The sequence below is a fragment of the Trinickia sp. genome, assembly GCF_051954495.1.
GTDB lineage: Bacteria > Pseudomonadota > Gammaproteobacteria > Burkholderiales > Burkholderiaceae > Trinickia.
This window is the reverse complement of record NZ_JBQCHR010000128.1, coordinates 1-57671: the sequence shown is the minus strand read 5'-3', so window position 1 is coordinate 57671 and position 57671 is coordinate 1. Positions and strand designations below refer to the sequence as shown.

The 57671-nt window shown below is 63.5% G+C and carries 47 protein-coding genes and 1 pseudogene (1 of these 48 running past the window's edge); 22 read left to right on the top strand and 26 right to left on the bottom strand.

Annotation, left to right across the window (positions count from 1 at the left end; all coding sequences use genetic code 11):
* The 5 genes from ACTHNR_RS17910 to ACTHNR_RS17890 all read left to right on the top strand — a co-directional run.
* Positions 1–560, top strand: the 3' end of a protein-coding gene (locus tag ACTHNR_RS17910; protein WP_440549001.1) for a DHA2 family efflux MFS transporter permease subunit. The gene continues 949 nt to the left of window position 1, outside the view; only the last 560 of its 1509 coding nucleotides appear in the window; its start codon lies beyond the left edge, outside the window; its stop codon occupies positions 558–560.
* Between the two features lie 147 nt (positions 561–707).
* On the top strand, positions 708–1862 hold the full coding sequence (locus tag ACTHNR_RS17905; RefSeq protein ID WP_440549000.1) for a pyridoxal phosphate-dependent aminotransferase: 1155 nt from the start codon (positions 708–710) through the stop codon (positions 1860–1862).
* Positions 1863–1873: 11 nt separating this feature from the next.
* Positions 1874–2731: a carbon-nitrogen hydrolase family protein gene (locus ACTHNR_RS17900; RefSeq protein ID WP_440548999.1), complete on the top strand. Its 858-nt coding sequence runs from the start codon at positions 1874–1876 to the stop codon at positions 2729–2731.
* A gap of 47 nt (positions 2732–2778) precedes the next feature.
* Entirely contained in the window at positions 2779–3570 is a 792-nt protein-coding gene (locus ACTHNR_RS17895; protein WP_440548998.1) for an ABC transporter substrate-binding protein, read from the top strand.
* Positions 3571–3811: 241 nt separating this feature from the next.
* Positions 3812–4687, top strand: a complete 876-nt coding sequence (locus ACTHNR_RS17890) for a LysR substrate-binding domain-containing protein (protein ID WP_440548997.1) — start codon at positions 3812–3814, stop codon at positions 4685–4687.
* Between the two features lie 32 nt (positions 4688–4719).
* On the opposite strand, the gene ACTHNR_RS17885 is transcribed toward ACTHNR_RS17890, so the two are convergent.
* Positions 4720–5634, bottom strand: coding sequence for a LysR substrate-binding domain-containing protein (locus ACTHNR_RS17885; RefSeq protein WP_440548996.1), 915 nt, complete (start codon positions 5632–5634; stop codon positions 4720–4722).
* Positions 5635–5850: 216 nt separating this feature from the next.
* Here ACTHNR_RS17885 and ACTHNR_RS17880 point away from each other — a divergent pair, with 216 nt between their 5' ends.
* Positions 5851–7083 (top strand): diaminopropionate ammonia-lyase, encoded by a 1233-nt coding sequence (locus ACTHNR_RS17880; protein ID WP_440548995.1) that lies wholly within the window; start codon positions 5851–5853, stop codon positions 7081–7083.
* A 13-nt stretch (positions 7084–7096) separates the two neighbouring features.
* Here ACTHNR_RS17880 and ACTHNR_RS17875 read toward each other — a convergent pair whose 3' ends face one another.
* On the bottom strand, positions 7097–8047 hold the full coding sequence (locus ACTHNR_RS17875) for a hypothetical protein (RefSeq protein ID WP_440548994.1): 951 nt from the start codon (positions 8045–8047) through the stop codon (positions 7097–7099).
* A 658-nt stretch (positions 8048–8705) separates the two neighbouring features.
* Here ACTHNR_RS17875 and ACTHNR_RS17870 point away from each other — a divergent pair.
* Together ACTHNR_RS17870 and ACTHNR_RS17865 are read left to right on the top strand one after the other, a co-directional pair.
* A complete protein-coding gene (locus tag ACTHNR_RS17870) occupies positions 8706–9674 on the top strand; it encodes a sigma 54-interacting transcriptional regulator (protein ID WP_440548993.1) in 969 nt (322 codons plus the stop codon).
* A gap of 62 nt (positions 9675–9736) precedes the next feature.
* Entirely contained in the window at positions 9737–9973 is a 237-nt protein-coding gene (locus ACTHNR_RS17865; RefSeq protein WP_440549019.1) for a hypothetical protein, read from the top strand.
* A gap of 45 nt (positions 9974–10018) precedes the next feature.
* On the opposite strand, the gene ACTHNR_RS17860 is transcribed toward ACTHNR_RS17865, so the two are convergent.
* Complete coding sequence (locus tag ACTHNR_RS17860; protein WP_440548992.1) at positions 10019–10297, bottom strand: DUF6150 family protein; 279 nt, start codon at positions 10295–10297, stop codon at positions 10019–10021.
* A 117-nt stretch (positions 10298–10414) separates the two neighbouring features.
* Here ACTHNR_RS17860 and ACTHNR_RS17855 point away from each other — a divergent pair, with 117 nt between their 5' ends.
* Complete coding sequence (locus ACTHNR_RS17855; RefSeq protein ID WP_440548991.1) at positions 10415–10786, top strand: hypothetical protein; 372 nt, start codon at positions 10415–10417, stop codon at positions 10784–10786.
* Between the two features lie 11 nt (positions 10787–10797).
* Here the strand turns inward: ACTHNR_RS17855 and ACTHNR_RS17850 are convergent, their stop codons facing one another.
* From ACTHNR_RS17850 to tssC, 18 genes are all read right to left on the bottom strand, one after another.
* Positions 10798–11835, bottom strand: coding sequence for a hypothetical protein (locus ACTHNR_RS17850; protein WP_440548990.1), 1038 nt, complete (start codon positions 11833–11835; stop codon positions 10798–10800).
* 66 nt (positions 11836–11901) lie between these two features.
* Positions 11902–13083, bottom strand: coding sequence for a hypothetical protein (locus ACTHNR_RS17845; protein ID WP_440548989.1), 1182 nt, complete (start codon positions 13081–13083; stop codon positions 11902–11904).
* Between the two features lie 5 nt (positions 13084–13088).
* On the bottom strand, positions 13089–14261 hold the full coding sequence (locus ACTHNR_RS17840) for a GNAT family N-acetyltransferase (RefSeq protein ID WP_440548988.1): 1173 nt from the start codon (positions 14259–14261) through the stop codon (positions 13089–13091).
* A gap of 69 nt (positions 14262–14330) precedes the next feature.
* Positions 14331–15455 carry a type VI secretion system protein TssA gene (tssA, locus tag ACTHNR_RS17835; RefSeq protein WP_440548987.1) on the bottom strand — a complete coding sequence of 375 codons (1125 nt, stop codon included), beginning with the start codon at positions 15453–15455 and terminating at the stop codon, positions 14331–14333.
* Between the two features lie 10 nt (positions 15456–15465).
* Complete coding sequence (locus tag ACTHNR_RS17830; RefSeq protein WP_440548986.1) at positions 15466–19485, bottom strand: type VI secretion system protein; 4020 nt, start codon at positions 19483–19485, stop codon at positions 15466–15468.
* Positions 19486–19508: 23 nt separating this feature from the next.
* The gene (locus ACTHNR_RS17825; RefSeq protein WP_440548985.1) at positions 19509–20291 is read right to left on the bottom strand and encodes a DotU family type IV/VI secretion system protein; all 783 of its coding nucleotides are present in this window, start codon (positions 20289–20291) and stop codon (positions 19509–19511) included.
* Positions 20284–21777 (bottom strand): type VI secretion system baseplate subunit TssK, encoded by a 1494-nt coding sequence (gene tssK, locus ACTHNR_RS17820; RefSeq protein ID WP_440548984.1) that lies wholly within the window; start codon positions 21775–21777, stop codon positions 20284–20286. Before tssK ends, ACTHNR_RS17825 begins: the two co-directional genes overlap by 8 nt.
* A 35-nt stretch (positions 21778–21812) precedes the next feature.
* Positions 21813–22244, bottom strand: coding sequence for a hypothetical protein (locus ACTHNR_RS17815; protein ID WP_440548983.1), 432 nt, complete (start codon positions 22242–22244; stop codon positions 21813–21815).
* 68 nt (positions 22245–22312) lie between these two features.
* The gene (locus ACTHNR_RS17810) at positions 22313–22711 is read right to left on the bottom strand and encodes a DUF4150 domain-containing protein (RefSeq protein ID WP_440548982.1); all 399 of its coding nucleotides are present in this window, start codon (positions 22709–22711) and stop codon (positions 22313–22315) included.
* 75 nt (positions 22712–22786) lie between these two features.
* Positions 22787–23344, bottom strand: coding sequence for a DUF3540 domain-containing protein (locus ACTHNR_RS17805; protein WP_440548981.1), 558 nt, complete (start codon positions 23342–23344; stop codon positions 22787–22789).
* Positions 23341–24408, bottom strand: a complete 1068-nt coding sequence (locus ACTHNR_RS17800) for a pentapeptide repeat-containing protein (RefSeq protein ID WP_440548980.1) — start codon at positions 24406–24408, stop codon at positions 23341–23343. Before ACTHNR_RS17800 ends, ACTHNR_RS17805 begins: the two co-directional genes overlap by 4 nt.
* Positions 24405–27047, bottom strand: coding sequence for a DUF2169 family type VI secretion system accessory protein (locus ACTHNR_RS17795; RefSeq protein ID WP_440548979.1), 2643 nt, complete (start codon positions 27045–27047; stop codon positions 24405–24407). The genes ACTHNR_RS17800 and ACTHNR_RS17795 overlap by 4 nt, the downstream gene beginning before the upstream one ends.
* A gap of 6 nt (positions 27048–27053) precedes the next feature.
* On the bottom strand, positions 27054–29723 hold the full coding sequence (locus tag ACTHNR_RS17790) for a contractile injection system protein, VgrG/Pvc8 family (protein WP_440548978.1): 2670 nt from the start codon (positions 29721–29723) through the stop codon (positions 27054–27056).
* Positions 29720–30856 carry a type VI secretion system baseplate subunit TssG gene (gene tssG, locus ACTHNR_RS17785; RefSeq protein WP_440548977.1) on the bottom strand — a complete coding sequence of 379 codons (1137 nt, stop codon included), beginning with the start codon at positions 30854–30856 and terminating at the stop codon, positions 29720–29722. The genes ACTHNR_RS17790 and tssG overlap by 4 nt, the downstream gene beginning before the upstream one ends.
* A complete protein-coding gene (gene tssF / locus ACTHNR_RS17780) occupies positions 30820–32658 on the bottom strand; it encodes a type VI secretion system baseplate subunit TssF (RefSeq protein ID WP_440548976.1) in 1839 nt (612 codons plus the stop codon). The genes tssG and tssF overlap by 37 nt, the downstream gene beginning before the upstream one ends.
* 8 nt (positions 32659–32666) lie before the next feature.
* Positions 32667–33044, bottom strand: a complete 378-nt coding sequence (locus tag ACTHNR_RS17775) for a GPW/gp25 family protein (RefSeq protein WP_440548975.1) — start codon at positions 33042–33044, stop codon at positions 32667–32669.
* Between the two features lie 58 nt (positions 33045–33102).
* On the bottom strand, positions 33103–33660 hold the full coding sequence (locus ACTHNR_RS17770) for an Hcp family type VI secretion system effector (RefSeq protein WP_440548974.1): 558 nt from the start codon (positions 33658–33660) through the stop codon (positions 33103–33105).
* Positions 33661–33691: 31 nt separating this feature from the next.
* Positions 33692–35722 (bottom strand): type VI secretion system contractile sheath large subunit, encoded by a 2031-nt coding sequence (gene tssC, locus ACTHNR_RS17765; protein ID WP_440548973.1) that lies wholly within the window; start codon positions 35720–35722, stop codon positions 33692–33694.
* Positions 35723–36435: 713 nt separating this feature from the next.
* On the opposite strand from tssC, the gene ACTHNR_RS17760 reads away from it, so the two are divergent.
* The 4 genes from ACTHNR_RS17760 (at position 36436) to ACTHNR_RS17745 (ending at position 41050) form a co-directional block, all read left to right on the top strand.
* Positions 36436–37503, top strand: a complete 1068-nt coding sequence (locus ACTHNR_RS17760) for a PHB depolymerase family esterase (RefSeq protein ID WP_440548972.1) — start codon at positions 36436–36438, stop codon at positions 37501–37503.
* 209 nt (positions 37504–37712) lie between these two features.
* Positions 37713–39278, top strand: coding sequence for an FGGY-family carbohydrate kinase (locus ACTHNR_RS17755; RefSeq protein WP_440548971.1), 1566 nt, complete (start codon positions 37713–37715; stop codon positions 39276–39278).
* 61 nt (positions 39279–39339) lie between these two features.
* The gene (locus ACTHNR_RS17750; RefSeq protein ID WP_440548970.1) at positions 39340–40155 is read left to right on the top strand and encodes an acetoacetate decarboxylase family protein; all 816 of its coding nucleotides are present in this window, start codon (positions 39340–39342) and stop codon (positions 40153–40155) included.
* A gap of 37 nt (positions 40156–40192) precedes the next feature.
* Positions 40193–41050, top strand: a complete 858-nt coding sequence (locus ACTHNR_RS17745) for a helix-turn-helix domain-containing protein (protein ID WP_440548969.1) — start codon at positions 40193–40195, stop codon at positions 41048–41050.
* 26 nt (positions 41051–41076) lie between these two features.
* Here the strand turns inward: ACTHNR_RS17745 and ACTHNR_RS17740 are convergent, their stop codons facing one another.
* Entirely contained in the window at positions 41077–41613 is a 537-nt protein-coding gene (locus tag ACTHNR_RS17740) for a peroxiredoxin-like family protein (protein WP_440548968.1), read from the bottom strand.
* Between the two features lie 122 nt (positions 41614–41735).
* On the opposite strand from ACTHNR_RS17740, the gene ACTHNR_RS17735 reads away from it, so the two are divergent.
* Both ACTHNR_RS17735 and ACTHNR_RS17730 read left to right on the top strand, forming a co-directional pair.
* On the top strand, positions 41736–42476 hold the full coding sequence (locus ACTHNR_RS17735; RefSeq protein WP_440548967.1) for an AraC family transcriptional regulator: 741 nt from the start codon (positions 41736–41738) through the stop codon (positions 42474–42476).
* Between the two features lie 291 nt (positions 42477–42767).
* A pseudogene (locus ACTHNR_RS17730) lies at positions 42768–44357 on the top strand (methyl-accepting chemotaxis protein); the annotation flags it as partial.
* 8 nt (positions 44358–44365) lie between these two features.
* Here ACTHNR_RS17730 and ACTHNR_RS17725 read toward each other — a convergent pair.
* The 4 genes from ACTHNR_RS17725 to ACTHNR_RS17710 form a co-directional block, all read right to left on the bottom strand.
* Complete coding sequence (locus tag ACTHNR_RS17725; RefSeq protein ID WP_440548966.1) at positions 44366–45217, bottom strand: alpha/beta fold hydrolase; 852 nt, start codon at positions 45215–45217, stop codon at positions 44366–44368.
* 6 nt (positions 45218–45223) lie between these two features.
* Positions 45224–46837: a benzoate-CoA ligase family protein gene (locus ACTHNR_RS17720; RefSeq protein ID WP_440548965.1), complete on the bottom strand. Its 1614-nt coding sequence runs from the start codon at positions 46835–46837 to the stop codon at positions 45224–45226.
* 125 nt (positions 46838–46962) lie between these two features.
* On the bottom strand, positions 46963–48549 hold the full coding sequence (locus ACTHNR_RS17715; protein ID WP_440548964.1) for a 3,4-dehydroadipyl-CoA semialdehyde dehydrogenase: 1587 nt from the start codon (positions 48547–48549) through the stop codon (positions 46963–46965).
* 30 nt (positions 48550–48579) lie between these two features.
* On the bottom strand, positions 48580–49047 hold the full coding sequence (locus ACTHNR_RS17710; RefSeq protein ID WP_440548963.1) for a DUF4863 family protein: 468 nt from the start codon (positions 49045–49047) through the stop codon (positions 48580–48582).
* 180 nt (positions 49048–49227) lie between these two features.
* Between ACTHNR_RS17710 and ACTHNR_RS17705 the strand changes: the two genes are divergently transcribed.
* The 7 genes from ACTHNR_RS17705 to ACTHNR_RS17675 all read left to right on the top strand — a co-directional run.
* Positions 49228–50190 carry a helix-turn-helix transcriptional regulator gene (locus ACTHNR_RS17705; protein WP_440548962.1) on the top strand — a complete coding sequence of 321 codons (963 nt, stop codon included), beginning with the start codon at positions 49228–49230 and terminating at the stop codon, positions 50188–50190.
* A 151-nt stretch (positions 50191–50341) separates the two neighbouring features.
* On the top strand, positions 50342–52009 hold the full coding sequence (gene boxC, locus ACTHNR_RS17700; RefSeq protein ID WP_440548961.1) for a 2,3-epoxybenzoyl-CoA dihydrolase: 1668 nt from the start codon (positions 50342–50344) through the stop codon (positions 52007–52009).
* Between the two features lie 42 nt (positions 52010–52051).
* Positions 52052–53479, top strand: coding sequence for a benzoyl-CoA 2,3-epoxidase subunit BoxB (gene boxB, locus ACTHNR_RS17695; RefSeq protein WP_440548960.1), 1428 nt, complete (start codon positions 52052–52054; stop codon positions 53477–53479).
* A 96-nt stretch (positions 53480–53575) separates the two neighbouring features.
* Positions 53576–54841 (top strand): benzoyl-CoA 2,3-epoxidase subunit BoxA, encoded by a 1266-nt coding sequence (gene boxA / locus ACTHNR_RS17690; RefSeq protein WP_440548959.1) that lies wholly within the window; start codon positions 53576–53578, stop codon positions 54839–54841.
* A gap of 452 nt (positions 54842–55293) precedes the next feature.
* Positions 55294–56403 (top strand): sugar ABC transporter substrate-binding protein, encoded by a 1110-nt coding sequence (locus ACTHNR_RS17685; protein ID WP_440548958.1) that lies wholly within the window; start codon positions 55294–55296, stop codon positions 56401–56403.
* Positions 56400–57407 (top strand): ABC transporter permease, encoded by a 1008-nt coding sequence (locus ACTHNR_RS17680; protein ID WP_440548957.1) that lies wholly within the window; start codon positions 56400–56402, stop codon positions 57405–57407. Before ACTHNR_RS17685 ends, ACTHNR_RS17680 begins: the two co-directional genes overlap by 4 nt.
* A partial coding sequence (locus ACTHNR_RS17675; RefSeq protein ID WP_440548956.1) for an ATP-binding cassette domain-containing protein occupies positions 57404–57671 on the top strand: 268 nt, incomplete at its 3' end. The genes ACTHNR_RS17680 and ACTHNR_RS17675, both read left to right, overlap by 4 nt.

The following is a 57671-nucleotide window of genomic DNA, read 5'->3' as shown; positions in this document are numbered from 1 at the left end:
GCTTCTCGTTGGGCCTGTCGGCGCGCGTGGTCATGCGCTTCGGCCTGCGCGCGCCGCTCGCCTTCGGTCTGCTGGTGGCGGCATGCGGCCTCGCATTGTTTGCCCGGGCGCCGGTGAACGGTCACTTTCTCGTCGACGTGCTGCCCGGCATGACCTTGCTCGGAATCGGCGCGGGCATCGCGTTCAATCCGTTGTTGCTGGCGGCGATGAGCGATGTCGATCCGAGCGAATCGGGGCTCGCCTCGGGCATCGTCAATACGTCGTTCATGATGGGCGGCGCGCTCGGTTTGGCCGTGCTCGCAAGCCTCGCGGCCGCCCGCAGCGACGCGTTGCAGACAGCCGAAAGCGCCGCGGCGGCGCTTAACGGCGGGTATCACGCGGCCTTTCTGGTCGGCGCGCTCTTCGCGGCGGTGGCGGGGTTGCTGGGCGGCTTGTCGCTGCGGCGCGGGCATGGCGGCGGCGCGGATGCACAACCGGCGGCCGGCGCTGGAAAGGGCGGTGCGCCTATCGCGGATCCGGCGTGCAGCGACGATAAGACGGCGCAGGCCGAGCGGTGTTGACGGCGGCGCCATTACAAAAACTCATGCCTTTCATGACAAAGTTTCGATTGTAGGCGCGGCGCCTATCGGGCTTAATCGCTACCATCGGATCGAAGCCGTGCCTGCCGCCCGGGCAGGGCGCCGATTCCGCCGAATGGAGAAAACCCGATGCAGAGCGCCTTGCGGATTCGCTCGAAACTGCCCGATGTCGGTACGACGATCTTCACGGTCATCGGCCAGCTTGCCGCGCAACACGACGCCCTGAATCTCTCGCAAGGGGCACCGAATTTCGACCCGGATGCGAAGCTGATCGACGGCGTGGCCCGCGCCATGCGCGACGGCCGCAACCAGTACGCGCCGATGTCCGGCGTCGGCGCCTTGCGCGATGCGCTTGCGCAAAAAGTCGAGCACCTCTATGGCGCCCGCTACGACCCGGCCAAGGAAGTCACCGTCATTGCCAGCGCGAGCGAAGGCTTATATTCGGCGATCAGCGCACTCGTGCATCCGGGCGACGAAGTGATCTACTTCGAACCCTCGTTCGACAGCTATGCGCCCATCGTGCGGCTGCAGGGCGCCACGCCCGTGGCCATCAAGCTGTCGAGCGATCACTTTCGTGTGGATTGGGATGAAGTGGCCGCGAGCATCACGCCTAAGACGCGGATGATCATCGTCAATACGCCGCACAACCCCACGGCCACGGTGTTCGGCGATGCCGACATCGAGCGGCTCACGGCGCTCACGCGCAATACCGGGATCGTGGTGCTGTCCGATGAAGTCTACGAGCATGTGGTCTTCGACGGCGCTTTGCATCACAGCATGGCGCGCCATCGTGAACTGGCCGAGCGCAGCGTGATCGTCTCGTCGTTCGGCAAGTCCTATCACGTTACCGGCTGGCGCGTGGGGTACTGTCTGGCGCCTGCGGACCTGATGGACGAAATACGCAAGGTGCACCAGTTCATGGTGTTTTCCGCCGACACCCCAATGCAGTATGCGTTCGTCGAGGCGCTAGGCGATCCGGCGAGCTATCTGGGTCTCGCCGCGTTCTATCAGCGCAAGCGCGACCTACTCACGAATGCGCTGGCGCAATCGCGCTTCGAATTGCTGCCGAGCGAAGGCAGTTTCTTCATGCTCGCCCGTTTCCGCCAATTCTCCGACGAGCGCGACAGCGACTTCGTACTTCGCTTGATTCGCGACGCGCGCGTGGCCACCATTCCACTGTCGGCCTTTTATACCGACGGCACGGACTCTGGCCTGATACGCCTGAGCTTTTCGAAAGACGACGCCACGCTGCTCGAAGGCGCACGGCGACTGTGCACGATCTGAAGGAGCATGCGATGAGCGCAATGCGAGGCACGCTGACGGCAGCGGTGGTGCAGATGAACAGCACAGAAGACGTGACGCGCAATCTCGTCGAAGCGCGCCGCTGGGTGGAAGAAGCTGCCCGGCAAGGCGCGACGCTGGTGTGTCTTCCGGAGTACTTCTGCTGGATCGGCGTGGGCGAGGATGAGCGCGTGAGACTTGCCGAAGCGGCCGGCGACGGGCCCATTCAGCAGGCGCTCGCGCAGCTGGCGCGCGATACCGGAACCTGGCTGATCGGCGGCACGGTGCCTATCCGTCCCGCAAGCGGGCGAAAGCGCGGCACGCATGCGTACAACGCGTCGCTGCTGTTCGATCCGACGGGCGCTTGCGCCGCGCGCTACGACAAGATTCATCTTTTCAGCTTCAACCAAGGCGCCGAGCAGCATGCCGAGGCCGACACCATGGTGGGCGGCGACGCGATCGGCACGGCGCAAGGTCCGTTCGGCACGCTACGCATGTCGGTTTGCTACGACCTGCGCTTTCCCGAGCTTTTCCGCGCGCTGCCCGCAGCGGATGTCATCGCCGTCCCTGCCGCCTTCACGTACACCACAGGCCTCGCGCATTGGGAACTGCTGCTGCGTGCGCGCGCGGTGGAGAATCAAGCTTACGTGCTCGCGGCGGGGCAGTGCGGAACCCATCCGAATGGCTGGCGCACGTTTGGCCACAGCATGATCGTCGGGCCCTGGGGCGAGGTACTTGCCTGTCAGGAGGACGAGCCCGGCGTGGCGTTGGCGACGCTGAGCGTAGAGGCGCTAGGAGCGGCACGGGCGCGGTTGCCGGTGCTCGAGCATCGGCGTATCGCCACGCTTTCGGACGTTGCGCCGACGGCTTGATCGAGCGGGTCGCGAAAAACCACATCACAGACGTAGGGAGATCATCCATGAAGTTGCTCGGAAAATTACTCGTGCTCGCGTGCGCGTTCGCCTCTGTATCGGCATCGGTTAGCGCGTTCGCCGCCGATTCGGTGCTGCGCTTCGGCCTGGAAGCCCAGTACCCGCCGTTCGAGTCGAAGGGCCCCAGCGGCGATCTGCAAGGCTTCGACATCGATATCGGCAATGCCGTATGCAGCGCGGCGCATCTGACATGCAAGTGGGTAGAAACGTCGTTCGACGGGCTGATCCCGGCGCTCCAAGGACGCAAGTTCGACGCGATCAACTCGGCCATGAACGCAACGGAAAAGCGTCGCGAAGCGATCGACTTCACCACGGTGATCTACCGCGTGCCGACGCAGCTCATCGCTCGCCGCGACAGCGGCCTGCTGCCGACGCCTGAAGGGTTGAAGGGCAAACGCGTGGGTGTGCTGCAGGCGTCGATTCAGGAAAACTACGCGAAGGCTCATTGGGAAAACGCGGGCGTGACGGTCGTGTCGTATCAAGACCAGAACCAAGTGTATTCGGACCTGCAGACGGGCCGCCTCGATGCCACGCTCGTGCTGGCCCCCGCCGGTCAAAAGGGTTTCCTCTCGCGTCCGGACGGCAAGGACTTCGCCTTCGTCGGGCAGCCCGTGCGCGATGACAAGATTCTCGGCAGCGGCGTGGCTTTCGGTATTCGCAAGGGCGACGCGGCGTTGAAGAAGCAACTCGACGCCGCGATCGCCAAGGTGCAGGCGGACGGCACCGTGAAGACGCTCGCCCAGAAATATTTCGGCGATATCGACGTGTCGGCGAAGTAAGCGAACACTGCCGACGGGCCGGACGTACGTCGGCCCTGGCTGCTCGATGCGCGGGCGCGGTGCGTGACGTACCGCGCCCGCGCCGCATTAGGCGCCATGAGCGGGCTGCATGGACGGAAGGGAAATTCCGTATTGCACAATCGGGCCGGATTTCTGATCTTAATGCGCAGGGCATCCGGTAGTTCCGTCTGTGGGCCGGGGTGCATCAATTCATTTCGATTGCACCAACGCTATCATCGCCATGCGACGCCTTCCCCCATTGAACGCGCTCCAGATCTTCGAGACGGTTGCCCGCCACCGTAGCTTCACTCGCGCAGCCGAGCATCTGTGCCTGACGCAAGGCGCGGTGAGCCGGCAAATCTTGGCGCTGGAAGATTACTATCAGTTTCCGCTTTTCAAGCGCCACGCCAAGGGGCTGACGCTCACGGCAGAAGGCGAACTGCTTTTGCCCGCGGTCAAAGAGAGCTTCGCGCGTATCGAAGAAATCTCGCTTCGCCTCACGCGCCAGCGCACCGATCTCGCGCTGAAGGTGCCGACTTGCATCATGCGCTGGATGCTCCCGAAAATCATGCAGTTCCAGTCCGAGCATCCGAGCCTGCAGGTTCAAATCACGACGACGTCGCAGCACGACGTGGATTTCCAAGTCGAACCGTTCGACGCTGCGATCATCTACGGTTCGTCGCCCGGCGCCGATGTGCATGCCGTGCCGCTGTTCGACGAGAGGCTGACGCCCGTTTGTACGCCTCAACTGCTCGACGAGAAGCCGTTGAACGGCGTGGCGGATCTGGCTCGGCACACGCTGCTGCATCCCACACGCGATCATCGCGATTGGAAGTTGTGGCTCGATCGGGTCGGTGCGACGAGCGTGGACGTGAGCCTGGGTCCGAGCTTCGAAACGCTCGATATGGCGACCAACGCCGCGATGCAGGGCTTCGGCGTGGCCATCGGCGATTCGATGCTCGTGGCGGAAGACGTCGCCGCGAAACGCCTCGTCATGCCGTTCGATGCGTTCGTCGAAACGGGCTTGCGCTACTACTTCGTTTATCCGGATTGCGTGGCGCATCAGCCGAAGGTGGCGCTCTTCAGTGAGTGGATCAGCGAGCGGCGGGGCGTTTGAGCGATAGCCCCATGGTCGATGCGCGCGCTCGCTCAAGCAGCGCCGAATCGGCTCATCCAGTCCCATAGTTCGCTCGCCGCCGCGCTGCGATTGTCGGCAGCGCGGTAAAGACGGATTTCCAAGTTCGTGGCCCATGCATCGCCGCCGGCCACCGCAACCGATTTTTCATGCAGTTCCCGCGCAATGCAACTCTCGGGAAGCCATCCGATCCCGTTGCCCGCGACGACCATGGCTTTTACCGCTTCCGCCATATGCGCCTCGAATGTGCGTTGCAGCGAGCATCCGAGGTGGGCGTTGAGCATCAGCATTTCGACGAGGTTGCCGAGAAACGTTCCCGCGCTATAGGCCATGAATGGCAGCGGTTCTTCATCGTCGCCTGGAAGTCGATAGGAAGGGTTGCCGTGTACATCGGCAGCCGAAACCGGAATCAGTCGTTCGTGGCCTAGCGTCAAAAAGGGGAATCGGTCAGTGTCGACGGCGATCGGCAACTGCGGATGGTGGTAGGCGAGCAGCAGATCGGTTTCGCCCTCGACCAGGGCCTGTATGCCGTCAGGGACGTTCACGGCTTGGACTTTTGTCTTCAGGTGTCTACGATCGTCCTTGAGCTTCCTCAATCGGTGCGGCAGAAACGTAAAGAGCAAGGTGTGCACGACCGACAGGCGCACGACCCGAGCGCCGTCGGTTACGAGCTCGTGTGCGCGCGCCAACGTGCGCGCGGCATAGATTCCACGAAGGATCTCGGCCGCCTGGCCGCGAAACACCATGCCGGTCGCGGTCAACCGTATCGGGCTCACCGTGCGGTCGATGAGCTTCGCGTCGAGCCAGGTCTCTAGCGCCGCGATTCGACGACTCAACGCGGACTGTGTCAAATGCCGATCGCTCGCTGCGCGCGAAAAACTTCGCGTCTCCGCCAGCGATAAAAAGTCCTCCAACCACTTAGCTTCCATCGCACCCCCAACCGACGTCTGCGTCTACTGCGCTGCGACGCAACGCGGATAACGACGGCATAGGCATCGCGTTCCCCATACCGATTCCGACGCATGATATTCCAAAGCCGCATAACGCTCACGTCGAATCCACTCGTCGGCGTAACCTCGTTTCGATCGATGAGATAGCTCGCGCGGGCTCCGCGTGGGGTTGACTTCTTCTTGAAAGGACGTTGCATGAACCGCGCATTCAAGCATTGTAAGAACACTTCTTGGCTCCAGGCCGACAAAGCGAAGCGGGCCGCGCGCGCCGTAGCGAATCTCGGTGACTGGCGGCAGGCGGTGGCGGAAATTCACCGATGGCCGGAGTATGTGCCGCAACCTTTGCATTCGCTGGATCGTTTCGCGGCGAGCACCGGAGTGTCGAAGGTCTACTACAAGGACGAGAGTCGACGCTTTGGCCGAGCGATGGGCAGTTTCAAAGCGCTTGGCGCACCGTTCGCCGTATTCCATCTGCTTGCCGATGCGGTCGAGCGCAGTACCGGGACGCGACCCACGTCGGATGATCTTCGTGCTGGAAGGTACCGCGAGATCACGGAGCGCATTACCGTCACGGTCGCTACCGACGGAAACCAAGGACGCGGCCTGGCGTATGCCGCGAAGGCCTTCGGCTGCCGCTGCGTGATCTACATCCACGAGCACGTCAGCGCGGGCCGAAAGGAAGCGATGGAGGCGCTCGGCGCAATCGTCGTTCGCGTGGCGGGCGAGTACGAGGCATCGGTCGCGCGTTCGCGCGGCGACGCGCGCCACAACGACTGGCATTTCGTTTCGAGCACCTCGTGGGATGACTACGCGTGCGGCTCCCCTCGCGAGGTCATGAATGCCTACATGGTGCTGGTGGACGAAGCACTGAGACAACTGCCCGACCCGCGTGCGATTACGCATGTCGTCGTCCAAGCCGGGGTAGGCAGCATCGCCGCGGCGATTTTCCTGCGCTTTTTCCAGGAACTCGGCGGGCAGACGCCGCCCCGGATGGTGATCGTCGAGCCGGCCGAAGCGGACTGCTTGTACCAAAGCGCGCTGCACGGCCAGCCCACGCCGTCGGCCGGGTCGCTGCGCACGATCATGGCGGGCCTCGCGTGTCGCGAGGTATCGCCGGCTGCATGGGCCATTCTCGATTGGCTCGGCAGCGATTTCGTCACGATTCCGGACGCATGGGCCGAGGATGCCATGCGTTTGCTGGCCGACGGCAATGGCGATACACCGATCGTTTGCGGTGAAACCGCGGCGGGCGGGGCTGCGGTTTTGATGAAGTCGGGCGAGGGGGGCACGGGATTGCGCGAGGCATTGGGTCTAAATGCATGCAGTCAGGTTTTGTTGTTCGGTCTCGAGGGCGCGACCGATCCCGCAATCTACGAGCGTATCGTCGGGCGATCGGCGGCGGAAATTTTCGACGGCGCCGTGCGGTAGGAAAGCCCGCCGGCTATTTGTGCTTGAGCGTTTGAAAGCCTGCGAACGCAAACGTCGTGAGCTTCGCCGCGGCGTCTTCGGGCGAATCGGCCGATACGTCGGGCAGCGTGAGCGTCGCTCGAGGGCCCAGCACGGTCGGGTCGGGTCTGCCGCCGCGCGACCGCCTTGGACTAGGTGGAGGGACCGCGTCGAAGGCTTCTTGCGAAGCGGCCCTGATCGCGGAAAGGGAATCCTTCAAATGCTCTCGTCCCACGCCGACGCGGCGAGCGTAACGGCCTCGCTCGGTGTCGCTGTCGTAGCCGTCGTCAGTGCCTCGGGACGTGTCGGGCGCCTCCATGGGCGCGCTTCCGCCTACCCATTTAGCGCCCGTCAACGAGGCCGAGGCGCGGATTTGTTCCGGCGTCGCGGTGCCTTGCAAGGCGGTGTGGATCGCGAGTGCGCTAGCGACATAGGGGTCGGTCTGGGTCGCGAGGGTCGCGCCGAAATTGTGAAAGATCTGATGCGCGCCCGACTGGCCCGACGTCATTTCGGGCGCGAATTCACCGGTGTGCCCGACCACCTCGCCGCTGGCGTTGACGAGCGGGGCGAGCGCGGTGGAAATGCGTGCTGTCGCAGCGACGTTGACGGCGACCGGATTGCCGATCAACACGTCCCGTTTGGAGGTCGACGAAATCTCGTGCCGACCGCGGCCCATATCGGTGGGCAATTCCGGCGAGCGGGCCGAATCGTCTCTGAATTGCTTACTGGTCGTCTTCTTGCCTTGGCCCATTGCAAGTACCGAGGACTTGATGGGACCGGTGTGATTGAATGCGGACAATTGCCCGCCGCGACTGGCGACGTCTGCGTCGCGATTTCGTTTTCCTAGAACCGAACTCGCGTCGGGAAAATCCTGCTGCGAACCGCTCGCCGTCTTCTTGCCGGCGGTTTTGGGATCGTCTTGCTTTTTGGCGGATTTCGGCGGCATGAATCGATTTCGAAGATGGATTTAGACGCTTTTTACCCAGACCCGCAAAGCCCTGGCGTCTGGAGTGCGAATCGCCTTCACCGTACCCACTCGAGAATGACCAGGTTGAGAGGCGGGCGCATTCGCCGCCTTGGCTCAAGCAATGTGCATGCCATACGAGAAGAGGGCGCGCAATCCCTTGAATGCGAGGCTGTTTTCGTTTGCTTTCCTTCGCTGGGTCGTTTTTTGCCCATATGCCGCGCGCCGCGGATGCGAGAATTGCTTATCCGGCGGGGGTGAGCGCGCCGAAATTAGGGAATTCACTGATTGGGTATGTTTCGACCTAAAGTGGGCTTTTTCGCCCATATCCCACGAACTGTCGTTGTTCGCATTCGGCGAGTTATCCGCATGTAAGGATTTGCAATCCAACCTATTTCACGAGTATTTTGCAAATACGTCTTTTCACATCTGAAGATTGAAATTAGGATTAGGTCCGCGTAGGACGCTTGGGCGCCGTGTCGCACGGCGCCGTTCCGGGGAGCGTTCGAGGCCGACGGCGATCGATCGTCGAGTTGCGCATGTTGTATTGGGCCCGCCGTACCGCTTGACCATAAACAGATCTGCCGCGACGCTGCCGGCCGCGCGACGCCACGGATCAAAGACCAGCTTCGGAGTGCGTATGAATCAGTTCGCCCGTCATAGCATGATCGGCTCGTCCGCCGCGATGGATGCGGTCAGGCGGCAGATCGAAAAGATCGCGAGCGTCGACGTGCCGGTGACCGTGCTCGGGGATACGGGCACCGGCAAGGAACTCGCGGTGCGAGCGATCCACTATCTCGGCGTGCGTCGGCAGGCGCCGTTCGTTCCCGTGAATTGCGGTGCGTTGCCCGAGGCCCTGGTCGAGAGCGAGTTGTTCGGGCACGAGCGTGGGGCATTTACCGACGCCAAGTCCGAGAGCGCCGGGCTCATCGGCGAAGCGGAAGGCGGCACGCTGTTCCTCGACGAGGTCGACGCATTGAGCCTAAAGGCTCAAGCGGCGTTGCTTCGCTTTCTGCAGGATGGGAGCTATCGTCGCGTCGGCGGCGCCAAGATCCGCCACGCGAACGTGCGCGTCGTCGTGGCGACGAACGCGAATCTTCACGCTCTGGCCGATGCTCGGCAGTTCAGGCGAGACTTGCTGTATCGGCTCGATGTCGTGACGCTGCGCATTCCGCCGTTGCGGGAACGAGGCGGCGATGCGCTCGAGCTGGCCGAAGCGTTTCTCGAGCGCTTGCGCACGCGCTACGCGAAGCAGGAGATGCATTTTCACAGCGCGTCGCTCGTGCATCTGCGCGAGCATTGCTGGCCCGGCAACGTGCGTGAACTCGAGAACGCCGTGCATCGGGCATTCTTGTTGGCCGACGACGGCTTCGTGCGGCTGGGGGAGGCGCCGGTCACGGACGGGCAGGCCGATGCGCTCGCAAGCGCGCGGCCGTTCAAGACCGAACGCGCCGCGGCCATCGCGAGTTTCGAGGTGGACTATCTTCGGCGGCTCTTGGTCGAGGCAAACGGCAACCTCTCGCAAGCGGCGCGGCTGGCCGGCGAGGAGCGGAGCGCCTTCGGCAAGCTTGTCCGCAAGCACGGACTCGCGCGCGACCGCTCGAGCTAAGCGATCGTCGGCCATTGAGGTAAGCTCACAGCTTTACATTTCTTTGACGGCGGGTGCGCATCATGAACGACGAGCTGATTGAACACGTCGCCGCCTATATTGCCCGCTATCTCGAGCGTAATCCCGCCGCCGCCGACACGGTCGAAGGCGTGCATGCATTCTGGATCGGTGCGCAGTGTGCGCAGGAGTCCATCGACGTCACGCAGGCGGCCCTCGAGTATCTGCTCGAACGCGGCGCGATTGCGAACGTGCCGATCGGCAACCGGGTATTGTGGAGAGCGACACGGGATCGCGACTGAAGGAGCGCGTCGGCGGCGGGGCCGAGCGTGGCGATGCGGCGATCTTCAGCGGCCGAAGCGGCCTTGAAGCCGATGAGACCTTTGCCAACCCGCTTCGCCGATGCTGTCGACGAAACAGATTTTTACCTCGGCCATGCCGGGGCTCGTGAAGTAGAGCCACACGTCGGCGCTTTGTTTGTCTCGGGTGATGAACCAGAGTGCGTCGCCGCGTGCGAGGCCCCAGCTCGCGACGCGATGCACGAGCAGATCGGCGTTGCCACGGTCCGACAAATTGACCCTGACGTGCGCCTCGCCCATGCTCGGTGTTTGATAGATCCGCGCCATGTGTGGTCCACCGTTTCGCGTCGAGTGAAGCGGGTGTTGAGAGAAGCGCTTTGCAACATAAGCGCCAAAGGCCATAGTATAGGGGCCGATCGCCATTCGAACTTCGACGAGTCCGCCATGCAAAAAGACAAGTCATTCAAAACGCCCACGCTGCGTTTGCGCGAGGACGCGCATCGCGTCGAGCTCATCGTTCCGAACGGCGCCACGAGGCCCGAGCTCGGAACCCGCGCTCCCGGGGACGAAGACCGGCGCGCGGCCACGATCGAGCACGCCGGCGGAGCCGGGCCGTCCGCGCGTCAGCCGCCGCTCGAGTCGATCGACTTGCCATTGCCGCGGCGCACGCAAACGATTCTGACGCACCGCTTGCCCCGGAAGGTTCAGGATCGACTGAACGGCGCCGAGCCCCAGCTTTCGTCGGCACGCGATAGCGGCGGCGCGCAGGGCGATGCGCACACCCTGGTCGTGGCGCATCCGAAGCGCGAATCCTAGCGCGTCGCTCGCTATTTTTTTAATACCGGATAGGTCGCATGCGGCTGCCCTAAGACCGTGCCGAGCGCATGCGTGTCCCGGGTCGGATTTTCGGGCCGCGTCACTTGTACTTGCGGCGCGTCGAGATCGGGCTCCTCCTTGCCTCGCCATATCACTCTGCCGAAAGCCGTGATCTCCTTTCGCTTGGTCGGCTGAATCATCTGATTCTTCATTTCCACGACAGGCGTCGAATGACCTGTTCCGCGGTAGTTGATCGCCATTTCGTTGTGGATTTCGGTCTGCTCCGCGCCGTGAGCGTTCATGAAGGATTGATACCGGGTCGCGTTTTCGCGCAGCTTGAAGTCGGACCCCCACTTGCTCGATTTCATGGACGGCTTACCGCGCCGTTCGGTGCTGCCGTCCATGGTCATGACCATCGAGCTGAGATCGATGTTGTCCATCAGATGCGGATGGGTGACTTCAGAGCGTAACGTTTCGTTCGCATCCCTCAGCGCGGGACTGGCCGTTGCATGCTGTGCGCGCCGGTTCAACGCGTCCATGGCGACGTAGTGATGCTCGGGCAGCAGTGTCGTGACCATGCCCGGGCCATCGCCCGACCAGAGCGCTTCCTCATGCGTGTCGTCGCGTCCGAGCACCGTGGAAGGCGCCGATGTGAATGGGTCGTGGGTTGTGCCAAGCTGAAAATCGCGGTGAGCTTGGCGCAGGGCGACGGCGTTGCGGCTCGTCGTGAGGCTCGCAAACCCGCTGGTGTAAGACCCGGTGCCACCGACGACCACACTGCTCGCGTTCGGGCCCGCGGGCCAGGAACGATAGGCCAAGCGGCCCTCGCTACGGGCGGCGTTCAGCGAGTCGTTCGCGTCGAAGTGATGAATGTCTTGTCTCAACTCCTGCGCGAACTGCACGGCTTGATCGTCGCTCATGGCATGGATGTCCATTTCCATCTTTTGATACGCGCGCGTGTGCGGCGAGGGAATATCGAGTTCGTCGACGATGACGCGTCCACGGTTGCCCGTAAGGACGCCGTTCGTGATCTTGAATGGGTTCGACATCTTGGTCTCTCATGAAAGGAAATACGGGCGCGAACCGATGCGCGGCGGGTGGGTGCTACATGCTCCTCAGAGATGCTGTTTCATTTTGTCCATGGCCCGGTGAGTGCTGCCGCGCAGGTTTTCCGTGGTATTGCCGTCGAGCGTCAGATCGACCCCGGCCGCGATCTCGGGGTACGTGTGCGTCTGCGTCGCCGTCGGTAGCGGCGTGGTCATTTTTTGAAATTGATTCTCGCTTTGATGTTTGCTGATCAACGTCCTAACGTTTTCCATGGGCACGCCTCGTCTCATCCAGTTGAACGCGAGGTCTTGGAGTACGTCGCGGTGCGTTTTGGCGGACATGAATTCGACGTCCGGCATGGCTTTGCTCAGCGCCTGCGTCGTGAAGTCGTACGAGCGGACGACGTCCGACGCGGACCCCGAGGTGCCCGTCATGACGGGCAGACCCAGGCTTTCCCGCAGCTGTGTGCCCGGGTCTTGCGATAGGTCCATGCCGTAGCGGCTCGTGGTCGGATGCGACGGCTTGTTGTTCAACGGATCGGTAGGCCGCGTCGCTTGCATGCGCGGATTGTCTTGCGCATATTTGCGCGTCTTGTCGAGCACGTGGTGCCCCACGATGGTGGCTTCGACGCCCAATGCCGACTGGTCGACCGTGAGTGGGCCACGTTTTCCGTGCACGATCATGTCGGTGAGGCTGTCGTAGGCCGGGCCCATGCCTTGCGCGCGTTCCGTCGTCATGCGCGTCACCTCTTTCGACAACGCGCTGTCGGCCCCGTCTTGCATGCTCTCGCGCATGTGATCGGCGCGATCGGCAAGCAGGCGGCGCTCGTTATGCACCATGTGGCTGCTCAGTTGGAAATGCGGGCTGTCGTAGTGCGACAGTGCTTCGCGCGTGTTATCCAAGATCGTGTTTTCCGCGCCGCTCCACATCTGATGCGCGAAGGCGCGCTTTTGCAGCGTCTCCATATTGCCGTGCTGCATGTTCATATGAGTCTTGGTCAAGTAATCCGAGACCGCGGTGTGCTGCCACGTATCCAGGCCGGTGGGAATGTGAGAGGGCAACACGGGATCCGTGCCGATCCAATGACCGGTGATCGGCCTCGGCGCGTTGAGGTTGGTAGCGCTGCCTGTGCTGTCGTCTTGCGCCTTTTGTCCGGAGCGGTATCGATGCGCAAGCAGCATGGCCCCGCCGAAAGCGAGCGCGGTGCCGGCCAGAATGAGGTTCCGATTGTTCTTGAAGAAATATGACATCGCGATCACCCATTGAGGAACGAGGGAGAGACAGTGCGGCGGGAACGGTGCGCCGTGGCGTCGCCGTACCCATCGACGATCAGCGACGGCGCGACATTGACCTCCGATCCCAAGTACGCCATCAACGCATGCAGTTCCTGCTTGATACGCGCGCTGTCATCGTCGTGGCCGATGCGGTAGAACAGCTCGTCGCGATGGGGCGCGGCCGCGCGAATTCCCGTGGCGACGAAGCCGATCTTTTGCAGGGCCCGCCGAGACGGCGCGTTATAGTCGAAGACTTTGGCGTAGCAGCAGCGCATGCCCGCGTGACGATGCGCGGCGGCCAGCAACTGCGCGGCCGCATCGGGCCCGTATCCTCGTCCGCGGTAGTCGTGGCCGACCCAGTAATAGACGAGCCCGACGTCGCCGTGCAGAACCAGGCCCACGCTGCCGATGAATCCCCACCGTCGGTGCATGACGGCGAACAGGTGCTGCTCCGCGAGTGCGTATGCCTCGTCGAGCCAGGCGTGCCAACCACGGTCATCCTCGAAGCGAGGCAGACAGCACAGTTGCGCGATTGCAGGGTCGTAGTACTGCCAGCGGAAGTCCGACGCATGTCGATGACTGAGCGGCTCGAGCGATACGGCGCCGTTGGTACTCGCGCACGAGTCCGTCGGCAGCCGACCCGCGCGCCACTCGCGCCAAGCCGCCACGCGCTCGTAGGCCGCCGCGTAGCTTTGCCGAGCGGGGAATGCAAGCTGCATCGCGACGGCAAGATCGATGGCCGGCTCGGTGTCGCCGATCATGCAATAGGCGTCGCATAGACAATGAAACACGCGATCGTCGAGGCGGTCCGCCGCATCGAAGGAATCGCCGACGGCAACGACGAGCGGCCAGTACGACCAGCAGGCCGCCAATTCCAGCAGCAGCTTCTTCGCGTCGACGTCGAGCGCCTCTCGGTGCAGCACCCAAGCCCGCTCGAGGCCCTCCAACCAAGCCGGGCGGGTGGACGGCGCAAGCGTCGGCGCTTGTCGAAGGAGCTCGGGCAGGCGGCGCACGAGTGCTGCCGGATGCCAGTCGCAATGGGTCAAGCGGCTCAACGCGTCATCGAGCCCGACGCTCGCGCACGGCTCGCAGCGGGGGCCGTCATGGATGCGCGGTGAGCCGCGCGCTTGCATCGCGAGGTGGGTGGTCGCCATTTCGCCTTTCGCCTTTCGCCTTTTTCTGGAAAACACGGCCAGCTGATTGCCGGGCTTGAATGCGCATGCCTATTTGTCGGCATTGGGACTCTGGATTCCAAGCACTTCGAAGATGTTGATCTGTCCTCCGAGCCGGAGGAACAGCTCTTGATACAGCTCGGCGGTGTTCAGGCGGCCCCATATCGTCGCCTGACGCACGAGGTACGGCACGGGGCTATGCGGGTCCAAACGCATCAGATAGTCGGCGGTCTCCGCAAGCCTGGCGTACGCATCGGCGCGGTCCCGTATCGCGCCGGCGGCCGCCGAGCGTTCAGGCATCGTTTCGGCGTGGACGACACGCGCCGAATCGGCTGTCGCGGGCGTGGACTCGGGCGGCGAGTCCCGGGGCGCGATTCCGCGCCTATGCAATTCGCCGTCGACGAGCAGGCGCATCTGTTCCAGCAACTGCGCCATATTGCTCATGCTGGGCGCCTGGTCGCCGAACAGCGGGTCGAGCGCCGCGCTCAATGCTTCGATCGCCTCCAAGGCCGCCGACAAGCTGGCCCGCAAGTCGATGAATCCTTCTGTGGCTGCGGCGCCGAGCGCGCTTTGAAGTTCTTGAAGGCTAACGCCCTCGAGTTCGATCTCGGCCTTGCCGTGCGCCGGCCTCAGCTGTTCGTTGCGATAGGCCTGCTCCCAGTCCGCCCAGCAGTAGGGGCGCGCCCCTTCGACGCCGATCAGCGGCGCGAGCCGGATCGCGCGCAGGTTTTTTTCCGCGATGGAGCCGACGATGTTGGCGCGGTGCTCGACATCGCCGTCCGCCGCGCTCGGATGAATATCGTCCCAATAGCGCGTGCATGTTTCGCGGATCAGCACGAGCGTCGGCCCGATGCCCGCAACGCCGTACTGCTTGACCTGCGCCTCGTACAACCATGCCAGCAGCTGCATGTCCTTGCTTTCGTACTGAAGCGCGTGGCTCGCGAGGACGCTGACGGCGCTCCAATCGGCACGCTTCAGTTCGCGCTCCCACGCGCCCAGCGGCAGGGTGGGGTCGTCCTGGCGCCTCGCCTCGCATAGGGCAGCGTAGCTCGGGCATCGGCGTGCAGGCTGCCCGCATGGGGCGGACGGATCGATGGGCGCGAGCAGGGCGTCCAGACCCACCCCCAAACATTGCCGAAAATGCCGGTCGGCGTCCGGAAAGAGCGGATTGTTCATTGGCATCCTGTCATTGGGGCGCGGCGGTCGGGAACGCCGCGGGTAGCCTCAAGGGCGTGGGCGTCTTCGCATTCGCGTTCGATAGCTTCAAGCTCAGGAACACGTGCGCGGTGTCGCCGGCGGGCGTGCCCGCGCCATGCGAGTCGAGCACGCGGACATCGAACTGCAGCAGCGCGCGCGACGGGTCGTTCGCCGGCGCGGACGTTGGCCGGTGGCGTTCGATCATCCGCAGCAGCGCCCAATTGCCGGCGGCGGCGAACGACGCCGTGTTGCCGTCCACTTGCAGATCGGGCACGTCGACGGTGGCGGCTGGGCGCCACAGCGAAAGATCGGCCCAGGACAGATCGAGCACGAGCGGCTGTCCATATTGCCAGTCCATGCTGTTGCCGCCGTTCGGAAAGGCCACGCCCTTCGCGCCGGACATCAGGTTCATCTGACTGATCTGATTGCTGCCGTTCGCCGCGCTTTGCAGTGCGCGGAAGTTCACGTTCAGATTCAGGAGCGGATTGGCGTCGGCGCTCGTCGTACTGCTCGGCACGACGTTCCCGTGCAAGAAGGCGTCGACCTGATCGAGTTGCGATAGGAACTGCCGGACGCTCTTCCAATAAGGATCGGTCAGGCTTGCGATCTGCTTCTCGAGTGTCGCGCGGGTGCTTTCGTAGTCGCTGAAGAAGCTCGACACCGCGGCGAGGCTCGCGTCGTCCGCGTCGATCGCGCCGAACGGGAAGCGTCCGGCGAGATCGCGATTGAAGCGGCTGGCGATCGGCTGGTAGGCGTTCTGAGCTTGCGCATAGCGCTCTCCCTTGCAGCGCATTTGAACGCTCTGTTCCAATTGCTCGCGGTGATTCGAGAAAAGATCGTTGCCGAGCGGGGCGGACTGATAGCTCGCGAGCACGGTCGCGCAGGTGCCGTTTTGCAGGCTCGGCAGCTGCTTCAGGAAAAGATTGTCGAGTAGGGACGGCTGCGAGGTCGGATCCTTGCCTTGAGCGTAGCGCTTCAGTTCGTTGGCGGTATTGTTCCAGTAGGCCGCGTTCGAGGTGTTGGCGCTGGGATTCGGCGCTGACGGTTCCGCTTGGTTCAGGTAGTTCAGGATCGGCTGCGCATAGCCGACGAGAATCTGCACGCGGCTGACTTGGCGCGCGAGCATGTCGGTGATGACGGGCGTACTGCCCAGGTCGAAAAAGTAGGCGTCCGGGTCCGACGATGCGGGCAGGAAGGCCGGCTGGTACAACTGGCTCTGATCGGCCAGCAAAGCGATGCGGCTCAACTGGCCGTTGGCGTACTGGTGCGCGCATTGCGTCAACTGTGTCGCGCTGCCGTTCATGCCCAGGGCGCTAAATTGCTTTTCCACCGCGATCAGCAACGGAGCGATGACGGCGAAGTTGCCGCTGTCGGCGCTTTGCTGCGCTTCGGCGCTCGTCGCTGCCGAACTCGAACCGTTCGCCGCCACGTTGGCTGCGGCTTGCGCCGATTGCAGGCTCGTATTCATCGCCAGTTCGAGCTGGTACCAAGCGAGCTTGCGATAGAGCGCGTCGGGTTGTGCGTTTTTCAAGGTGGGCTGCGCGATGAACTTCCGATAGTCGAGCGCGTATTGATTGGCGTCCTTGACTAAAGTCGAACTCCAATTGGCGAGGTTGCCTTGGCATGTGAAGTTGGAAACCGGATCGATCGCCATGTAGCCAAGGCCGCCGAGTGCGTTCAGGCCGGTCAATTCGCTCTGCACCGCCGGGTTCAGCGTCACTTGACCGTTGAGCGTGACGAAGAGCGGCCCGTACCCCGGAAGCGACATGCCGTTCAGCGTTTGCATCGCGAGCGGGTACTGGTGCGCGGCGTCGAACTGCGCGCTCACTTGCGCCAGCATGTAAGACGGGTAGCCGAAGTCGACCGTCAGCGGGCGTAGGCTGGCCGCGAGTTCGCTCTGGGCCGACGACAACGGGTTCGCCGTTGCGCTGGAGCCGAGCCATGACGTGCGGACCCACGTCAGCCATCGCGTGAATTGCTGCACATGCGCGAGAATCGGCAGCTTCTTCGCTTGCAGTTGCGCGAGAAGCAGGGGGCCGGCTTGCAGTTCGGATTGCATCAGTGACCCGGCCTGCGCGGCTAGGGCGACGATATGGTCGCTGATGTTTCGCTTGAGCCGGGGCGGCGTGGCGATGTCCGCGCCGAAATCCCGACTCGTCAGGCTTTCGAGCGCGGCCGGCAAGAGGCCCGGCCGCGTGCGGACGAACGCCGGCAGCGGCGCGCGATAGGCATAGGCGACCAGCTCGATGAAGTCGGGCAAGGGCGCGCGCTCCTTGGCGTAAGGGGTCTTGCCCAGCAGCCGTTGAAAGCGGGCAGCGTTTTGCTCATAGTTGTCGACTAGCGCGATGAAGCTCTTCAACTGGCTCTGCGCTTGCGTATAGTCGAGCCCGGCCGTCACGCCCGCGGTGGCCTGAGCGCTCAACTCGTAGCCACGTTGCGACATTTGGCAGGCGAGGCCGGGCAGGATGACCTTCTTGAATGCGTCGTCCACCACACGTCGGGCGCTTTGACGGCTCAATCTCGAATCGAACAGCGAGACGGGCAGCAGCCAGCTTTGCGCATCGGCATCGATCTGCGCCACTTGTTCGATCAGCTGATAGACGGGCGCCTGGGCGATACAGCTGCCGTTGCTGCCCGAATCGGGCGCTTGCAATTGCTGCATGCGCTCGAGGTCGTGCACCACGCGCCCGATTTGCCGATCGAGTTGGTAGATCCGCACGCCGCAGGCGATCAAGAGCGTCGAGAACACGAACACGCATAGCCATTGGACGCGGCGAATCAGCAGATTGCGCGACCAGACGCCCGCACGTGTCGGGCGCGCGAGGCGCCTTTCCGCGAGCACCTTCTCCAGCATCAAGTCGCGTACGAAAGAGACGTCTTGTCGTGGTCCGATCGGGCGCGCGCGTTCGTCTCCGTGTTCGTCTCCATGTTCGGCGACGATTCCGGTGAAGTAGACGCCGCGCAGGAAGAACGCCGTTTCCCACGCCGAGACTTGGAACACGATGGACAGCCATTGCTCGAACGGCGCCTGCATTTGCGCGAATCGATGCGGATAGAGGAAGAGCGGATCCGCATCGCCGGGCGCGATGCGCTCGCAATGCGCGGCGGATTCGACTTGCAGCGCCCGCAACTGCCTGCCGATTTCCTCGAAAATCGACGCGCCCCATTCGGAAGGGGGGCCTTCGGGCGATTGGCTCGGCGCCGACCAGCCGACCATTTCGTCGCGCCGCGGCGTGCTTTGCGAGCGCCAGAACGCGCTGAAGCCGTCGATATGATCGCAAGCGGTCACGACGAGATAGACCGGCAGCGCGAATTCAAGCCGCTCCTCGAGCGTGCGTAGCTGCTGTCTGGCGTTTTGCGCGGCGGCCATGCATCGCACGGGATCGCGCTGCAAGAACGTCGTGGCGGACACGACGAGCACGATGCCGTCGATCGCGCGTTCCGGGCGCAGCGCGTCGAGTTGATCGAGAAATTTCTGCCAGGCGCGCGCTTCCGGTCCTTCCTGCGCACCGCCGTCCAGCGCCGCGCTTGCCGCGGCGTCTGACAGTTTCCCTACCGGATCGAGGACCAGCGCCTCGTCCAGCGCATACCATGTCGAACCGTCGATGCTCAGCGATCGTTGGCGTTCGCTGAGCGGCTGCCTGTGCTGGGGGCCGATCGACTCCAGCAGGCTCGTCTTGCCCGCGCCCGCCTGTCCCACCATCATCAGCCAGGGGGACGCATAACGCCACTCGCGCCGAGTGCGGAGATAGTCGATCGCGAGCGAGGCGCGCTCGATCCACCCGGCCACGCGAGGCTCGGACGGCGGTGCGCAACCGCACAGGGCTGGGACCGACGGGGCCTTGATGAGCGGCTTGACCTTGCCCCATACCTTTCGGGCAAGGCCGGCGACGAGGGCGAGCGCGACCACCGCCGAGACGGCGAGCAGCGCGAGTTCGACCATACGAGGATCGAACGCCCACCCGGTCTGGGCCTTCAGCGACGCAATCGAATTTTGCAGTCCATCCACAAATGCGCTCCTGCTCGAGCCAGCTAGCTATTCAAATATCGTTCGAACGGGTGCATCAATACGATCCATGCCGCCGTCGTCAACAACAGATAACCGATCAATCCGTAAAGCCCGAGGTTGCGCCAAGGGGAAACGGGGGCGAGCCGCTCGTCTCGGTGGCCCGTGAGCGAGTAGGCATAGGCCTGGGCGAACGCGTGCTCGCTTTCGCTCGGCGTGCCACTGGCGCTCGATGACACGAGCTGGTACAGCTGGCCGCGTATCTTGTCCAACTGAGGCTGGGCCTGGCGGGCGCGGTAGCGTCCCTTGAAGCCGAGCTCCATCGCCAGCAGGAATACTGCCGCCAGATCGACATGCAGCGGCGTGCGCAGATCGTCGCGCACGAGTTGCTCGGCCATCGCGAAAAATCGCGAGCCGGCGTGGCTCGAGCCGAACATCTGCTGCTCGAGCAGTACGGCAAGCCACGCATCGCGCCCCGGCCATTCGAGTTCGAAAATGAGAATCTCATCGGCCAACGCAGCCATGAGATAGAGCGCCTTGCGTTCCAGTTGTCCCGCCTCCGAAGCTTGTTCGTCCGCGCAGCGGCGTTCCTGCCGCTGCAGCGCGGCCAGCAGACGTGCGCTTACGCGCTGGGCGAATTCCGCACCGGTGCTGGGCTGCGGGGCATGCTCGCCCGCCAAATAGGCCCCGAGCCAGCCGTCTGCTTGCGCCTGCTTGATGGCGGCGACCTCTTGGTAGAAGTCGGCGAAGCGCGCGACCAGTTCGAAGCTGCCCCGGCGCGGTTCAAGCCACTCGGGCGCCTCACGCATGATCGTGCTCGGACTGCGCCGGCGGGGCCGGCGGCGAAGACGACGCGGGCGGCGTGGCGGGGGACGCGGCCGCCCCGGCCTTTTGCTTTCTGCGGTACAGCGTGATCGATGCCGGCAGCGCGTCGCTCTTGCGGCCCACGATCTGCAGCACTTCGTTTTCGCGGAATGCCTCCTGCGCGCCGTGATCGTCCAACGCGAGCGTCTGGTTTTTCACGAAGAATAGGCAGGCTTGCGGACGCAGCTTTTCGCGCTCGATTTCATGCGCCTGCAATGCACGAACGGAAGCGCCGCCAACGCGGGCGCGGCGCAGCGCCGGCATGAGGGCTGCGTCGGCGACGACCGCTTCGTTCAACCACGCGGACAACTGCGTCGCCGTTTGACCTTCGCGCGGCTCCAGCTCGACGATCAGCTCGTCGGACGCGCCCGCGGGCAGGCGCCGCTCGAAGCAGGCATCGGGCAAGGTCGGGTCGTGCTGGTCGGTGCGCAGGAAGGCCAACGTTTCATAGCGCGTGTCGACCGTATCCATGCGCGCCAGGATGAAATCGATCGCCTGCTGAAACTGCGGCATGCAATCGTCGTGCTGATACGGCTTCATCAACAACGGCAACGGATTGGGGCCGATCGCCGCGACAGCGCCGACGATCTGGGCCAGCGCTTGGTACAGCTCGCTCGGGTGCGTGCGCCCGTGCAGCAGGGTCGACAGAGGCGGCAGACATGCGCTGATATGGCGCGCGGCCGTCAGGTGCTGGCGGCGTTCGTTGCCCATGTTGTCTTCGGGATCGCCCGTCTTGCCGTTTTCGCCGAGCTGCGCGAGCTTGTCCCACAGGCTCTCGTGCAGTTCATGCAAAGCCCGCCACAAATTCGACGGACCGAGGCACTCCGCCGACGCGATATGCAGCATGGGCGGGTGGTACGCCGTGATCTGAAGCTGTTGGTTCTCGCCGCGTGCGACTTCGAGAATCGGAACGGCGCTGTGCACCGCGGGCGTACTGGCGCCGAGGTGAAGGTGAAAGCGCACCTGAAGGCGCGGCAATGCCAGGCCGTTCTCGCCCGTGTTCTCGTCGGCGCTCGGTTCGTCCAAGATCGAGTCGTAGCGTCGCTCCTGGCTGTCCTGGCATGCGGCGTGGGCGCCGCGCGGATTGACCCAGCACCAGACTTTCAACGGTGCTTCGCCGCTCTTGCAGGCCGAGCCGATCTCGAGCTCCATGTTTCCGGGCGGGTTGCGCGGCAGCGCGCCCGGGAACGACACGAGCAGGCCGTCGGGTAAGATGCACTCGAGTTCGCTGAGAATCAAGACTTCCTTGACGATGTCGACGTGCAGCTTCAACACGCCCCAGTAGTGGGGCGCAACCGCTTGCAGACGATGACGCAAATGGGCGTGCCAGTAGCGATCGTTCTGCTGGAGGTGCTGCGGGGAAAGCATCATGCCTTCCGACCACTGAATCGCGTCGGGGAGCTGGGCGGCTTGTGTCATCGGGCTGGTCATGTCGGTACTCGTTGCTCTCGCTGGCGTCACTGCGGTCACTGCGATTTGTAGATCACGGTCGTCGGCGTGAGCCAGATCGTCACGTTCTTGTAAGGGGTGATGTTGCCCTTCGGTTGTCCGGCGGCGCTCAGGTAATTCGCGTACACGTACACGTCGATCGCCTTGCCGTGCCGCTTGGGCAGGCTTGCGCTCGCGAGCGTCGCGGGCGGCACCTGCAGGCTCACGACGTCGAGGCCGTTGGCCAGTCCCGCCATCAGCGCGTCCTTCTTCTGAAACCAGTCCGGTCCCGTGGTCGGCAACATCGCCACGACGTTGCTGTCGTAGACGAACACGATATCGAGTTGGGTCGCGGCATTCTGGTTGGCGCCGACTTCGGCCACGACCTTGATTTGCGACACCGCGGCGGACTTGGACCAGCCGAGCCAGCTGCAACCGGCGAGCAGACACGTCGCGCTCAAGACGGCCATACAGGCCAGCCTCGACGCTCGGGGCGAGAGAGACGGGCGAGCCGTTGTTCTCGAAGAGGCTTTCATAGCTAGCTCAGCAACAGAACGCGAAACTGCGCCGGCACGATCGACATGCCCATCGTGTTGAACGGCATGCCGTTCATGCCGACGAGCGAGGTGAGCCGCGTCGCGAACGCCGTCCCGACGATCACTTTGAAACTGCCGGTCACATAGGTATCCGGGCCCATGAAGACTTGCGACACCACCCCGCCTTCCACCCCGGGTTCGTCGCCCATGCTGATGGTCCCCTCCGTCATCAAGTTTTCGGCGAGCCCCGTGCCGAACATCACGTTGAACACCGACGGTATGTGCGCTGTCGACATCGTGATGTTCGGGTAGGGGATCGGCACCGGCACGACGATGGGCGTCTTGCAGACGTCCGGTATGGTCATCATCGACATGGCGGCAAGACTGTTGGTGGCGAACATGGGCTTCTCCTGATGCTGATGCTGATGCTGATGCGGGTGCTGATGCGGGTGCGATGCATTCGATGTCGGGCCTGTTCAGCCCATGCTGATGCGCTCGCCGTCGACCTTCACGTCCTGTTCGGCCGTGACGATCGCTTGCTGCGCATGCATGCGCAGCAGTTGCCGCACTTCGAGCAGGTAGTGCTCGGCCTTGCCGACGAAATGCCCGACGCTCTGCACGAGGCTCTCGTGAACCGTCGTGAACAAGTTGCGGCCGTTCAAGCTCAGCACGCCGGTGGCGGCGCTCACCTCGACGTCGGTGAGGCTCTGAAGTGCGATGTTTTCGGTCGCGTCGAGCGTGATTCGCGCTTGCTCGATGCGCATTTCGGATGCGCCGGGGACGCCCAGCCGAACTTGCTTGGGTTCGCTTCGATGCAGAACGTGAAGAATGTAGCTGGAGTCGTTTTGGCAGGTTGCGGTCAGCACGTGATCGCCTACCTCGGGGCGGACGAGGCAGCTCAACGCTTGGTGCGCCATGCGCCCGTCGTTGAGCAGATAGGCGTGCTGCTCGAGCGCGACGACGATCTTCGCCTCGACCAGATGCAGCGGCAGAGGCGGGGGAAGTTTGCTGGTGGTTTTCAAGGAGCCCATCATTCCTTCTCCATGGCAAGCGTGCGTGCTTCGGCGGACAGGCGCGCTGCATCGGTCTTGCCGACCTGGCGCAGGCTGGCTCCGCGAAAGCGCGCATCGCACAGCTTCGCGTTGTGAAATCGAGCGTGATCGAGCGTGGCGCCGGAAAAGTCGACGCCATCGCCTTGGATGTGTTCCATGCGGGCGTACGTGAGGTCCGCGCCTTGAAACGACACGTTTCGGTGTTGGCTTTTGTTCCAGATGCTCGCTTTCAGCCGTGCGCCGTCCAGTCGGCAATCGCGCAGCGCGGCGTGTTGGAAGATGGCGCCTTCCAACGTTGCGTCCGACAGATTCACGTCGTCCAGCCGCGCTTTGAGCAGCAGCGCATGCGAGGCGTTTGCCCCGCTCAAATTCGCGTGCTGCAAGCGAGCCCGGTAAAAATTCGATTCGGCGATGTCGGCCGCGGCCAGATCGACCTGCGTCAGATCGGCGTCCTGCATCGAACAGCGTCTGAGTTGAAGGCCGCTCATGACTTGCCCTTCGAAGTTCGCGTTCGAAAAGACCACCCCTTTCGCGCGCATGCCTCGCAAGTCGACTGTGCGCCAATCCGCTGGGCTGATCACGCACTGATCGAGCTGCGCGTCCGAAACGCTCGCATCGTCGAAGTCGTCGTCGATCAACGTGCATCGCTCCAAAGCCGCGGCGTTCAAGCTGGCCGATCGCAGGGAGCTGTTCACGATCGAGCTGACTTGAAGCCGAGCGTGGTCCCACAGGCTGCCGCTGAGGTCGCAATCCACCCAGCAGTCGTGCCGCATGTTGCGCGCGCCTAGCCGGGCTCGAGACATCGTGCATTTGACGAACGTGGCGTGGTCCAGATCGGCGTGGGTGAAGTCGGCGCCGCGCAAGTCGCAGTTGATGAATTTGGCGCGCGCGAGCGCGCAATCGGCGAACGAGGCGTTCGAGAAGTCGACCTCGCTGAATGTTGCGCCGGCCAGTACGCGGTGACGCGCATCGAGCCCGTGCAGGTCGCGCTGGCGTATCGGCTGATCGAGCTGAATCGCCCGCGCGATGTCGTCCCATATCGTCATGCCGAGCTCCTCGCTTGCTGCGCGGCGCCTTCCGGGGGAATCGAGCCGCCGCGCTCGGATTGAACGAATGCTGCGCCAAGCAAGCGGGCCCCGGTGAAATCGGTCTTGCGGCACAGGCAGCGAAAGAACTCGACGCCCGCCGCTTCCGCGCTGCGCAGGTCGCTGCGGTAGAGGCCGCAGTGCGAAAACGCGCTGCCCGTCAGCAAGGCTGCACGCATGTCGCATTGCCCGAAGTCGCAGCGCAGAAACTGCGCGTCCTTCAGGTCGACGTGCGATAGGTCGGCGCCGTGGAAGCCGCAGTGTCTCGCCACGGCGCGGACCATCGCCGCGTCGCGCCAATTCGTTTTGCCTCCGGCTTGCACGTGGTCCAACGTGGCGTCGTCCCAGCGGCTATGTTGCAGTTCGGAGAGATTGAATACGCTTTTTTTGAGCGACGCGCGACGGAAGTCGCCGCGCTGCAGATGCGCGCGCAGAAACACCGTTTTTTCGAGCGTGGATGCTTGCCAACTGCTCTCGCCGGCCTCCAAGTCAAACAGGGTTGCGCGGCTCGCGTCGGCTTCGTCGAGTACGGCGGCGGGGCAGGCGAGCGCAATCCCGAGCAGGCGGCGCAAGCGCGCGCCTCGCAGGTTGGCGTGAGGCCACTGCGCACCGAGCGCGTGTGCGCGGGAGAGGTCCGCTTTCTCGAACGAGACGTCGCGTCCTTGACTCTCGCACAGGTTCGCACCCGTCAGATCGGCCGCGGAGAAATCCGCCCGCTCCAACCGCGCGCCCACGAGGACCGCGCCTTGCAGGTTGGCGCCGACGAAACGCGCATCGGTCAAATCGGCGCCGTCCAGCATGATTTCGCGCAGGTCCGCGCCCGACAAGTCGATCCCGCTCAGGTCCGCGCCCGCGAAATCTCGGCCGGCGAGCGGTACGCCCGCCCGATGCCATTGGCGAATTTGCGCGCCGAGCCCCGTCGCGGTTTCAGACGGGTAAGGCAACGAAGGCAGCGTTACTTTCGGCGCCCCCCGGCGTGCCTGGCGCCGCAGCGCAGGAATCTTCGCTACTGCGGCCCGCGATGCTTCGTACTGCGCGCGTTCCTTCCCGCTCGCATCGCTACCGGGTTTCGGCAACTGCGCCAGCATGGCGTCCACCTGAGGATCCGTCCCGGCTTGCTCAGGCGGCAGCAGATCGTGAGCGGGCTTAGCGGCGCGCTCCAGCGCCGCGGCCAGCAGCTTGATCGAATCGACGGTGGCGGGCGGCATTGGCGGCACTTTGGCGAGCGCTTGCTTGCCGCGCCGTTCGGCCTCGGCTGCGAGCGCCTTGGCCTTCGTCACGATTTCCGACAGCTCGAAGTCGCCTTCGGCCGCCGTCTCCGCTGTCATTAATCCGAGGGCGGGCAGCGCCGCTCGCGCCGGCTGATGGTCGGAGGGCGGCGGGGTACCGCGCCGTGCCCAATATTCCTCGTCCAGCAGATCGAGCCGCTGTTGGCTGCGTTGCAGCGCGGCCTGTTCGGCCTCGTGCTGGGCTATCGCTCGCCGGGCCCGCTCGGCCTCGGAGCGCTCCGGCGCCAGCTGGCTGTCGTTGAACACGTGCAGCAACGCCGTGCGCGGGTCCAGACGCAGTTGCATCACTTCGCGATAGTGCGAGGCGCTCTTCGGTGCGTCCTTGTGTTCGTAGCCCACCATCAGCACGCCGACGTCGAGCCCGTCGCTGTCTTGGATCTCGATATGCCCGTGGTAGATCGCGACACCCAGGTCGTGCTCGGGCATGAACCAGATCGTATCCATTTGAAGCGGCACTTCGCGAGCGAGCTCGGGCGCTTGTTCGGGGCTCAGCACGAAAGCTCGGGCGGCCAGAGTGGGCAACGCCCCTTCCAGTTCAGCATGCATCGCGTGGAGGTTGCGCAGCGCGTATCGTTCGCCGCCTTGGAACGGCGAGCGCGTCCACTGATCGGGCGGCGCCATGTTGAAGACGCTCCAGTCGATGTCGCGTGCAAAGCCGGGCGCGTCGTGTTTGGACCAAGTGCGGCCGTAGCTGCCGAACTTCGAGCGACGCGCCGCGTTGCCTACGGGAATCGGCCCGAAGCCGGCCGGTACGTTGGCCCGCCAGACATCGTCCACCGCTTTCGGCGCATAGGACACGTTGGGCATGGCGCCGCGCGCTTTGCCCAATCCGCGTACGCGGCTGCCGCATCCGGCCGGGTTGACCGGATTGCGCTCGCCGCCGAAAGCGCGACTGTAGGTCAGCGGCATGTCGAGGAATGGTTTGGAGTGCCCGACGCGCGGCGTGCGCAACATGCGGGAGCGCCATTCGCGATCGCCGCATACGCACAGGCACTTGCTGATGCTCGGCTGCCCGGCGATGTCGTCCACTTGCAATTGCACGGTCAAGCTGGTGCACGCCTTTCGATCCGGAGCGTGGGCGGACCCCACCAGCAAAACTTCGCCGCCTTGCTTGGACATCGCTTCGTCGAGCGGCTGCCCGGGCGGCAGGCTCGCGACGACGTGCGCCCATTGTTTGCTTTCGGCGAGAAAGCGTTCCGTCGAAGCGCCCAGCGGAAAGAATCCGATCGCCGCGACGGACAGGTAGTGCCGGCCCAGGTAGGAGTAGGGCTTGTTCAGCACGCCGAGCGATTGAGGTTTGATGATCTTCATCTTGGCTCACATGAAGATGATCGTGGCTTCGATCATATGGATTCGCGTGACGATGTTGTCCACGTGCGGCGTCTCGTCGTTGTTCGACACTTTGGCGCCGGGGCCCGCCGTCTCCACGGTCGTCGCCTCCGCCATGGTGATGATGTTCGAGGTGGCGCCGCTGGTTTCGATCCGCGTGGTGTCGCCCACTGTCACGACGATCGTCGCCGCGCCCTTGGTTTCGTCCTGTTGCACGACACCGTTGACCTTCGTGATGGTCTCCCCGCAATTGACGTGATCTTCGACGGTCATGCCGTTCGTGACGGTGCGGGTGACTGCGCCGGTGACGATCGTTTCCTCGAGATCGCCCGATATGGAATTGCGGATCGTGTCGCCGGTGAGCGAGGTTTCCTCGACGTTGCCGGACGTCGTATCGCGTATCGTGTTGCCGATCACGCTGGTCTCGATGATGTTGCCGCTCGTCGAAGTGCGCGTCGTGTTGCCCGCGATGCTGGTTTCGATGAGGTCGCCGCTCGTCGTGGTGCGCGTCGTATTGCCGACGGTGATGCTTTCGACCACGTCGCCGCTGATGCTCGTCGTAAACGTTTGGCCCGTCGTCGATATATTGGTGTTGACGCCGATGTTCGTGTTGGTGGTCGACGCCGCCAACGTGGTCGTGGAGGTGCTCGTGACGCCGGTGCTCACGCTGACGCTGTTGCCCGTGTACCGCGTCGACTCCTCGGTTTCGATCCAGCTGTTGCTGATCGATTGCTCGAAGTGCGAATGGTTGTAGCTGACGGTGCCTATTTGACGGCCGTAGGTGGAACCGAACGACTCCGACGCACTGAGGACATCGCCTGCCGGCGAGCTTGATCCGTAAAGCTCGCCGGGATTGGAACTCGCCCCGGGCGCCGCGCTGTCGGCTGCGCTGAAGCTGTAGCTCGCTCCTTGAGAGAAGCTCGCGTTGCCGAACCAGCCCGTTTGATACGCGTTCGTGACGATGCGTGTGGCTTGACTCAAGTCCGGTATCGAATACTTGCCGTAGCTGATGTTTTGATTGTCGCCATAGCTCGTCGAATAATTGCTGCCGACATGCGTGTTGGACAGCCATCCCGACGGCACCACGAGCTCGCTGCCGTTGGTCTGGATGATGTTTTGAATTTCCGGCAGCTCCGATTCGTCTTGGGCGCGCGCCACGACGACGATGGAGCCGATGGTAGGCGCCGTTTGCATCGACGAGGACAGCTTGATCCATACGGACGGGTCGTCCTTGGCGGCGGTCGAAAAGCGCACGTAGACGCCGATCTGCGGAAACGGCGCCGAACTCAACGAATCGGTGAACGTGCTTTGGCCGGTGTCGAACGAGGCTGTCGATCCGAAGTCGACCGGATTTTGAACGGGCGCGGTCGCGCCCGACACGACTTCGGCCAGCACGGCGCCTTGCTGCGTGGACTGAATGGAGTACGGCGTAATGGAGAACGCGGCGTCGCCGGCCTGAAACTGGTTTTGATACTCGCCGTCTGCGGTCGCTTGATGCGAGACCATCGTCAGAACGAAGGCGCCGTTATCGAGGAAGGGGACGCTCGGGTTGGTGGGACCGGCGCCGCTCGTCAACGCGAACCGGTGCCCGACGCGAAAGTTGGCGCAGTTGCTCGTGCCGCTCAGCTCGCCGCGGCTGCCATCCAGGGTGCTTTGCGTCGCACTCGAGAATATTTGCGCCTCGTCCTTGCTGCAGCCGTATTGGTAGCTCTTATACAAATTGAACGGCAGCAACCGCGCGTCCTCGCCTGCGTCCGCGTCAAATGAATTGAACTGCACGATGCGATTGTGCAGCCATGCTCCGTCTTGTTGCGTGAGCACGCCGTGCACGCCGGTGCTGGCGAGCGACTGCTTCATGCTGAATTCGGTCACCACATCGTCTTGTTCCAAGCTCAGCGCGCGCGTATCGGTGAATGTGTAGCGCACGCGCCTGCCGCCGGGCTCGACTTCCGGATATTGCGCCTGGTTCGAGAAAATGAGCGTTTGACCCGTGCCCGAATGGACGAAATAGAAGTGCAGCAGCGCTTTGCTCATCAGCCGCTTGAGAAACTCGAAGTCGGTCTCGCCGGCCTGCATCCAGTCTTGGCGCCGATTCGCCGCGAGGTTGTACTGCGTCTGGGCGAGCGGCGCATAGGCGATGTTGTGTTCGTCGAGCAAGGCCTGGATCATCTCCCACACGGTCTTGCGATGAAACACGCGGTAGTGGTTCGTGAGCGTGAGCCGATGCAGCGCGGGCTTCATCGAAATGCTGTAAGCGCCCCGGTTCTTGACGGCGAAACTCGTGACGATGCCGTTGAAGAGCGACAAGCTCGAACTCGCCGAGGCGCTGCCTTCGATCGCCGCCTTGAATTGATCGGCGCTGCCGTCGGCATCGGTGTGCTTGCCGACGCCGATCGTGATGCTTCGGCCGATGAGCTGGTCAAAGCGCAGCGAGAAGGCATTGCTTCCATCCGAGTCAGCGCTCAACTCGAGCTGAAATCCGAACGGTTCGGATACGCTTTCCTGTCCTTCGAAGCGTTCCAGGCGGAACGTTTCAGCACCTAATATCGTGTTGCGGTCGACGAAGATCGCGCAATGCAGAAAGACGGCCGGCTCCGGCGAAGCCAGCCGATTTACCGAAAATGCGCGGGTCGTATCGACGCTTTGCGTGTCGCTCATGCCGTCCCCGCTAAGTGGTAGGTCGAGATCAGGTACCGAACCGGGCGCGTGGCGCGCGGTTGCGCGGGCCTGCCGGCAAGCCAGGCGCTTTGGCCGAGCCGCATCGAGGTCGTGTCGACGCGCCGCGCGGGCTGGGGTAGCGGCGTGTGCGTGATGCTGTCGTCTCTGACGTGGAGCACGATTTCGCAGTCGGCCAAGCGGTCGACGAGCAATTTCACCAGTCCGCTCAACATGGCGTAATCGGATTGGCCCGTGGAAACGGGATCGGCAAAGGCCTCGGCGTCTTGCGCGGAAGGCGGCCGCGGCGCCGGCGGCAAAAGGCGGCGCAGCGCATCGTAATCGACCGTATGGATATCGAGGCGCAGCCTCGCGTGCTGATCCCAGACGCGGCGGCCGACGACACACGTTTGACCGAGCCGGTGATTGCGGCGGCCGAGCGAGCATCGGTCCCGCTCGTCGATGTCGAGCCAGGCGCCGACATACTCGGTCAGTGACACTTGCGCGCCGAGGGCGACGCCGAGCACGTCGACGATCGTCGATGCTTGCCTTCGACGGTTCGCCAGCAAGCCCGCGATCCCCAGCCAGCCGCGCGCCGGCAACGGTACTTGCGCGGCCAGCTTCGTGTTTGCGAGGCCCATCAGCGACGCCAGGCAGTGCGCGATCTCCGTTTCGGCGGGCGCGGTGTCGTCGAGCCCGGGCGTCAACGCCTGCTTGAACCGATAGCGCACGACGTTCGCGCGCTGGTTGAACATGTCGAAGAAGTCGGCCATGGCCGTTTCGCGCTCCGCCGACAGCTCGCGCACCCATTCGGTGAACGGTTCCGGCAATGGACCGGTCACGCTGGCAACGCAGAAATTGGCCGTGCGAATTTCGACGGGCGCCTCGCCGGCACGCGTGTCGCCTACTTCATTCGGGTCGGTCGCTCCGGGCGGCGGCAGCTTCAACTGCGTGAACTCGCGAATCGGAAACGCAGCCGAAAGATCGGCGCGAAAACGCAGGCGCCGTTCGATGGGCAGCCCGTGGTCCGTGTCGGACAGCAGCAGACGCATCAACTGGAACGCGTTGAAGTCGCCGTACTGCCGGAGCAGATACTCACTTACAGTGCGATAGCGGTGCCGGCCGATGCGCGCCATTGCTTGGGGCTCCCCTTAAGGCTGCTCGTTTCCAGCGCGACTTCCACCAGGTGATTCACACTGGCGTAGCCGCGCAGGAAATGACGCAGCACGGAACAGAACAGGACCGCGCTGCTGGCGCCGATATCGCTAGGCTCCATGACCACGGTCAACTCACAGCCGCGCACGAAGCCGCGCCACGCGTCCTTGCCGACGTGTCGCGCAATGCTTCGGCTGCGCAACGCCTTGATGGCGTCGATTTGTTTCCAGCCGCTCTCCTGATTGGGCCCGACGTGCAAACGCAGAATGTCCTTGAGCGCGCCGAGCGCGATGGGACCGCCGTCGAGCGACAGGTGGTTCAGCGCCAATTGCGATACGAGCGACCATGGACGGTTGCCGATCTGCGGCGGCGTGTGATGCGGCGTCGGCTTGGTCAGTGCGCGGATACGCAGGACCGGCCCCGCGCCTTCCAGGTGTAGCGGGCTGCCCGACATCAAGCGTTCGGGCAAGCGCCGGTTCGTGCAGAGCGCGCGGCCGCCGACCACCTCGTCGGTGAGCTGGCTCAAGTTGAACTGGCGATCGAGAAACGACACGAACATCTCGCTGCCCGCGACGTGATGGGCAGTCGCCGGCATGCGTCGGCACAAATAGAAGTAGTCCTGCTCCTCCATGCGGCGGACATTGTCCATAGCGAAATACGGCGCGAGCGGACGAGGCTTGCCTTCGCTCGAAATCGACTCCAATTCTTCGATCGAATGGATTTCGCAGTAACGGTGATTCTGCAGATCGCCCGTCATGTGGTACTCGTAATCGCTGTGACTCAGCGCGATGGGATCGATGCGTTGCGAAAACAGGTTCACGAGCGGGACGCAGTTCAGCTGCAGCGAGGCCGCGTCGAAATGCATCATCGGCTGAAACGGGCGATCGAGGACGAGAATCAGATCGAAGTAGTCGTCCACCGCACTGAAGTCGAGCTGATCCAGTTGATCGATTTCGAAGAAAAAGAACTTCTCGGGGAACGAGAAATATTCCTGCAGCAGGCGATACCCCGAATGCGTGTGCGCATTGGCCCTGAGCGCCGCCTCGTCGGGTTCCATGCCGAGCCAGCGCAGCGTGTCGGGCGGCAGTTGTCGCACCGGCTGAGTCGCGGCGGCGGGCAGAACGGCAATGCCCGACAAATGAAGCGCGAGCAGTTCGTACAGCGCGACGGCGTTCGCTTGCGCGTCGTTGATGTAAAAGCGCAGGCGGCGCGGGCCCTTGCCTTTTGCCTGGAGCGCGCCGATTCCGTCGGGCCGAACGCGCACCCTCAGCACCGATTGAGACGACGATGTCTTGCCGAGGAACGCATATTCGAGCGCGGATTCGAGCACGACGGTGTCGATCCGCAACGGCAGCAGCGGCGATTCATAGCAGGTTTGAAAACGGCATTCCGTCTTCTGACCGAGATGATTGGTCGTCGCCGCGGTGATCATACGGCCGCGCGCGAGCGTTTGCTCCTTGGAGAAGTCGGCGCCGTCTGGCTTCACGTCGATTTGCGCGATCAGCATCGACGGGATCGGCGCTTCGAGATGCGGATACAGAAAGGCGAGCAGGGCGTCCGGCAAGCGCGCCTTGTCGAGTTCTACCTGGTGCCTCAATCGCGCGACGAGAAACGCGAACGACTGCAGCAGCAATTCGACTTGAGGATCGGTCGCCTCGCGCGCGTTGAGGCCGAGCGTGCGCGCCAGTTCCCGATGCTTTTCGCTGAACAGGACCGATTCGCTTCTCAGGGCGCTCAGCTCCTCGCGAAAGCAGTCGCTGAGCGTGACATTTGCGCGTTGCATACCGTTCCTCAATGCGAAGGCAGCTCGAAATGGAACACGTCCATTCCGTTGCTGTCGTCGATGGTGCCGTAGATGGCGACCCGATAGGGGCCGAGCGCTTCGCTGGTCGACTCGATCTGAACGCGGGGGGACTTCAGCCGCGGTTCGTAGCGCGCAATCAGGCGCGCCAGCCGCTGCGCGTATTGCTCGAGTTGCGGCTTGCTGTACAGCTCGAACTCGACCACGCTTTGAGCGCCGAAATCGAGCAAATCGAGGTCGCCGCCGGAGCGTGCGATGCGCGCGCTGACGAGACGCTGGATTTGCGCGGCGATCGCGGCGCGCACATCGAATGCGTGCGTACCGTCGAACGATGGGGGCTGCGCGAGGCGTTCGAGCAAGAACTGCATGCGATCTCCTGACCGATTAAAATGCCGGTCCCCGACGAGGACGAGCGCGATACGTCGACTAGGGGTTGGACGAGAACTTGCCGGCGATCGGCATGTTCTTGGCCAGACTCCATCCGGCGGTCTTCACGCCCTTGGACGACATGTCGTTGATCTGCTGCGTATACGTCCAGATCACTTCCGTGAAATTGAGCTTGAATTGCTCGGTCGGCATGTCGTTCGGGTGCGTCTGAAGCTGGATTTCGCTGATGAGCGCATCCTTCATCTCGATCTTGATGATGTTCTGCGTCTTGCCGCCCGATTCGCGTGCGATATAGATCGTGCTGGGCGCGCCCGCGCCGGTCCCGAGCAGCTTGGCGCCGAGGCAGTATTCGTACAGCTTCACCGACGTCTGGTCGACGTACTTGACGAGCGTGAACTCGGTGATGATGGGGCGACCGGATGTCCGCGCGTTGTTGCTGACGTCGGTCGTGACCTGCTGCTTCATGCCCTGATGCAGCGAGACGATTTCGATGCACAGGCCGCCCGGGCCGTCGGACACCCACGACGAATTGTCGATCTGGCTGCCGTCGCTATTCATGATGCTCTGGTCGCCAGGCTGGAAAAGAATCAAATCCATGACCACTCCTTCGATCGAAAAAAAATGAGAGTTACTTCGGCAAGTTGGCTACGAGTCGAATCGAAGTCGTCAGTTCTTCGAGTTGGAAATGCGGCTTGAGGAATACCGTGGCGCGGTACGCGCCCGGTTCGCCGGGCACATCGGTCACGACCACCTTGGCTTCGCGAAGCGGATAGCCGGCCTTGGCGTCCTGCGAAGCGTTGTCGTCGAGCAGCACGTAGTTGGAAATCCAGGAATTGAGAAAATCTTCGACATTGCCGCGCGTCATGAACGTGCCGATCTTCTCGCGCATGATCACTTTGATGTAATGCGCGAAGCGCGATGCGGCGAGCATGTACGGCAGCATCGCGGAGATCTTCGCGTTGGCGTTGGCCGAATCGGAGAAATACTTCTTGGGCTGGTTGGTGGTTTGTCCGCCGAAAAAGGCCGCCTTGCCGGTGCCCTTGCAATGACACAGCGTGATGAAGCCGAGGTCGTTCAGCTCCTTCTCACGGCGGTCGGTGATGGCGATCTCGGTTGGGCACAGCAGCTCCACGCTGCCGTTGCTCGACGTATACGTGTAGCTGGGCAGGCCTTCCACGAGCCCGCCGCCTTCGACGCCGCGAATCGCCGCGGTCCAGCTATAGAGCGCGAAGGCGTTGGTGATGCGCTCGGCGAGCAGATACGCCGGATTGCCCCAGAGGAAATGGTTCGGTTCCGGGTCGGGATAGTTGAGCGGCTCGCCGGTCATCGAATAGACCGTCGCGGAATTGAGGCCGCCCACCTGCTCGTCGAAATTGATGCCTTCGCAGGCCGTGGTGTTTCGCTTGTTGGGCGAACCGTACGGTAGCCGCAGCAGGGCGCGCGGCAGCACGAGCGTGACATAGCGCGCGTCTTCCATTTCGCGGAAGGCCTGCCATCCGGCGGAATCCACGCCTTCGAAAATCTTCTTCAGGTCGCGCGGCTTGTCGAGCTTGTCGAATCCGCCCAGGCCGAACAGCTCGGTCGAAGCCTGCGCGATGAACGGGGCATGCGCGGCCGCGGCTACTTCCGACATCTTCGTCACGAAGTCGATGTCGTCCCCGGATTTTCCGATCGCGTAGTCGCCGACGAGCAGGCTATACGGGTTGCCGCCGAACGTGCCGTATTCGGCTTCGTAAATGAGTTTGAACAGCGCGCTCTGGTCGAATTCGACGGCCTTGAGCATGTCCTTGCGCAGCTCGTCCTTGGTGGCGTTGAATACGCGCAGCTTGAGCATCGTGCTGGTCTCGGTGTTCATCACGAGATAGTGCAGTCCGCGCCAGGTGGCTTCCATTGCCTTGAAGCTGTCGCAATGCATGATGCTCGAGAGCGCGCTGCTGAGCTTTTCGTCGATGAGCGAAACGAGTTCATCGATCACCGCGATCGCGCCGCGCTTGCGCGCTTGGTCGATCTGGTGGGCGGCGTCGGCGTTCGTTTCGACGAAGTAGAGGTTCAACTGGGCGACGAACGCATTGAGCAGTGTCGACGTCTGTTCCTCCGACATGCCGAGCGGCTTGGCGAGCGCAGTGTTGGCGGCCTTGACGCTCGCATCGTCGATCGCGGGCGCCCCCTCTTTGCCGGGGTTGGCTTTCTCGATCATTGCGTCGAGTTGCGCGCTGACGGGGTCGATGGTTTCGGCCTTGGCCTGCAGCTCGCGGATCTGGCTGCGCGATTGATACAGCGCTTTGAGCGATGGCAACGCTTGAATGACCTTCATCGGCTCGAAAGCATCGATGTTGGGGAACGTGAGGTCGTTGTCCTTCTCGTCCTTGAGCAAGTCCTTGAGCGCCTCGTCGGCTTGCTTGGCGACGGTGAGCACGGCGCGCGGCAGGATCGTCGCCATCACGTCGTCGAAGTTGTCGCGATCGATTTCGACCATCGACCGCTCTTTGAGCGGCGGATAGTTGGCCGGGTCGCTTCGTTCGCCTTGGAGGTCGGCCAGGATGCCGACGATGAAGGGCAGTTCCTTCTTCTCGATCGCTCCGCCTGTTTCGACGTCGTATGTGATCTTGACCCGGGGAGGGCGCACACGCAGGAGCTTTTTCTGAACGCTTTCACTCATGATCTCACCTCGCGATATTGACTTTATTGAAACGGTCTATTTGTTCGGCGATGAGCATGCTCAGCGCGCCGTCGTTGCTGGAAATCGGCAACTCAGCCATGGCCTACGTATGGCGGACTAGTACTGCTGTCGATCCGGCCTTCATCCAGGCCTGTATGCGGACCCATGGGCGGACGGACGATTAGGCAGATTCGCGCGAGGATCATTGCAATAGGTATGCCATGCGTTGTCGCATCAGCGTTGCAGCGATTTCCATTTGTATTGCACACGCGGAAGCCGGCAATAGTGGGTCGATTCAAACCCGCTGCGAACGGCGGTAAGCCATCGCTATGCTTTTGCCGTCACGGATTGCTCGCAACTGGGTAGCGGTTTTCGAGGTGGGTGAACGGATACCCACTGAATTCGCACTGCCGCGCGATCAGGCCGGCACCGGTCCCGATCTTTCGCGTTTCCCGATGGCGCCCCTGCACAAGGACATTCCGATGCCGGCGCGCAAGGAAGGAATGAGCGGTGGGCCACGGCTTCGAAAACCTGTGCTTGTCCGGCCGCCGTCGCGGCTCGATAGATAGGAAACATCGCGGATACCGCGCACGACGAGGGCGCACCTACCAGAAGACACAGGTGCGAAGCACGCATGAGCAGGCTACGTTGGACGCCTTGACGATTGTCCTCGGGCCTATGCGCCCGGTTCCTAAGGCGGACGAGGTGAATTCATGCGTGTGACGAGCGTGTTGATTGTGCTGCTGGGGTTCGTAGCGGCGTGGCCGGGGGCGTTTGCCGCGCCGGCTTCCGATGTCTCGACGGATTTCCGGCCGGAGTTGCTCAACATCCAACCGGATCGAATTGCGGTGGCCGGGATTTCCTCCGGCGGATTCATGGCCACGCAACTGCAATTGGCTTATCCCGAGACCTTTCCGCGCGCGGCGGTGCTTGCCGGCGGGCCCTACGATTGTTTCGCCGTCGCCGGTGCAATGACGGGTTGCCTTTATCCGTCCGGATTGACCAGCGAACAGTTGGGCGCGATGGTGAGCCGCGCGACGCGCAATGCCGGCAACCACCTGCTGGGGGACCTGACGCAGCTCGATCACGGCGTGTTCTATGCGCTCTACGGTACCGAAGACGTGGTCGTCGGCCCGAAGATCGCAGGCTCTGTCGCGGCGTTTTATCGACAGCTGAAAGCATCGCTCGGTAGTTCCCTGGCCAATTTGCAGGTCAGCGAAGACGGAACGCACGATTTCGGCCATACGTTTCCGACCTACCTGCCGCCGCTGCCGATCTCGAATCCGCGCGCGGGGGACAACTGCAACAAATCGGTCTCGCCCTATCTGGGGCGTTGCGGCTTCGACGGTGCGAAGAACATCCTCGAGCATCTGTACCCCGACATCAAGACCGGCGCGCAGCCCGACGGCGCGCCGGGCATGCTCACGGTCATACCGGTGAAGACGTTCGCGCCGGCGGGCGGTGCGTCGATCGGAAAGTATTTTTATACGTACACACCGTCCGCATGCTTCAAAGGCCAGCCGTGCGGCTTGCTGCTTGCATTGCATGGCTGCAATCAGAACGACAGCATGATCGGTCAGGCGTTCGTACGCGGTGCGGGTTTCAATCGATGGGCGGACGATTACCGGTTGATCGTTGCTTACCCGCAGACGCAATCCACCGCGGACAATTTCGGCGGGTGTTGGGACTGGTGGGGGTACACGGGCGCTCAATTCGATACGCGCAACGGGCCTCAGATCGCCTGGCTGAACCGTCTCGTCACGCGGCTGATGCGCAGGTAGCGCGTCGTCCGGGCGCCTCTTGCGCATTGCACAATTTTGCCGTTCTTCGACTCTTCATCGTTCGCGCGCAAAAAGCACATAAAAATCGGCGTAAAGTTGGCGGATTCGAATGGGCGACAGCCCTACATTTCGACCACGAGACGTCGAGCTGAAGTCGAGCGGTGCGAGATGGAAAACGGCACTATCTTTGTGTGGATCGCGGAGGCTTAATGCAATACGTGATGGGTATCGACATCGGGACGCAGAGCACGAAGGCGCTGCTCGTCGACCGCAACGGCGCGATCGTCGCCAAGCACTCGGCCGGTTATCAACCCGATACGCCGAAGCAGCTTTGGGCGGAGCAATGGCCCTCGGTATGGTTCGACGCCGTGCTCGAATGCATGGCGAGCTGCGTTCAGGCGGCGCGCGAGCAGGGCATCGAGCCGTCGGCCATCGGCGCCGTGTGCGTGAGCAGCTTGTATGGCGGTTCGGGTATCCCCGTCGACAAGGATATTCGGCCGTTGTATCCCTGCTTGATTTGGATGGACCGCCGCGCGACGGAGCAAGTCGACTGGGTGCGAGCGCACGTCGATCTGGACCGGTTGTACTCGATCACGGGCAACGGCGTCGACAGCTACTACGGTTTCACGAAGATGCTGTGGCTTCGCGAGCATCGTCCCGATGTCTGGGCAAACACGCGCTACTTCCTGCCGCCGAATGCCTATGTCATCTATCGGCTGACGGGCGAAATCGCCGTCGATCACAGTTCGGCCGGCAATATCGGCGGCGTCTACGACGTCGCGCGGCGCGCCTGGTCGGGCGCGATGCTCGATACGCTCGGCATTCCCGCGTCGATGATGCCCGAGCGCCTGGTCGAGTCGACCGACATCGTCGGCGGATTGCTGCCGGAGTGGACAGAGCGGCTAGGCCTGCCGGCGGGCACGCCGATCGTCGCGGGCGGGGTCGATGCGGCGGTGGCCACGTTCGCCGCCGGAGCCACGCGCGTGGGGCAGCACGTGGCGATGATCGGCACGAGCATGTGCTGGGGGTATATCAATCAAGCCGTCGATGCGCGCAACGGTCTCATCAGCATGCCGCACGTGTTCAACGGCCGGCGCGACATGTACGTGTTCGGCGGCGCCAGCACGGCGGGCGCATCGGTCGCCTGGTATCGGGACCAGTTCTGCCATGCCGAGATCGAAGCGGCGCGGGCGCTGCCGCACGGCGATCCGCACGTGCTGCTCGAGCAGGCGGCGGCGAATGTTCCCGCCGGCTCGGATGGCGTCATGTTCCTGCCGTATCTGATGGGCGAGCGCAGTCCCGTGTGGGATGCAAAGGCGAGCGGCGCGTTCATCGGTTTGAATCTCGTGCATACGCGCGCGCATCTGTACCGCGCGGTGCTCGAAGGTGTGGCGTTCGCGCTCAAGCACAACATCGAAGCGGGCCGCAAGGGGGCCCAGTTTCTCGACGACAAGCTGATCGTCGTGGGCGGGGCGGCCTATTCCGACCTGTGGATGCAGATCATCGCCGACATCACGGGCTATCGGGTGTTCACGATCGAGCAGGAAGTGGAGGCTGCCATGGGCGCTGCATTGCTGGCCGCGATCGGGGCGGGGCTCGTATCGGATGAAACCGCGCGCGGCGGATGGGCCAAGCTTGTCGAACGCGCGCAGCCCGATGCGGCTCGTCTCGCGCTATACGCGCCGCGTTTCGAGATCTATAAGGGACTGTATCCGGCGCTCAAGCCCTTCATGCATAGCCTGCAGGCGCCGACCGACGCGACGAGCGGTCACTAGCGTTCAAGACGTCGCGGGGCGTAGCGCATGATACTGGGCTCCTTGTTTCCAAGGAGGCCTCATGCTGCAAGGTTATTCGATCCCCCGTACGCCCGCGGGCCGCTCCTCGCTCGCCCCGCAACCGCCGTGGCACTACACGGGCGAAGTGTTGGCCGTCGAGTTCACTGCCGACCCGCAAGCGGTCGCGCCGTTTTTGCCGGCCGGGCTCGCGCCCGCGAGCGGCGAGAGGGCCGGGCGCTGCGCCCTCTACTTTTGCGACTGGCAATTCTCGACGGAAAACGGCCTCGACTACCTCGATCCGCTGACGAGCCAGTATAGGGAAACGATTTTGTTGATGGCTTGCGAGCGAGACGGCGCGAGCGCGTCGTTTTGCCCGTACATTTGGGTGGATCAAGATCTCGCCCTGATGCGCGGGCTGATTCAAGGCTGGCCCAAGCAATTCGGGCGCACCGGCATGACGCGCGGCTACGGCATGCGTTCGCCGGCCGCGCCGTCGGTCTCTGCCGGCGGGCGCTTCGGCGCGGCGCTGACGTTTCGCGAACGCCGCGCCGTCGAAGCGCAAATTACGCTGCAAGGACAAAGCCACCGATTGCCCGACCCCGGTTTCGCCTCGACCTTCAATGTCCGCCACTTTCCGCGTTTGACGGCCGGCCGGCACGACGATCCCGCCGTGCACGAACTGGTGCAATTGCGTGCGCGCGATGTAGCGGTCGAAAACCCGATGATCGGCCAGGCCTCGCTTACGCTGTTCGATCATCCGGGGCTCGAACTCGCTGCATTCACGCCGGTATCTGTAGGCGAAGGCTTTCGGATGTCCGTTTCGCTGACGGTCGACGATCTCTTGTTGGTCGAAGACTACGTATTACCAGGGCGCTGATCGCGAGGGCTTAAACTACGGCGAACAGGCCGGAGACATGATGGCAACGACGAGTTTCACGTGGTATTGCGGCGCCGACCTGCCCGGCGAGGTCATGACGGCCGCGCTCGAGGCGTATCAATTCGAGCCGCATTTTCATGATGCGTGGTCGATCGGCGCCATTGCTTCGGGCAGTTGCACATTCTCCTATCAGGGCGCGACGCACGTCGCCCGGCAAGGCGATCTGGTCGTCATCCCGCCGCTCGCGGTGCACACGGGCGGCTCGTCCGATGCGCCGCTCGTCTACAGCATGGCGTACTTGCAGACCAGCTGGTTCGACGCCCATGCATCGCTGACGCACGGTGCGGGCGTGCGCTTTCCCGACGTCGTCATCTCCGACGAACCCTTGTGCCGACGTTGGGCGGCCGCGCTGAGCCGCGGCGATCTCGACGAAGCCGCGCGCAAGCTCGATATTTCCGCCGCCTTGTTCGAACTGCTTGCTCGGCACGCGGCAACGGCGAACGAAGCGGGATCGGCGCCCGGCCCGGCCGACGCCTCCAGCGAACTACAAGCGTCGTTCAACGAGCATGATTTGCCCAAGGCCGATGTCACGGCCCATGCGCATCGCTGGGGCATGCACCGCACGACATTGAGCAAGCAGTTCGCGCGGCGATACGGGTTGCCTCCGGATAGATGGCTGCGCAATTGGCGCGCCGTCAAAGCGAAGACCTTGATCACGGACGGCATGCCGCTGGCGGATGTCGCGGCGGCAACGGGCTTCGCGGACCAGGCGCATCTCACTCGCGTGTTCAAGCGCATTCACGGCGCGCCGCCTGGCGCGTTGCAGCGATCGCCGGATCGGCATGCGACGGACGTCCCCTCTGCGCGCGCCGCGGGCGCCAAGACAAAAGGCTGAGCGCTCGGTGAGCGGGGGGGCGGCGATTAGACGTCCCCGATGTACTCCCCGCGTGCCGGGTAGTCGTTCTTGATGACGAAGTCGAGCGCTTGGACCATCTCCGCGAACGATGGCCGCACGAACGGCATCGACTGTACCGAGAGATAGTAAATAGTTCGATCCGGCCGGATCAAGAACACGCCGGGCTCGGAGAACAGCGTCGGCTCTTGCACGCCGATCGAGGTCTTGCCGCGCGAGCTTGAAATGTAGAGTCCCCAGCGGCGCGCCGTCGCCAACGGCAGACCGTAGCCAATGCGCAGTTGCGATGCGCCCACCTTGCGCGCCATTTCTTGCGCCCGCGCGGAGTCGTCGGTGCTGATGGCGATCGTCGTCACGCCTCGTTCGGCGAACGCCGGCGTCAGCCGTTCCAGCTCCTTCAAATAAGTCGCGCAGATCGGGCAATGCAAGCCCCGATAGAAGCAGACCAGCGTCATGCGTTCGGGCTTTTCATCGGCTAGATCGAACCGCCCGTGCGCGAGCGTATCGACGGAAAGATCGGGGGCGGCTTGGCGGGGGACGAGCATGGCGACTCCTTGGAATGAGGTTTTTGGTAAATCACATTCGCTCTGTGATGGAAGCCAGTTTTCCATATTTACAGTCAAGGAAAGTCCAAATATCATGACTTAAAATCTTCTGCTCGCTTGCCATGGACCGCCTCTCCGCATTTTTCGACGCCTTTCCGCTCGAAGTCGCGCCGCCTTCGCACCCGGGCTCGCGGTCGGCGGACGCGTCGATGCTGTATCTGGTTTCGGCGCCGAGCGGCGAGCTGACGGAGCTCGTTCTCGTCGTGCGCGGCGCCCATCTGCCTGCCGGTAAGGTGGTGGCGGTTGAAGTCGCATTTGGCGGCGCGGAGAACCCGCTCGTCGATACGTTGCCCGACATGCTCTCCGTGCCCATCGACGACGAACAAAGCGCTTTGAAATCGATCGCGCTCGCGTTTCTCGCTGAATTGTCGGGCGGGCGGTGCGGCCACGAACAGGCGTTGCATCGGCTCGGTGAAGTCATCGTTCTGATGATGCTGCGCGCTGCTATCGAACGCGGCAGTACGCGGCCTTGTCTGTTGGCGGGGTTGGCGCATCCGGTCCTGCATCCGGTGCTGGTGGCGTTGCACGAAGCGCCGGCGCACGCATGGACGATCGAAGAACTCGCGCAACGCGCCAATATGTCGCGCAGCCATTTCATGGCGCTCTTTCCGAAAGTCGTCGGCACGACAGCGATGTCGTACCTTACGAGGTGGCGCGTGCACCTCGGCCAGCGCGAGTTGCGGCGGGGCAATGCCAAAGTAAAGGCGGTCGCGCGGCGCGTGGGTTTTTCCAGCGCGGAAGCGTTTTCCCGCGCGTACCAGCGCGAGTTCGGCCGATCGCCCGTGGACGAGCTGCGCGGTTGATGCTCGCATAGCGGGCATCTTCAGGCCGATAACGGCGCAGGAAACCCGGGGACAACCTCGCTTTCCTCCGACAATTTGGCATCGTGAAGATGTGACGCCATCGCGACCGAGGGCGGGTTAGTCCTATCGCTCCATTACCCGGATGGAACCGATTCCTTGTCGACTCGTCCGCATTAGTCCGCTCCTGAACTGCCGATATAGCCTTCAGGCGTGCGCGGTCACGGCGGTCCTTTTTGACAAAGGCTCGCTTCAAGGCCGCCTGCAAATTCGAAGCGACAAGGAGAGTCGGGAATGGACTTCAAACGTCTGACGGTACGAGCGAAACTGACGATGGCGTTCGGGATGTTGAGCGCGCTCGTCATGCTGGTGTCGGGGTTGTCGCTCATGGCGCTAAGCGACGCCAACGCGCAGTTCTCCGGCTACGTCAACGGCATCAACGTACGCACGGCGCTTGCCGTGGACATACGCGCGGCGGTGGATCGCCGGGCCATTGCGGCCCGTAATCTCGTGCTCGTGACGCAGCAGTCCGATATCGACATCGAGAAGGCGGCGGTCATGGATGCGCATGCCGCGGTTCAGGCTAAGCTCAAAGCGTTGACGGAGAGCGTCGCGCAAGCAGCGAACGCTACCGCGCGTGCACGCGAGCTCGTCGCCAATATCGACGACGTGGAGCGCGAATACGGTCCGGTCGCGTTGGCGATTACGAATGCCGCGCTGAATAAGGACCGCGACAAGGCGGTCGCCATGATGAACGAGCAGTGTCGCCCGTTGCTGGCCAAGCTGATCGCTGCGACCGACGCTTTCATCGATTACACCCGGCAGCGCGGACGGACGATGGCGGAACAAGAAGCGGCGCAGTACAGCGAGCACCGTGCACTGTCGATCGGAATTTGCCTCGCTGCGCTAGCCGTCGCCATCGTGGCCGGCGCTTTGATCACGCGCAGTTTGACGCGTGCGCTCGGCGCCGAGCCGGTAGCGCTGTGCGACGTCACGCAACGCGTGGCCGCGGGCGATTTGAGTCCCGTCGCGGGCGCGCAATCCGCCCCGCCAGGCAGTGTGCTGGCATCGATGGGCGAGATGCAGGGGAGTCTCGTGCGCCTGATCGGTCAGGTCCGAACCGCGGCCGACGGCATCGCCACCGGCTCGAGCCAGATCGCGTCGGGCAACCAGGATTTGTCCTCGCGCACGGAGCAGCAAGCGTCGTCCTTGCAGGAAACGGCCGCCAGCATGGAGGAGCTCACGTCCACGGTTCGCCTCAATGCGGAGAATGCGCAGCAGGCCAGTACGCTTGCCGCCAACGCATCCGATGTAGCGCTGCGGGGCAGTACCGTCGTCGGGCAAGTCGTCGAGACGATGACCGATATCAGCGCGAGCTCGTCGAAGATTGCCGACATCACGGGCATCATCGAAGGGATCGCCTTTCAGACGAATATCCTCGCGCTCAATGCGGCCGTGGAAGCCGCTCGCGCGGGCGAGCAGGGCCGCGGGTTCGCCGTCGTGGCCAGCGAGGTTCGCAGCCTCGCGCAGCGGTCGTCGAGCGCGGCCAAGGAGATCAAAGATCTGATCGCGACCTCGGTGCAAAAAGTTCACGACGGCTCGGCGCTGGCGGGCGAAGCGGGCGCGACGATGGCGGAGGTGACTCAAGCCGTCGCACGCGTAACCGACATCATGGGCGAGATCGCGGCGGCCTCGAGCGAGCAGAGCCGCGGCATCGAGCAAGTGAACGTGGCCATTACGCAGATGGACGAGGTGACGCAGCAAAATGCCGCGCTGGTGGAGGAGGCCGCCGCGGCGTCGAAGTCGCTCGAGGTGCAAGGCCAGCAATTGAACGGGGCAGTCGCGTTCTTTCGAATGAGCGGCGAAGGAAGCGTTCGAGCAGCCTGATACCGCTAACCTCGACACTCGCCGCGCACGCGATTCACGAAAGCCGCCACGGCGTCGTTCAAGGCCTGCGCGGCATCGCGATGCGGCGAGTGTCCGCCCTCGGGCAGCTTGCACAACTGCGTGCCGGGCAGCGCCGCTTCGATGGCTTCGATCTGCGCCATCGTGCCGTAGTGATCGTCCATCGCCTGGACCGCGAGCAGCGGCCGCTCGATCGTCCTCAAGCGGTCTACGATATTCCAACCCCGGAACGCAGGGTCCAGCCAAATGTCGTTCCACCCGTGGAACGCGGAATCGACATCGGCGTGATAGCGGCTCAGTTTCCTGCGCAGGTCCGTTTGCTCGTAGGCGAGCTTCGCTTCGGCGATGCTTTGCACGCTGATGTCTTCCACGAAAACATGCGGTGCGATCACAACGGCCGCGCGCAGCCGCGTGGGAAACGCGGCGGCATACAAAAGCGCGATCGATCCGCCGTCGCTGTGCCCCACGAGCCACATGCGCGCGCGCGCCTCGTCGCCGACGTCGAGCGCATCGAGTAGGGCGGGCAAGACATCGCAGGCTTGATGCGACATGAAATCGACGGGCCATTTCTCGTCGTGCGCACGCGGCGTGGACCGGCCGTACCCCGGCCGAGAGTATATGAGGCCGCGCATGCCGAGCCGCTCGCACAGCTGCCGCGGCCAATCTCGCCACATCGCGATGGAGCCCAGCCCTTCGTGCAGAAACAGGACGATGGGCGCATCGGGATCAGCGGCGCCGATCCATTGATACTCGATCGTCAGCGCGCCGCGCCGCGCATTGGCCGGCAGCTGTGCGAATCGAACGTTGTCGGTCATCCCTGTAGGGGCGGTCGTATTCATCAGGTATCAAGGTTGAGTCGGCTGCTGCGATCGTTCGCGAAGCTTGAAGCGTTGGATCTTGCCGGTGGCCGTCTTCGGCAGATCGTCGACGAAGATGATCTCGCGCGGGTACTTATGCGGCGCGAGCCGCTGCTTCACGAACGTCTTCATCTCTTGCCCCAACGTATCGTCGGCATATCGGCCCGGTTTGAGCACGACGAATGCGCAGGTTTTGACGAGCCCATCGTGCTCGACGCCGATGACGGCCGCTTCGAGCACCGCATCGTGCTCCATCAGCGCCATCTCCACTTCGATCGGCGACACGTATTGTCCGCTCACTTTGAGCATGTCGTCGCTGCGCCCCGCATACGCATAGCAGCCATTGGCCAGCTTGCGATACTTGTCTCCGCTCTTGACCCACTCGCCGAGGAAGGTCGCGCGCGATTTCTCGCGGTTGGTCCAATACATGAGCGCCGCGCTGGGGCCTTTGATGTAGAGATCGCCCACCTCGCCCTCCGGCACGGGCCCTCCGCTCTCGTCGCGCAGCTCGACCTCGTACCCAGGCACGGGCGTACCGGTGGTGCCGTAGTGAACATCGCCGGCGCGATTGGACAAAAAGATATGGAGCATTTCCGTCGAGCCGAGTCCGTCGAGAATCTCACAGCCGAAATGCGCCGTGAAGCGCTCGCCCACCTCGCGCGGCAGCGCCTCCCCGGCCGATGTGCACACGCGCAGCCCAACGTCGGCCGCAGACGGGAGCGTGGGCGCGCTCATCATGTTCGCGTACAGCGTCGGCACGCCGTAGAAGATCGTCGGCCGGTGCCTGACGAGCCGATCGAAGACCGCCTGGGGCGTCGCACGCTCCGCCATCAGCACCGTCGTGGCGCCCACCGACAGCGGGAACGTCAGCGCGTTGCCCAGCCCGTAGGCGAAGAAGAGCTTGGCCGCGGAAAACACGACGTCGTCTTCGCGAATGCCGAGAATCGGCTTGCCGTACATCTCGGCGGTCCAATAGAGATTCGCATGCGTATGCACCGTACCCTTGGGCTTACCCGTGGACCCGGACGAGTACAGCCAGAACGCGATATCGTCGGCGTTGGTATTCGCGCCCTGGGCGCACGGGCCCGCTTCGTCGATCAGCGTATGCAGACGAGCGTGCTCCACGGTGGGCGCGTCGGCGTCGGCCGCGGACGACACGATCAGCAAGCAGGGATCGAATTGCGTTTGCGCGAGCGCCTCGATGAACGTCGGCACGAGCGCAGCGGAGGCGACGACGGCCCGGGCGCGGCTATGCGCGAGCATATAGGCGTAGTCGGGGGCGGTCAGCAGCGTATTGACGACGACGGGCACGACGCCCGCGAAGAGCGCGCCGAGAAAGCAGACGGGCAGATCGGCGCTATCGTGCATGGCGAGCAAAATGCGCTCTTCGGCATGGATGCCCTGAGCGCGCAACGCCGACGCGAATCGACGCGCACGCGCTTCGAGGTCCGCGAACGTCGTCACGCCGCAATCGTCGATGTAGGCTGCCTTGGCCGCTCTCGGTCGATTCAGGTCGAAAACGTGCGACGCGAAATTCAGTTGCGCGGGCGGTGCGATGAAACCCGGCGCCGGCTCGGCCGTCAGTGTGGTGCGCGTATCCATGAATGCTTCGTCTCCGTCCTAGTCCCGGGCTAGCCCGTCGTCACTTCGGCAAGCGGCGCTTCGCCGGTTTTGCTGGCACCAAGCGTCCCGCATGCTTGCCGATGTCGCTTCGTTCACGCCGGTCGCTATGGCCTTGAATCGGCCACGTTCGTCATGCTTTCGATAGCCAGCGACGAAGCTTGAATCGCGGCTCGCCGGTGGTAGAACTCGAGCGCCCGAAGTCCGCCCAGTTCGACGCCGCCGCCCGCGCGTCCGGGCCCGCCATGCAGCGCCATCGGCATGACGTTGCCGTGCCCGGTTTGGCTTTCGCGCACGGCGGGCGTGACGCAGTGAACGCGGCCATGCGTGTCGGCGAGCTCGAGCGCAATGCGGGCCACGCGCGCATCGTCGTTCGAGTAGACCGAGGCGACGAGCGAGCCTTGTCCACGCCGCGCCAATTGCACTGCGTGCGCTTCGGGCAAGCCCTCGGTGCTCACGCGATACGGGGCAAGCGTGGCGACCGGGCCAAAGACTTCGATGTCATGCATGCGCGTGGCGCGGTCGGGGTCGTCGACGACGAATAGGTGCGGCGCGATGCAGGCCGACACGTCGGGGTCGGCATCGACGAGCGGCGTTTGCGCGCTGTCGAACACGAGGCGGCCTTCTTGCGACAGTGCGGCGATTCCGGCCTTGACGCTGTCGAGTTGCGCGCGGCTCACGAGCGAGCCCATGCGGACCGATTCGTTGCGCGGGTTGCCGACGCTGATCTTGGGGAGCTTCGCCGTCAGCGCTTGAACGACCTCGCCAAGCCATGCTTGCGGCACGAACGCGCGACGAATGGCCGTGCATTTCTGCCCGGACTTCACGGTCATTTCGCGCACGACTTCCTTGACGAAGAGATCGAACGCTTCGGTGCCGGGCGCTGCATCGGCGCAGAGGATCGCACTGTTGAGACTGTCCGCTTCCACGTTGAGCCGCGCCCCCCGTTGAACGAAAGCTGCATGCGCGCGCAGCGCCGCCGCCGTTTCGGCGGAACCCGTAAACGAGACGACGTCGAAGGCGTCGATGCGATCGAGCAAGCCCGCGGCGCTTCCGCATACGATGGAGAGCGCGCCTGCCGGCAAGATGCCGGCCTCGACGACGTCCGCGACCATCCGATGCGTCAGCCAAGCGGTGGCGGTGGCGGGCTTGACGATGACGGGAACACCCGACAAGAGGGCGGGCGCAGCTTTCTCCCATAGTCCCCATGAAGGGAAATTGAATGCGTTGATCAGCAGCGCAACGCCGCGCGTCGGGGTCCACACATGGCGAACGCGGAACGATTGATCTTTCGACAACGGCGTATCCGCGCCATCGCGCAGCGCGAAAGCCTCGCCGAGCGGTGCGCCGTTCTTGGCGAACCAAGAGAGCGTATAGATGCCGCCGTCGATATCGACGGCCGAGTCGTTGCGCGTCGTGCCCGAGTTGGTCAATGCAATAGCGTAGTACGCCTCGCGGTTGGCCTGCAAAAGCTTGGCGATCTCGCCCAGCACCGCCGCGCGCATCGCATAGGGCTGCGAACGAAGTTGCGTACCGCCGGTTTCGCGTGCGAAGCGGAACGCCTCGTCCAAATCGAGCCCCTCGCTCGATACGCTCACGAGCGCCTCGCCCGTAATAGGATCGCGCAGGACCGAGCCGGGGCCGTCGCTCGCGATCCATCGGCCGTGGACGTAGTTCTGCAGTCGTTCTGTCATGACATTTCCTAATGAGGCGCTAGAGGGCGATCAGGGACGCGTGAAATCGATCGCGCCTTGCGGAAGCAGATAAAGGACGAGCGCTTGGCCGTGCTCGACCGTCGGGCGGTGTGCGCTGCCCGGGCCGTACACGCACCAGCCGGCGGGCCGGCCGTCGAACGTGGCCGCTGCGGAAACGGGCATGATCAGATCGATTTCCCCGTTGGGATGCACGTGGTGCGGCCCGGCTACATCCTCCATGCGCACCACGTCGACGGAAAAGTCGTGCGTGCGCGGTGTCGGCTTGACGATGCGGCCATAGCGAATGCCGCCGGCCTCGCGGTTACACAGCCATCCTTCCTCCACGCCGGTATGGCACGCGTGCGCCAGCGCCTCGAACGTAGGGCTGCCCGCAGGCCAATTCGCGTTGAGCCAGCGCTCGAGTGCGTCGTCCAACGTCCGTCCGGCTAGGTGTTCGGTCACCCCGGAGATGAGGCGTTCGAATTCGTCGGGTGACATGTTCGTCTCCTATCCATGCCGATCGACGAGCCTGCACCTTAGTGCAGCTCTGGCCGCCGATCGAATCTCGCGGCGTGCGCTACCGTTTGCCGCACTCCACCGTTTCCGCGAAAATTAGCGGTATCGAATCGATGTGTCAAGCACTATAGTGCGTGTATGACGAAAAACGATGGACGAAACATGAAGCAAAATTACACTGTCGTGGCCGAAGGAAAGGAGGCCGCGCGAGGGGCCGTCGAGGCGGAAGCCGAGCAGGGCGAGCACGAGCGCGTCGAGCGCGACCCCTTTATCGCGGCGATGGGCGAGCGGGTGCGCCTCCTGCGCGCGCGTCGCGGCATGACGCGCAAGGCGCTGGCCGCGGAAACGGGGCTCTCCGAGCGGCACCTCGCGAATCTCGAATCGGGCATGGGCAATCCGTCTGTTCAGGTGCTCCGGCAAATCGCCGCGACGCTCAACTGTCCGCTGGCCGAGATCATCGGCGACGTCACGACGTCCTCGAGCGAATGGATGCTGATCCGCGAGTTGCTGCAGGGGCGCGATCAGTCGGCGCTGCAGCGCGCGCGGGCCGCGCTGGCCGAACTCTTCGAGCAGGCGCCCGCCGATCCGCATCGCCGCGAACGCATCGCGTTGATCGGGCTGCGCGGCGCGGGCAAATCGACGCTCGGACGCATGCTGGCGCAGGAGCTGAAAGTGCCGTTCGTCGAACTGAACCGCGTGATCGAGCAATTGGCCGGCTGCCCGCCCTCGGAAATTCATTCGCTGTATGGGGCCAGCGCCTACCGGCGCTACGAGCATCGGGCGCTGGAAGCGGTGATCGCCGAGCATCCGCGGGCCGTCATCGCATCGCCGGGCGGCCTGGTATCGGAACCCTCGACGTTCAGCATGCTGCTGACCCATTGCTTCACCGTTTGGCTGCAGGCGACGCCCGAGGAACACATGCGCCGCGTCGTCGCGCAAGGCGACCTGCGACCGATGTCGGGCAACCGCGAGGCGATGGACGATCTGAAGCGCATCCTGGCCGGGCGCGGCGAGCTTTACGGGCGAGCCGACATGACGTTCGACACGAGCGACAGAACCCTGGCCGACGCTTACCTGCAACTGCGCGACCGCATCGCGGCGCGGCTGGGCGCGGAAATGGAGTGAGGCGGGACGAACGGCGGCCGTCGCTGCCGGAGAGTCGGCGCGCAGCGCGCGTTTACCCGAGGGTGCGCGCAAACATGCACTAAAGTGCTTTACATGCTTCTAGTGATGCACTATCGTTCAGCGAAACGATGCAGCTCATTAGGAGAAAGGCATGCTTACCCCGCAAACGGCGGTGCGCGTCGATTACCGCACCGATCCCTCGCAATACAAGCACTGGAAATTGGCATTCAACGGCCCGATCGCGACGCTCGGCATCGACATCGCGGAAGACGGCGGCATTCGCGACGGCTACAAGCTCAAGCTCAATTCGTACGATCTGGGCGTCGACATCGAACTGCACGATGCATTGCAGCGCATTCGCTTCGAGCATCCGGAAGTCAAAACGGTGGTCGTCACGAGCCTGAAGGACCGGGTGTTCTGCTCCGGAGCGAACATCTTCATGCTGGGTCTGTCGACGCACGCCTGGAAAGTCAACTTCTGCAAATTCACGAACGAGACGCGCAACGGCATCGAGGATTCCTCGCGCCATTCGGGGCTCAGATTCATCGCGGCGGTCAACGGGGCGTGCGCCGGCGGCGGCTATGAACTCGCATTGGCCTGCGACGAGATCATGCTCGTCGACGACCGTTCCTCGTCGGTCTCGCTGCCCGAAGTGCCGCTGCTGGGCGTACTGCCCGGCACGGGCGGGCTCACGCGTCTGACCGACAAGCGCAAGGTTCGCCACGATCGCGCCGACATCTTTTGCACGGTGGTCGAAGGCGTGCGCGGCGAGCGTGCGAAGCAATGGCGTCTCGTGGACGAAGTCGTCAAGCCCAATCAATTCGATCAAGCCGTGCAGGCGCGTGCGTTGGAACTCGCCGCGCAAAGCGATCGTCCGTCGGACGCGAAGGGCGTCGCGCTCCTGCGCATCGAACGCACGGACCGTGAAGACGGCCTCGAATACGAGACCGTGGAAGTCGCCATCGATCGCGCGAAACGCACAGCGACGTTCGTCGTCAAAGCGCCGCACGGCGCGCAGCCGACGACGATCGACGCGATCGTCGCCGCGGGCGCGAGATGGTGGCCGCTGCAGTTTGCGCGCGAACTCGACGACGCCATCCTGTCCATGCGCACGAACGAGCTCGATATCGGCACGTGGGTCTTCAAGACGGCCGGCGATGCATCGGCGGTCCTCGCGGCGGACGCCACGCTGCTCGAGCATCGCGATCACTGGTTCGTGCGCGAGACGATCGGCATGCTGCGCCGCACGCTGGCGCGGATCGACGTTTCGTCGCGCTCGCTGTTCGCGCTGATCGAGCCCGGTTCATGCTTCGCGGGCACCTTCGCCGAACTGGCGTTCGCCGCCGATCGCAGCTACATGGCGGCCTTGCCGTCGAATGAAGAGGAAGAGCCCGCCATCACGCTCTCGGAAGTCAATTTCGGGCTGTATCCGATGGTGACGCATCAATCGCGCATTGCACGGCGATTTTATGAGGAGCCCGAACCGATCGCGGCGGCGCGCGAGCGCATCGGCGTGGCCGTGCGGGCGACCGAAGCCGAACGTCTCGGTTTGGTCACGGCCGCGCCCGACGACATCGACTGGGCCGACGAAATTCGCATCGCGCTGGAAGAACGCGCGGCGATGTCGCCCGACGCATTGACGGGCCTCGAGGCGAACCTGCGTTTCAACGGACTCGAGACGATGGAAACGCGCATTTTCGGGCGATTGACCGCCTGGCAGAACTGGATTTTCAATCGGCCGAACGCTGTGGGCGAGAAGGGTGCGCTCAAGGTGTACGGGAAGGGCAGCAAAGCGCAGTTCGACATTGCCCGCGTCTGACCGCACGACCCATCACGACTTCGTACGAGGAACCGCTCAATCATGTCCACGATCAATTACAGCGAGAAGATCCCCAACAACGTCAACCTGGCCGACGACCGCACGCTGCAGCGCGCGCTCGAACAGTGGCAGCCCAACTTTCTGTCGTGGTGGGGCGACATGGGCCCGGACGGCTCGCACGGCTACGATGTCTACCTGCGCACGGCGGTTAGCGTCGAGCCGGGCGGCTGGGCGCATTTCGATCACGTGAAGATGCCCGACTACCGTTGGGGCATCTTCCTCTCGCCGGGCGAGGCCGATCGCAAGATCCATTTCGGCGAGCACAAGGGCGAGGCGGCATGGCAGGACGTGCCGGGCGAGCACCGCGCCAACTTGCGCCGCATCATCGTGACGCAGGGCGACACCGAGCCGGCGTCGGTCGAGCAGCAGCGCCACTTGGGCCTCACGGCTCCGTCGATGTACGACTTGCGCAACCTGTTTCAAGTGAATGTCGAGGAAGGCCGCCATTTGTGGGCGATGGTCTATCTGCTGCACCGCTACTTTGGCCGCGACGGCCGCGAGGAGGCCGAAGCGCTGCTCGAGCGCCGCTCGGGCGACGACGACAATCCTCGCATTCTCGGCGCGTTCAACGAGCGCACGCCCGACTGGCTGTCGTTCTTCATGTTCACGTACTTCACCGACCGCGACGGCAAGTTCCAACTGTCGGCGCTGGCCGAATCGGGCTTCGATCCGCTCGCACGCACGACGAAATTCATGCTGACGGAGGAAGCGCATCACATGTTCGTCGGCGAATCGGGCGTTTCTCGCGTCGTACAACGCACGGCGCAAGCGATGAACGAATTGAAGACCGACGACGTGGCCAAGCTGCGCGCGGCCGGCGTGATCGATCTGCCGACGATCCAGCGCTACTTGAACTTCCATTACTCGGTGACGATCGACCTGTTCGGCGCCGATCAGTCCTCGAACGCGGCGACCTTCTACAACTCCGGCTTGAAGGGCCGCTACGAGGAATCGAAGCGCGACGACGACCATCGCCTCACGGGACAAAGCTACAAGCTGCTCGACGTGCAGGACGGCAAGCTCGTCGAGCGCGAGGTGCCGATGCTCAACGCCATGAACGAGGTGCTGCGCGACGACTACATCAAGGATTCGGTCGCGGGGGTCAACCGTTGGAACAAGGTGCTCGAGAAGGCCGGAATCGATTTTCGGCTGACGGTGCCGCACAAAGCGTTCAATCGCCAGATCGGCACGTTCGCGAACGTGTTCGTTTCGCCGGACGGCAGCCTGCTGTCGGAGGCGCAGTGGGCTGCGAACGAAGCGAAGTGGCTGCCGACAGCCGAGGATCGCGCGTACGTGGCCTCGCTGATGGGGCGCGTGGCCGAGCCGGGCAAGTTCGCCAATTGGATCGCGCCGCCGGCGATGGGCATCAACCGCCAGCCGATCGATTTCGAGTATGTGCGGTTCGACTGACCGGCCCTTGTACGACACGAACCTCTGAACGACGCTGCTTATCCGCTCCGGGTCGATCGCTAGAAAAGGGTCGCCCGGCGCGCGGAGCCCGGAATCATGAACATGCCTGTGCCCCCTATCGAAGTGCTCGAGCAGCACTTGATCGACCCCGAGATCTGCATTCGCTGCAACACCTGCGAAGAGACGTGCCCCATCGACGCGATCACGCACGACGAGAACAACTACGTCGTGAAGGCCGACGTGTGCAACGGCTGCAGGGCATGCGTATCGCCGTGTCCGACGGGGGCGATCGACAATTGGCGCACGGTGCTCAAGCTCGAAGCGTATAGCATCGACGAGCAGTTTCGCTGGGACGAACTGCCCGCGCAGAAACCGATCGGCGATATCGCCGCCGCTGCAGGCACGCTCGAAACCGATGCCGCCGCGGTGCTCGATGCGCCGCGCGCCGCGGTCGAACTTGAAACGGATCCCCAATCGCTGGTGCGCGGCGCGCAGGTGCCGCCATGGTCGGCGGCCAAGCCGTACGTGAACCTGTATGCGCACAAGGCGCCCGTGACGGCCACCGTCGTGGGCAACTACGGGCTGACGGACGAAGCGAGCGACAACGACGTGCACCACATCGTGCTCGACTTCGGCGCCATGCCGTTTCCCGTGCTCGAAGGGCAGTCGATCGGCATCCTTGCTCCCGGCACGACCGCGGACGGCAAGCCGCATCACGCCCGTCAATATTCCATTGCGAGCCCGCGCAACGGCGAACGCCCCGGTTACAACAATCTGTCGTTGACGGTCAAACGCGTGACGCGCGATCACGACGGCAATCTCGCCGAGGGCGTCTGCTCGAACTATCTGTGCGATTTGAAGAAGGGCGACACGGTGACGGTGATCGGCCCGTTCGGCAGCACGTTCCTGATGCCCAATCATCCAAACTCGCATTTGCTGATGATCTGCACCGGAACGGGCTCGGCGCCGATGCGCGCGATGACCGAGTATCGCCGGCGCCGACGGCTCGAAGGCGCGACGGGCAAACTGATGCTGTTCTTCGGCGCGCGCACGAAGGAAGAGCTGCCTTATTTCGGTCCGTTGACGAAGCTGCCGAAGGATTTCATCGATACCAATCTGGCGTTCTCGCGCACGCCCGGGCAACCGAAGCGTTACGTGCAGGATGCGATGCGCGAGCGCGCTGCCGACGTCGCGCGATTGCTCAAGGACGAGCAGACGTACATCTACGTCTGCGGGCTGCGCGGCATGGAGGATGGCGTGCTGCAGGCGCTGCAGGAAATCGCGGAGAGCCACGGCCTCGATTGGTCGGGACTGTGGGGGCGGCTCAAGCGCGAAGGACGCTTGCATCTCGAGACGTATTGAACCGCGCCGTGACCGGCGCCGCGCGGGCTCAATGGAAACCGCCGCAACAGGAACGTCCGCCCGCGCCGACCCAGATATAAATAGACTTACTATATTGGCGCGCCAATCGGCCTACAGAAATAAATAGCCGGTGGGTGCGCCGATAGCGCCGAAACGCTTCCCGTCTCACCTCATATCCCAGATCGGGCGCGAATCCCCCCGAATTCGTCGGTTTATTTCAAATGACTGACAATGTCCTTAAATAGTCGGACTAGTTAAGGGTATTCATGTATTAAGGGCATCCGACCGGTGAGCTAGCATGGCTGCGTTCATGGATTTGGCCATCGCGCGATCGGCGTTCTACGATTGATAGACGCGCGTGGACTCGCCGGGGCCATGGCCGGCGCGAGCCATCGACGGTCCGCGCCGTTTCGCATAGAAGCATTCAGCCAACGAAAACTGCGGAGGATGAGATGACGAATGAGCGAGACGATGCGCGCGGCGACGAACAAGGGCACGCCGAGGGGGAAGTCGGCAGCCGCATGCGGCGCGGATTGTTGCAGGGTGCGGGACTGGGGGCCGCGCTGGCGATGATGGGCGGCATGGTGTCCTCGCCCGCGCAGGCGGCCGAGGCCGCGTTTCCGTCGCACAAGCGCTGGAAGATCGTCTTCGTCAATCACGTCACGACGAATCCGTTCTTCGTGCCGACGCAGTATGGCATTCAAGATGCCTGCGCGATGATGAACATGGATTATCAATGGACCGGATCCGCCAACGCGGACGTCGGCGAAATGGTCAACGCCATGAATGCGGCGATCGCGGCGAAGGCCGATGCGATCGCGGTGCCGATCGTCGACCCGAAGGCGTTCGACGGCCCGGTTCAAAAAGCGCTCGACGCCGGCATCCCGGTATTTTCCTACAACGCGGACGCGCCGAGCGGCGGGAAGAACAACCGCCTGGCTTATATCGGCCAGGATCTCTATCTCTCCGGCTATCAAATGGGCGAACGCATCGTGAGCCTGATCGACAGCGGCCTCGTCGGGCTGTTCATCGCTACGCCGGGGCAACTGAACATCCAACCGCGCCTGGATGGGGCGACGGATGCGATCAAGAAATCCGGCAAGAAAATCGACATACAGACGATCGCGACGGGCGCGACGGTCAACGAGGAACTGTCGAAGATCAAGTCGTTCTACCTGGGCCATCAGGATTTGAAGGGCATGTTCGCCGTCGATGCGGGCAGCACGCAAGGCGTCGCGCAGGTGATCAAGGAATCGAAGCTGACGGAGAAGGGCGTGCACGGCGGCGGCTTCGATCTGCTGCCCACGACCATTCAATTGATCAAAGAGGGTTTCCTCGACTTCACGATCGACCAGCAGCCGTATGTGCAGGGGTTCTATACCGTTGTCGAGGCCTTCACGTATCTGGCGTCGGGCGGGCTCGTCGGTCCCGCGAACATCAACACGGGCTTGAAGTTCGTGACGAAGTCGAGCGTCGATCCATACCTGAGCACATCCACCCGCTATGAAGGCAAGAGCACCAAGGCGCAGATCGTGCCGCGCTCCGGTCCGATCAAGTCATGAGCGATAGCGTGAACGAAACGAGCCGAACCGCCGTATCCTCGCGCTCGCGCGCGAGGTTCGGCGGCTTTGCGTGGTCGGCGGAGTGGCGTATTGCGCTGGTGGCGTTGCTGGTGGGCGCGTACTTCGAAACGGCCAACCACGACTTCTTGCTGACGAGCGCGAGCCTGCAGAACCTGTCGCAGTTCGTCGCGCCCGCCGCGATCATCGCTTTCGGCGAAATCATGCTGATGATCGGCGGCGAAATCGACTTGTCGGCTGGGATGGTGTTCGCCTTTGCGCCGTTCATGATGTCGTTCGCGGCGGACGCCGGCGCGCCCATGTGGCTGGCGGTATTGGCCGGGCTCGCCTGCGCGGGCCTCGTCGGCTTCGTCAACGGCGCCGTGACGGTGTTCTTGCGCTTGCCGTCGTTCGTGACGACGCTCGGCACGCTGTTCCTCATCAACGGCATTACGCTGACGATCTCGCGCGGCACCCCCGTCTCGACGCCGGGCGGGCCGGTCTTCACAGCGGTGATGGGCGGGTGGGGCTACAGCGAAATCATCTGGGCCGTGGCGATCGCGCTCGTCATGCACATCATGCTCAAGCACACGCGCTGGGGCCTGCATACGGTCGCGAGCGGTGCGAACCCGCTCGGCGCATCGGAGGCGGGCATCCATGTGAACCGGCTCAAGCTCGGCAACTTCATTTTGGCCGCCGTGCTCGCCGGCTTGACCGGCATCCTCGAAGGCGTGCGGATCACGTCGATCGACCCGCAAGCCGGCGGCAATCAGATCATGTTCCTGGCGGTGGCGGCGGCCGTGATCGGCGGCACGCCGCTCACGGGGGGCTCGGGCACGATCATCGGCGGACTGATCGGCGCGGCCGTGCTCGGCATGTTGAACGACGGTTTCACGCTGATCGGCATCAATGCCTTCACGTTCAACATCATTCTCGGCGCCGCGATTCTCGCCGCGATGATCTTCAACATCCACATGGCACGGCTTGGCCGACGAGGGAGGTCATGATGCCTGCGAACGAACTGCACAATGAATCGCGGCCGGCGCTGCAAGCGCGCAACATCGTCAAGCGCTTCGGTGCGGTGACCGCGCTCGACGGTGTGTCGCTGCATCTGGACGACGGCGAGATTCTCGGCATTCTCGGCGACAACGGCGCGGGCAAATCGACGCTGATCAAGATCCTGACGGGTTTTCATCAGCAATCGAGCGGCGAGCTATCGATTCACGGCGAGCAGACCTTGCTGCGTTCGGTCGATCACGCGCGCTCGCTCG

Coding starts and splice junctions, on each gene's coding strand:
- ACTHNR_RS17905 (WP_440549000.1), top strand. CDS start 708: ATGCAGAGCGCCTTGCGGATTCGCTCGAAACTGCCCGATGTCGGTACG.
- ACTHNR_RS17900 (WP_440548999.1), top strand. CDS start 1,874: ATGAGCGCAATGCGAGGCACGCTGACGGCAGCGGTGGTGCAGATGAAC.
- ACTHNR_RS17895 (WP_440548998.1), top strand. CDS start 2,779: ATGAAGTTGCTCGGAAAATTACTCGTGCTCGCGTGCGCGTTCGCCTCT.
- ACTHNR_RS17890 (WP_440548997.1), top strand. CDS start 3,812: ATGCGACGCCTTCCCCCATTGAACGCGCTCCAGATCTTCGAGACGGTT.
- ACTHNR_RS17885 (WP_440548996.1), bottom strand. CDS start 5,634: ATGGAAGCTAAGTGGTTGGAGGACTTTTTATCGCTGGCGGAGACGCGA.
- ACTHNR_RS17880 (WP_440548995.1), top strand. CDS start 5,851: ATGAACCGCGCATTCAAGCATTGTAAGAACACTTCTTGGCTCCAGGCC.
- ACTHNR_RS17875 (WP_440548994.1), bottom strand. CDS start 8,047: ATGCCGCCGAAATCCGCCAAAAAGCAAGACGATCCCAAAACCGCCGGC.
- ACTHNR_RS17870 (WP_440548993.1), top strand. CDS start 8,706: ATGAATCAGTTCGCCCGTCATAGCATGATCGGCTCGTCCGCCGCGATG.
- ACTHNR_RS17865 (WP_440549019.1), top strand. CDS start 9,737: ATGAACGACGAGCTGATTGAACACGTCGCCGCCTATATTGCCCGCTAT.
- ACTHNR_RS17860 (WP_440548992.1), bottom strand. CDS start 10,297: ATGGCGCGGATCTATCAAACACCGAGCATGGGCGAGGCGCACGTCAGG.
- ACTHNR_RS17855 (WP_440548991.1), top strand. CDS start 10,415: ATGCAAAAAGACAAGTCATTCAAAACGCCCACGCTGCGTTTGCGCGAG.
- ACTHNR_RS17850 (WP_440548990.1), bottom strand. CDS start 11,835: ATGTCGAACCCATTCAAGATCACGAACGGCGTCCTTACGGGCAACCGT.
- ACTHNR_RS17845 (WP_440548989.1), bottom strand. CDS start 13,083: ATGTCATATTTCTTCAAGAACAATCGGAACCTCATTCTGGCCGGCACC.
- ACTHNR_RS17840 (WP_440548988.1), bottom strand. CDS start 14,261: ATGGCGACCACCCACCTCGCGATGCAAGCGCGCGGCTCACCGCGCATC.
- tssA (WP_440548987.1), bottom strand. CDS start 15,455: ATGAACAATCCGCTCTTTCCGGACGCCGACCGGCATTTTCGGCAATGT.
- ACTHNR_RS17825 (WP_440548985.1), bottom strand. CDS start 20,291: ATGCGTGAGGCGCCCGAGTGGCTTGAACCGCGCCGGGGCAGCTTCGAA.
- tssK (WP_440548984.1), bottom strand. CDS start 21,777: ATGACCAGCCCGATGACACAAGCCGCCCAGCTCCCCGACGCGATTCAG.
- ACTHNR_RS17815 (WP_440548983.1), bottom strand. CDS start 22,244: ATGGCCGTCTTGAGCGCGACGTGTCTGCTCGCCGGTTGCAGCTGGCTC.
- ACTHNR_RS17810 (WP_440548982.1), bottom strand. CDS start 22,711: ATGTTCGCCACCAACAGTCTTGCCGCCATGTCGATGATGACCATACCG.
- ACTHNR_RS17805 (WP_440548981.1), bottom strand. CDS start 23,344: ATGATGGGCTCCTTGAAAACCACCAGCAAACTTCCCCCGCCTCTGCCG.
- ACTHNR_RS17800 (WP_440548980.1), bottom strand. CDS start 24,408: ATGACGATATGGGACGACATCGCGCGGGCGATTCAGCTCGATCAGCCG.
- ACTHNR_RS17795 (WP_440548979.1), bottom strand. CDS start 27,047: ATGAAGATCATCAAACCTCAATCGCTCGGCGTGCTGAACAAGCCCTAC.
- ACTHNR_RS17790 (WP_440548978.1), bottom strand. CDS start 29,723: ATGAGCGACACGCAAAGCGTCGATACGACCCGCGCATTTTCGGTAAAT.
- tssG (WP_440548977.1), bottom strand. CDS start 30,856: ATGGCGCGCATCGGCCGGCACCGCTATCGCACTGTAAGTGAGTATCTG.
- tssF (WP_440548976.1), bottom strand. CDS start 32,658: ATGCAACGCGCAAATGTCACGCTCAGCGACTGCTTTCGCGAGGAGCTG.
- ACTHNR_RS17775 (WP_440548975.1), bottom strand. CDS start 33,044: ATGCAGTTCTTGCTCGAACGCCTCGCGCAGCCCCCATCGTTCGACGGT.
- ACTHNR_RS17770 (WP_440548974.1), bottom strand. CDS start 33,660: ATGGATTTGATTCTTTTCCAGCCTGGCGACCAGAGCATCATGAATAGC.
- tssC (WP_440548973.1), bottom strand. CDS start 35,722: ATGAGTGAAAGCGTTCAGAAAAAGCTCCTGCGTGTGCGCCCTCCCCGG.
- ACTHNR_RS17760 (WP_440548972.1), top strand. CDS start 36,436: ATGCGTGTGACGAGCGTGTTGATTGTGCTGCTGGGGTTCGTAGCGGCG.
- ACTHNR_RS17755 (WP_440548971.1), top strand. CDS start 37,713: ATGCAATACGTGATGGGTATCGACATCGGGACGCAGAGCACGAAGGCG.
- ACTHNR_RS17750 (WP_440548970.1), top strand. CDS start 39,340: ATGCTGCAAGGTTATTCGATCCCCCGTACGCCCGCGGGCCGCTCCTCG.
- ACTHNR_RS17745 (WP_440548969.1), top strand. CDS start 40,193: ATGATGGCAACGACGAGTTTCACGTGGTATTGCGGCGCCGACCTGCCC.
- ACTHNR_RS17740 (WP_440548968.1), bottom strand. CDS start 41,613: ATGCTCGTCCCCCGCCAAGCCGCCCCCGATCTTTCCGTCGATACGCTC.
- ACTHNR_RS17735 (WP_440548967.1), top strand. CDS start 41,736: ATGGACCGCCTCTCCGCATTTTTCGACGCCTTTCCGCTCGAAGTCGCG.
- ACTHNR_RS17725 (WP_440548966.1), bottom strand. CDS start 45,217: ATGAATACGACCGCCCCTACAGGGATGACCGACAACGTTCGATTCGCA.
- ACTHNR_RS17720 (WP_440548965.1), bottom strand. CDS start 46,837: ATGGATACGCGCACCACACTGACGGCCGAGCCGGCGCCGGGTTTCATC.
- ACTHNR_RS17715 (WP_440548964.1), bottom strand. CDS start 48,549: ATGACAGAACGACTGCAGAACTACGTCCACGGCCGATGGATCGCGAGC.
- ACTHNR_RS17710 (WP_440548963.1), bottom strand. CDS start 49,047: ATGTCACCCGACGAATTCGAACGCCTCATCTCCGGGGTGACCGAACAC.
- ACTHNR_RS17705 (WP_440548962.1), top strand. CDS start 49,228: ATGAAGCAAAATTACACTGTCGTGGCCGAAGGAAAGGAGGCCGCGCGA.
- boxC (WP_440548961.1), top strand. CDS start 50,342: ATGCTTACCCCGCAAACGGCGGTGCGCGTCGATTACCGCACCGATCCC.
- boxB (WP_440548960.1), top strand. CDS start 52,052: ATGTCCACGATCAATTACAGCGAGAAGATCCCCAACAACGTCAACCTG.
- boxA (WP_440548959.1), top strand. CDS start 53,576: ATGAACATGCCTGTGCCCCCTATCGAAGTGCTCGAGCAGCACTTGATC.
- ACTHNR_RS17685 (WP_440548958.1), top strand. CDS start 55,294: ATGACGAATGAGCGAGACGATGCGCGCGGCGACGAACAAGGGCACGCC.
- ACTHNR_RS17680 (WP_440548957.1), top strand. CDS start 56,400: ATGAGCGATAGCGTGAACGAAACGAGCCGAACCGCCGTATCCTCGCGC.